The 56339-nt window shown below is 72.7% G+C and carries 52 protein-coding genes and 1 tRNA gene (1 of these 53 running past the window's edge); 13 read left to right on the top strand and 40 right to left on the bottom strand.

The window, feature by feature from the left end; genetic code table 11:
* Window positions 1-177: the final stretch of a PilZ domain-containing protein gene (locus MNZ39_RS24855; protein WP_242336979.1), read on the top strand. The gene continues 714 nt to the left of window position 1, outside the view; only the last 177 of its 891 coding nucleotides appear in the window; its start codon lies beyond the left edge, outside the window; its stop codon occupies window positions 175-177.
* A 93-nt stretch (window positions 178-270) separates the two neighbouring features.
* Here MNZ39_RS24855 and prfB read toward each other — a convergent pair.
* The 8 genes from prfB to MNZ39_RS07660 all read right to left on the bottom strand — a co-directional run bounded on the left by prfB (window position 271) and on the right by MNZ39_RS07660 (window position 11039).
* Window positions 271-1390 (bottom strand): peptide chain release factor 2 gene (gene prfB / locus MNZ39_RS07695; protein ID WP_242336976.1). Its coding sequence is split into 2 segments (ribosomal slippage): window positions 271-1320 and window positions 1322-1390, totalling 1119 coding nucleotides; the frame shifts between segments, so codons are not numbered across the junction.
* 20 nt (window positions 1391-1410) lie between these two features.
* Complete coding sequence (gene lnt, locus MNZ39_RS07690; RefSeq protein ID WP_242336973.1) at window positions 1411-3168, bottom strand: apolipoprotein N-acyltransferase; 1758 nt, start codon at window positions 3166-3168, stop codon at window positions 1411-1413.
* A gap of 60 nt (window positions 3169-3228) precedes the next feature.
* Window positions 3229-3510 carry a CopG family transcriptional regulator gene (locus MNZ39_RS07685; protein WP_242336970.1) on the bottom strand — a complete coding sequence of 94 codons (282 nt, stop codon included), beginning with the start codon at window positions 3508-3510 and terminating at the stop codon, window positions 3229-3231.
* A complete protein-coding gene (ybeY, locus tag MNZ39_RS07680) occupies window positions 3507-4091 on the bottom strand; it encodes an rRNA maturation RNase YbeY (protein ID WP_242336966.1) in 585 nt (194 codons plus the stop codon). Before ybeY ends, MNZ39_RS07685 begins: the two co-directional genes overlap by 4 nt.
* Window positions 4088-6433: an HD family phosphohydrolase gene (locus tag MNZ39_RS07675; RefSeq protein WP_242336963.1), complete on the bottom strand. Its 2346-nt coding sequence runs from the start codon at window positions 6431-6433 to the stop codon at window positions 4088-4090. The genes ybeY and MNZ39_RS07675 overlap by 4 nt, the downstream gene beginning before the upstream one ends.
* A gap of 99 nt (window positions 6434-6532) precedes the next feature.
* The gene (locus MNZ39_RS07670) at window positions 6533-7609 is read right to left on the bottom strand and encodes a PhoH family protein (protein WP_242336960.1); all 1077 of its coding nucleotides are present in this window, start codon (window positions 7607-7609) and stop codon (window positions 6533-6535) included.
* Window positions 7610-7698: 89 nt separating this feature from the next.
* On the bottom strand, window positions 7699-8895 hold the full coding sequence (locus MNZ39_RS07665) for a DUF4388 domain-containing protein (protein WP_242336956.1): 1197 nt from the start codon (window positions 8893-8895) through the stop codon (window positions 7699-7701).
* 11 nt (window positions 8896-8906) lie between these two features.
* On the bottom strand, window positions 8907-11039 hold the full coding sequence (locus MNZ39_RS07660) for a tetratricopeptide repeat protein (protein WP_242336954.1): 2133 nt from the start codon (window positions 11037-11039) through the stop codon (window positions 8907-8909).
* A 50-nt stretch (window positions 11040-11089) separates the two neighbouring features.
* On the opposite strand from MNZ39_RS07660, the gene mazG reads away from it, so the two are divergent.
* Window positions 11090-11947 (top strand): nucleoside triphosphate pyrophosphohydrolase, encoded by an 858-nt coding sequence (gene mazG / locus MNZ39_RS07655; RefSeq protein ID WP_242336950.1) that lies wholly within the window; start codon window positions 11090-11092, stop codon window positions 11945-11947.
* Between the two features lie 495 nt (window positions 11948-12442).
* Window positions 12443-12715 (top strand): 30S ribosomal protein S20, encoded by a 273-nt coding sequence (rpsT, locus tag MNZ39_RS07650; RefSeq protein WP_242336947.1) that lies wholly within the window; start codon window positions 12443-12445, stop codon window positions 12713-12715.
* A 6-nt stretch (window positions 12716-12721) separates the two neighbouring features.
* On the opposite strand, the gene lptE is transcribed toward rpsT, so the two are convergent.
* Together lptE and leuS are read right to left on the bottom strand one after the other, a co-directional pair.
* Window positions 12722-13195, bottom strand: a complete 474-nt coding sequence (lptE, locus tag MNZ39_RS07645) for an LPS assembly lipoprotein LptE (protein ID WP_242336944.1) — start codon at window positions 13193-13195, stop codon at window positions 12722-12724.
* A gap of 171 nt (window positions 13196-13366) precedes the next feature.
* Complete coding sequence (gene leuS / locus MNZ39_RS07640; RefSeq protein WP_242336941.1) at window positions 13367-15862, bottom strand: leucine--tRNA ligase; 2496 nt, start codon at window positions 15860-15862, stop codon at window positions 13367-13369.
* Window positions 15863-16018: 156 nt separating this feature from the next.
* Between leuS and asnS the strand changes: the two genes are divergently transcribed.
* Window positions 16019-17323 carry an asparagine--tRNA ligase gene (asnS, locus tag MNZ39_RS07635; RefSeq protein ID WP_242336938.1) on the top strand — a complete coding sequence of 435 codons (1305 nt, stop codon included), beginning with the start codon at window positions 16019-16021 and terminating at the stop codon, window positions 17321-17323.
* Window positions 17324-17403: 80 nt separating this feature from the next.
* On the opposite strand, the gene MNZ39_RS07630 is transcribed toward asnS, so the two are convergent.
* Window positions 17404-17604 (bottom strand): DUF2892 domain-containing protein, encoded by a 201-nt coding sequence (locus tag MNZ39_RS07630; protein WP_242336935.1) that lies wholly within the window; start codon window positions 17602-17604, stop codon window positions 17404-17406.
* A gap of 117 nt (window positions 17605-17721) precedes the next feature.
* On the opposite strand from MNZ39_RS07630, the gene MNZ39_RS07625 reads away from it, so the two are divergent.
* The 4 genes from MNZ39_RS07625 (at window position 17722) to MNZ39_RS07610 (ending at window position 21064) form a co-directional block, all read left to right on the top strand.
* Window positions 17722-18309 (top strand): RNA polymerase sigma factor, encoded by a 588-nt coding sequence (locus tag MNZ39_RS07625; protein WP_242336931.1) that lies wholly within the window; start codon window positions 17722-17724, stop codon window positions 18307-18309.
* Complete coding sequence (locus MNZ39_RS07620) at window positions 18306-18575, top strand: anti-sigma factor (RefSeq protein ID WP_242336928.1); 270 nt, start codon at window positions 18306-18308, stop codon at window positions 18573-18575. Before MNZ39_RS07625 ends, MNZ39_RS07620 begins: the two co-directional genes overlap by 4 nt.
* Before the next feature lie 76 nt (window positions 18576-18651).
* On the top strand, window positions 18652-19269 hold the full coding sequence (locus tag MNZ39_RS07615; RefSeq protein WP_242336926.1) for an alpha/beta fold hydrolase: 618 nt from the start codon (window positions 18652-18654) through the stop codon (window positions 19267-19269).
* 124 nt (window positions 19270-19393) lie between these two features.
* Complete coding sequence (locus tag MNZ39_RS07610) at window positions 19394-21064, top strand: HNH endonuclease signature motif containing protein (protein ID WP_255840777.1); 1671 nt, start codon at window positions 19394-19396, stop codon at window positions 21062-21064.
* A gap of 139 nt (window positions 21065-21203) precedes the next feature.
* On the opposite strand, the gene MNZ39_RS07605 is transcribed toward MNZ39_RS07610, so the two are convergent.
* The 21 genes from MNZ39_RS07605 to MNZ39_RS07505 all read right to left on the bottom strand — a co-directional run bounded on the left by MNZ39_RS07605 (window position 21204) and on the right by MNZ39_RS07505 (window position 40428).
* Complete coding sequence (locus MNZ39_RS07605) at window positions 21204-22007, bottom strand: phosphatase PAP2 family protein (RefSeq protein WP_242336920.1); 804 nt, start codon at window positions 22005-22007, stop codon at window positions 21204-21206.
* Between the two features lie 43 nt (window positions 22008-22050).
* On the bottom strand, window positions 22051-23580 hold the full coding sequence (locus tag MNZ39_RS07600; RefSeq protein ID WP_242336917.1) for an AcvB/VirJ family lysyl-phosphatidylglycerol hydrolase: 1530 nt from the start codon (window positions 23578-23580) through the stop codon (window positions 22051-22053).
* Entirely contained in the window at window positions 23577-26102 is a 2526-nt protein-coding gene (gene mprF / locus MNZ39_RS07595; RefSeq protein ID WP_242336914.1) for a bifunctional lysylphosphatidylglycerol flippase/synthetase MprF, read from the bottom strand. Before mprF ends, MNZ39_RS07600 begins: the two co-directional genes overlap by 4 nt.
* A 202-nt stretch (window positions 26103-26304) precedes the next feature.
* A complete protein-coding gene (locus MNZ39_RS07590; protein WP_242336912.1) occupies window positions 26305-26886 on the bottom strand; it encodes a M17 family peptidase N-terminal domain-containing protein in 582 nt (193 codons plus the stop codon).
* Between the two features lie 14 nt (window positions 26887-26900).
* Window positions 26901-27332: a transcription antitermination factor NusB gene (gene nusB / locus MNZ39_RS07585; protein ID WP_242336909.1), complete on the bottom strand. Its 432-nt coding sequence runs from the start codon at window positions 27330-27332 to the stop codon at window positions 26901-26903.
* Window positions 27333-27334: 2 nt separating this feature from the next.
* The gene (ribE, locus tag MNZ39_RS07580; protein WP_242336905.1) at window positions 27335-27826 is read right to left on the bottom strand and encodes a 6,7-dimethyl-8-ribityllumazine synthase; all 492 of its coding nucleotides are present in this window, start codon (window positions 27824-27826) and stop codon (window positions 27335-27337) included.
* Window positions 27823-29100: a bifunctional 3,4-dihydroxy-2-butanone-4-phosphate synthase/GTP cyclohydrolase II gene (locus MNZ39_RS07575; RefSeq protein WP_242336902.1), complete on the bottom strand. Its 1278-nt coding sequence runs from the start codon at window positions 29098-29100 to the stop codon at window positions 27823-27825. Before MNZ39_RS07575 ends, ribE begins: the two co-directional genes overlap by 4 nt.
* Entirely contained in the window at window positions 29097-29744 is a 648-nt protein-coding gene (locus MNZ39_RS07570; protein WP_242336899.1) for a riboflavin synthase, read from the bottom strand. The genes MNZ39_RS07575 and MNZ39_RS07570 overlap by 4 nt, the downstream gene beginning before the upstream one ends.
* Before the next feature lie 12 nt (window positions 29745-29756).
* Window positions 29757-30953: a bifunctional diaminohydroxyphosphoribosylaminopyrimidine deaminase/5-amino-6-(5-phosphoribosylamino)uracil reductase RibD gene (ribD, locus tag MNZ39_RS07565; RefSeq protein ID WP_242336896.1), complete on the bottom strand. Its 1197-nt coding sequence runs from the start codon at window positions 30951-30953 to the stop codon at window positions 29757-29759.
* Window positions 30950-31438 carry a transcriptional regulator NrdR gene (gene nrdR, locus MNZ39_RS07560; RefSeq protein WP_242336893.1) on the bottom strand — a complete coding sequence of 163 codons (489 nt, stop codon included), beginning with the start codon at window positions 31436-31438 and terminating at the stop codon, window positions 30950-30952. The genes ribD and nrdR overlap by 4 nt, the downstream gene beginning before the upstream one ends.
* 57 nt (window positions 31439-31495) lie before the next feature.
* Window positions 31496-32749 carry a serine hydroxymethyltransferase gene (gene glyA / locus MNZ39_RS07555; protein ID WP_242336890.1) on the bottom strand — a complete coding sequence of 418 codons (1254 nt, stop codon included), beginning with the start codon at window positions 32747-32749 and terminating at the stop codon, window positions 31496-31498.
* 45 nt (window positions 32750-32794) lie between these two features.
* Window positions 32795-33238: a ribose 5-phosphate isomerase B gene (gene rpiB, locus MNZ39_RS07550; protein ID WP_242336887.1), complete on the bottom strand. Its 444-nt coding sequence runs from the start codon at window positions 33236-33238 to the stop codon at window positions 32795-32797.
* Between the two features lie 151 nt (window positions 33239-33389).
* Complete coding sequence (gene fabF, locus MNZ39_RS07545; RefSeq protein ID WP_242336884.1) at window positions 33390-34631, bottom strand: beta-ketoacyl-ACP synthase II; 1242 nt, start codon at window positions 34629-34631, stop codon at window positions 33390-33392.
* Window positions 34632-34700: 69 nt separating this feature from the next.
* Complete coding sequence (acpP, locus tag MNZ39_RS07540) at window positions 34701-34943, bottom strand: acyl carrier protein (protein ID WP_012097538.1); 243 nt, start codon at window positions 34941-34943, stop codon at window positions 34701-34703.
* Window positions 34944-35014: 71 nt separating this feature from the next.
* Window positions 35015-35764, bottom strand: coding sequence for a 3-oxoacyl-[acyl-carrier-protein] reductase (gene fabG / locus MNZ39_RS07535; protein WP_242336881.1), 750 nt, complete (start codon window positions 35762-35764; stop codon window positions 35015-35017).
* 11 nt (window positions 35765-35775) lie between these two features.
* Window positions 35776-36717, bottom strand: coding sequence for an ACP S-malonyltransferase (gene fabD, locus MNZ39_RS07530; protein ID WP_242336878.1), 942 nt, complete (start codon window positions 36715-36717; stop codon window positions 35776-35778).
* A 19-nt stretch (window positions 36718-36736) separates the two neighbouring features.
* Complete coding sequence (locus MNZ39_RS07525) at window positions 36737-37717, bottom strand: beta-ketoacyl-ACP synthase III (protein ID WP_242336876.1); 981 nt, start codon at window positions 37715-37717, stop codon at window positions 36737-36739.
* Between the two features lie 14 nt (window positions 37718-37731).
* Window positions 37732-38814, bottom strand: coding sequence for a phosphate acyltransferase PlsX (gene plsX, locus MNZ39_RS07520; protein ID WP_242336873.1), 1083 nt, complete (start codon window positions 38812-38814; stop codon window positions 37732-37734).
* 6 nt (window positions 38815-38820) lie between these two features.
* A complete protein-coding gene (gene rpmF / locus MNZ39_RS07515) occupies window positions 38821-39000 on the bottom strand; it encodes a 50S ribosomal protein L32 (protein ID WP_242336871.1) in 180 nt (59 codons plus the stop codon).
* Window positions 39001-39031: 31 nt separating this feature from the next.
* Window positions 39032-39592, bottom strand: coding sequence for a DUF177 domain-containing protein (locus tag MNZ39_RS07510; RefSeq protein WP_242336868.1), 561 nt, complete (start codon window positions 39590-39592; stop codon window positions 39032-39034).
* Window positions 39593-39780: 188 nt separating this feature from the next.
* Window positions 39781-40428: a response regulator transcription factor gene (locus MNZ39_RS07505; RefSeq protein WP_242336865.1), complete on the bottom strand. Its 648-nt coding sequence runs from the start codon at window positions 40426-40428 to the stop codon at window positions 39781-39783.
* Between the two features lie 220 nt (window positions 40429-40648).
* Between MNZ39_RS07505 and MNZ39_RS07500 the strand changes: the two genes are divergently transcribed.
* Window positions 40649-42991: a hypothetical protein gene (locus MNZ39_RS07500; protein ID WP_242336862.1), complete on the top strand. Its 2343-nt coding sequence runs from the start codon at window positions 40649-40651 to the stop codon at window positions 42989-42991.
* A gap of 247 nt (window positions 42992-43238) precedes the next feature.
* Here MNZ39_RS07500 and MNZ39_RS07495 read toward each other — a convergent pair whose 3' ends face one another.
* Together MNZ39_RS07495 and MNZ39_RS07490 are read right to left on the bottom strand one after the other, a co-directional pair.
* On the bottom strand, window positions 43239-43487 hold the full coding sequence (locus tag MNZ39_RS07495; RefSeq protein ID WP_242336859.1) for a hypothetical protein: 249 nt from the start codon (window positions 43485-43487) through the stop codon (window positions 43239-43241).
* Between the two features lie 4 nt (window positions 43488-43491).
* Window positions 43492-44175, bottom strand: coding sequence for a NapC/NirT family cytochrome c (locus MNZ39_RS07490; protein WP_242336856.1), 684 nt, complete (start codon window positions 44173-44175; stop codon window positions 43492-43494).
* A gap of 188 nt (window positions 44176-44363) precedes the next feature.
* On the opposite strand from MNZ39_RS07490, the gene MNZ39_RS07485 reads away from it, so the two are divergent.
* Window positions 44364-44440, top strand: a tRNA-Arg gene (locus MNZ39_RS07485).
* A 64-nt stretch (window positions 44441-44504) separates the two neighbouring features.
* On the opposite strand, the gene MNZ39_RS07480 is transcribed toward MNZ39_RS07485, so the two are convergent.
* A complete protein-coding gene (locus MNZ39_RS07480) occupies window positions 44505-45332 on the bottom strand; it encodes a hypothetical protein (protein ID WP_242336853.1) in 828 nt (275 codons plus the stop codon).
* Window positions 45333-45375: 43 nt separating this feature from the next.
* On the opposite strand from MNZ39_RS07480, the gene MNZ39_RS24295 reads away from it, so the two are divergent.
* Window positions 45376-45501, top strand: coding sequence for a hypothetical protein (locus MNZ39_RS24295; protein WP_255821625.1), 126 nt, complete (start codon window positions 45376-45378; stop codon window positions 45499-45501).
* Window positions 45502-45832: 331 nt separating this feature from the next.
* Here the strand turns inward: MNZ39_RS24295 and ccsA are convergent, their stop codons facing one another.
* The 3 genes from ccsA to MNZ39_RS07465 form a co-directional block, all read right to left on the bottom strand.
* Window positions 45833-48202, bottom strand: coding sequence for a cytochrome c biogenesis protein CcsA (gene ccsA / locus MNZ39_RS07475; RefSeq protein WP_242336850.1), 2370 nt, complete (start codon window positions 48200-48202; stop codon window positions 45833-45835).
* Between the two features lie 930 nt (window positions 48203-49132).
* The gene (gene gltA / locus MNZ39_RS07470) at window positions 49133-52153 is read right to left on the bottom strand and encodes an NADPH-dependent glutamate synthase (protein WP_242336847.1); all 3021 of its coding nucleotides are present in this window, start codon (window positions 52151-52153) and stop codon (window positions 49133-49135) included.
* A 174-nt stretch (window positions 52154-52327) separates the two neighbouring features.
* On the bottom strand, window positions 52328-52657 hold the full coding sequence (locus MNZ39_RS07465) for a hypothetical protein (protein WP_242336844.1): 330 nt from the start codon (window positions 52655-52657) through the stop codon (window positions 52328-52330).
* A 921-nt stretch (window positions 52658-53578) separates the two neighbouring features.
* Here MNZ39_RS07465 and MNZ39_RS07460 point away from each other — a divergent pair.
* Window positions 53579-53932, top strand: coding sequence for a YciI family protein (locus MNZ39_RS07460; protein ID WP_242336841.1), 354 nt, complete (start codon window positions 53579-53581; stop codon window positions 53930-53932).
* Window positions 53933-53936: 4 nt separating this feature from the next.
* The gene (locus MNZ39_RS07455; RefSeq protein ID WP_242336838.1) at window positions 53937-54800 is read left to right on the top strand and encodes a sigma-70 family RNA polymerase sigma factor; all 864 of its coding nucleotides are present in this window, start codon (window positions 53937-53939) and stop codon (window positions 54798-54800) included.
* Between the two features lie 463 nt (window positions 54801-55263).
* Here the strand turns inward: MNZ39_RS07455 and MNZ39_RS07450 are convergent, their stop codons facing one another.
* Window positions 55264-55734, bottom strand: a complete 471-nt coding sequence (locus MNZ39_RS07450; protein ID WP_242336834.1) for a hypothetical protein — start codon at window positions 55732-55734, stop codon at window positions 55264-55266.
* 9 nt (window positions 55735-55743) lie between these two features.
* Window positions 55744-56339: pre-toxin TG domain-containing protein (locus MNZ39_RS07445; RefSeq protein ID WP_242336832.1), on the bottom strand; the 596-nt coding region annotated here is incomplete at its 5' end.

Genomic DNA, 56339 nt, shown 5'->3' with positions numbered 1-56339 from the left:
GACGGGCGCCGGATCGACCTCGAGGGCGAGGTCGCGTTCGTCCGCGAGAAGAGCGCGACCATCGGCCGCCAGCCGACCGGCTGCGGCGTGAAGCTCTTCAACCTGCCGGGCTGGGCGGTCGACGCGATCGACCGCTTCGTGCTGGCGCGCCAGCCGATCGTCTATTCCCCGCAGTAGCCGCGCCGCCCGGGGCCGCACCGGGAGCTCTCGGATCCCGCGGCGCGAACCCGCCGGCGCGACGGGCGAGGACGGCCGCCGCGGCGCCCTGACCTAGTCGTCCACCGGACGATCCGTGCGCCTCACGCCCAGCAGGTAGGGCTGGATGAAGCCGTCGAGGTCGCCGTCCAGCACGTCGTCCACCTTGCCCGTCTCCACGCCGGTCCGGAGATCCTTCACCATCCGGTACGGCTGCAGGACGTAGCTGCGGATCTGCGAGCCGAAGTCGATGTCCTTCTTGGCCGCCTCGACGACGTCGCGGGCCTCGGCGCGCTTCTTCTCCTCGAGGTCGTAGAGCTTCGCGCGCAGGATCTTCCAGGCGACGTTGCGGTTCTTCTGCTGCGAGCGCTCGTTCTGGACCGCGACGACGAGCCCGGTCGGGATGTGCGTGAGGCGGACCGCCGAGTCGGTCTTGTTCACCTTCTGCCCGCCCGCGCCCGAGGAGCGGTAGGTGTCCACCCGGACGTCCGCCTCCTTGATGTCGACGACGATGTCGTCGTCGATCTCCGGCGTCACGTCCACCGCCGCGAAGCTCGTCTGCCGGCGCGCGGCCTGGTCGAAGGGGCTGATCCGGACGAGCCGGTGCACGCCGCGCTCCGCCTTCATGAAGCCGTAGGCGAAGTCGCCGCGCGCGATGAAGGAGGCCTGCGAGATGCCGGCCTCCTCGCCCGCCACGAGGTCGGCGGGCTCGACCGCCCAGCCTCGACGCTCGCAGTAGCGCATGTACATCCGGTACAGCATCGCGGCCCAGTCCATGGCCTCGACGCCGCCCGCGCCGCTCTTCACCTCGACGATCGCGCCGGCGCGGTCGTGCTCCCCGGAGAGCATCCGCTGGAACTCGAGGGCCTCGAGGTCCTTCGCCACGACCTCGCAGTGCTGCGCCGCCTCGGCGCGGGTGGCCTCGTCGCGCGCCTCCTCGGCGAGCTCGGCGAGCGCCTCCGCGTCGTCGAGCCCGCGGCGCACGCGGCCATAGCCCCCCGTCACCGCCTCGAGCTGGGCCTTCTCCTTGAGGAGCGCCTGCGCCTTGGCGGCGTCCGACCAGAACGCGCCGTCCTCGGAGAGCTTGGAGATCTCCTCGACCCGCCGCTGCTTGCGGTCGACGTCAAAGCGACCCCCGGAGCGCCTCCAGGCGACGGGTGAGCTCCGCGATGCGTTCGTTCGTCGGTCCGGCCATGGGTGTCCTCGGGCGTCTCGCTACGTCCGCGCGGGGCGACGGCCGGCGCGGAGCGCGGCCGCGAGCGCCGCCACGGTGAAGAGCGCGCTCGCGTAGGCGAAGAGGTCGCCGACTGTAGTGTAGGGGGTGCGCCCGCGCAAGCGCGGGACCTCGGCGAGGAGGAGGCGCGCGGGCTCGTCGGGATGGGGGGCGCGATCGAGATCGACGGGCCCGATCTCCAGCGCGCCCGGCGCGAGCTCGCCGGTGGGGAGGAGCACCGCCGAGACGCCGGCGTAGGCGGGCCGCACGACGGCCTTGCCCGCCTCGATCGCCCGCATCCGCACGATGTCGAGGAACTGGTACGGCCCCGACGAGTAGCCGTACCAGGCGTCGTTCGTGGAGTTCACGAGCAGCTCCGGCTCGAGCGGCTGGCGCGCGAAGGCGACGTTGATCTCGGGGAAGATGGCGTCGAAGCAGATCATGGGGGCGAGGCGCACCGAGTCGCCCGGCGCGGCCGGCTCCGCCGCGCGCGCGGGCGCGACGAGGCCCAGCGCGGCGCCGGCGCTGCGCCCCTCCGGCGCGGGGTCGGGCACCGCCTGCCCGCCCGGCGCGGGGAACGCGAGGACCGCGAGCTCCGCTCCCGGCGCGGAAGGCGCGAAGCTCGGCACGACCTGCTTCAGGAACGGCAGCCACTCCTGGAGCGGGACGTACTCGCCGAAGGGCACCAGGTGGTGCTTCTGGTAGCCGCCGAGGACCTCGAGCCGCGGCGTGAGGAGCAGGTTCACGTTGCCCACGCGCGAGACGCGCTCGCCGCCCTCCCCGCGCAGCCGCTCGATGGTCGCGGCGCCCAGGAGCAGGTGCGCGTGCGACAGGACCGGCAGCTCGTAGCCGGGCAGCGCGAGCGAGCGCACCCCGGGCGAGAGGTACATCGGGTACGCCGACTCCGGCCAGGCGACGAGATCCGCGCCGCGGCGGTCCGCCTCGACGGTGAGGGGGACGAGGCGGTCGAGGATGTAGTCGAAGTTGTCGCGCGCCCGGTTCTTCACCGACTGGTTCACGTTCGGCTGGACGATCCCGACGGTGAGCTTCGGCGCCTCGGCCATCCGCGCCCGCACGTGGCGCAGCCTGAGCTCGCCGTGCGCCACGACCAGGGCGAGCAGGGCCGCCGTCGCGACCACCGCCCGGCGCGGCAGGGGCCGCCCCTCGCGGCGCGCGGCGATCGCCTCGGCGATCACCGCGTTCACGAGCACCACCACCGCCGCGAGGGCGTAGACGCCGGCCAGCGCGGCGAGCTGGGCCACGGGCAGGGTCCGCACCTGCGTGTAGCCGACGTTCGCCCACGGGAAGCCGGAGAACAGGTAGTTCCGCGACAGCTCGAACGCGGCCCACACGAGCGGGAGGTGCAGGTGGAGCGGCCAGCCGAGCCGCGCCCGGATCGTCCAGGCGACGGCGAACGCCGCCGCCCAGTGGGCGGCCATGTAGAGCACGAGCAGCGTGAGCGCGACGAACGAAAGCCCGAGGGAGAGCCCCCCGAACTCGGTCATGGCGTTCGAGACCCAGTAGATGGCGACGTAGAAGTAGCCGAGGCCGGCCACGAGGCCGCGGAGGGCCGCGGCGCGCGCCGAGGGCGCCCCCCGGAGCGCGAGCAGCGCGGGCACGAGCGCGAACCACGCCACGGGCTCGAGCCAGCCCGCGGGATCCACCTGCCGGATGGAGAGGAACGGGACGACGAGCGGCAAGGCGAGCGCCAGGGCGGCGCCGGAGGCCACCGCGGCGAGGTACGGGAGAGCGCGCTTCATCGGGATCCGTGCGATCGAGGTTGTTCTTGCCGCGCCGGGCGGCGCGGCGCAACTCGTGGCCTAGCGACGCCGCCCGCTCGCCTCCGCGGGCTCGTCCTCGGGTGCGGCGGCGGGCGCGTCCTGCCCGGCGACGTAGGCGGCCGCGGCGGCGAGGTAGTAGGCGACCGCCTCGCGCACGAGGTGACCGACCGGGCGACCGAGCCGCGTGGCGGTCGTGCCCACCGCGTCCGCGAGATCGGCCGGCATGCGGACGGTGACGATGCGCGCCTGGGCGAGGGCCGCCTCCAGCCGCTCGAGCGCCTGGCTCGGCCGCGAGACGCGGAAGTCACCGGCCTCGATCATCTCCTTGATGCGGTGCGCGAGGTCCTCGCGCGTGTACCACGCGCCGTCGAGCCAGACCGACTCTGAGTCGAGGTCGATGTCGGCGAACGGGTCCATGAAGTCTCGGTCTCCGGGGCGCCGCGCGTGGGCCGGCCGCCCTCCCGGAGCGCCGCGCCGACGAGCCCCTCGGCGCGCGCGAGCTCCGCCTCCTTGCGCGCCATGCGCCTCGCGTCGGCGGGCCGCTCGTGGTCGTAACCGAGCAGGTGGAGGAGCCCGTGTGCGAGGTAACGGTCGAGCTCCGCGCCGACCGCCCGCCGCTCCTGGCGCGCCCTCCGGGCGGCGGTGTCGAGCGAGATTACCACGTCGCCCAGGAGCGGCCCATTCCCCGGCGGCTCGCTCTGCGGGAACGACAGCACGTCGGTGGCCGCGTCCTTGCCGCGCCACTCCCGGTTGAGGATCCGGATGCGCCGGTCCGTGACGAGGAGGACGGAGAGCTCCGCCTCGCCGCGCCCGACGGCGGCGAGGTAGGCGGCGGCGCGGGCGCGCAGGCGGCGCGCGGCGGCGCGCCCGCGCGGGTGCTCGGTGGCGAGCCGGACGGTCACGGGCGGGAGACGACCTGGATGGCGGGCGGCGTGCTCGGCTCCTCGCCGGAGCGCGCCGGGTACGCCGGCCGCGTGTGGTAGATGGCCTCGAGGGCGCTCACCATCGCGCCCGCGATCGCGTTGAGGTCGCGGAGGGTGAGCTCGCACTCGTCGAGCTGGCCCTCGCTGAAGATCTCGTTCACCCGCTTCGACACGAGCGCCCGCAGCGCCGCCTCGGTGGGCTCGGGCAGCGCGCGCGACGAGGCCTCGCAGGAGTCGGCGATCATGACGAGCGCCGCCTCGCGGCTCTGCGGCTTCGGCCCCGCGTAGCGGAAGAGCGCCTCGTCCGGCGGGGCCCCCCGCCCCTCGGCGGCCATCTTCAGCGCGCGCGCCCAGAAGTAGCCGACGAGCCGCGTCCCCTGGTGCTGCGGGATCGCGTCCGCGACCACCTTGGGGAGCCGCCACTGGCGCGCGAGCTCGAGGCCGTCCGTCACGTGCCGCTTGATGATGAGCGCGCTCATGCTGGGCGCGAGGGCGTCGTGGCGGTTCTCGCCGCGCTGGTTCTCGGCGAAGTAGACCGGGTTCCGGATCTTCCCGAGGTCGTGGTAGTAGGCGCACACCTTGGCGAGCAGGGGGTTCGCGCCGATGGCCTGCGCCGCCGCCTCCACCATCGAGCCCATCAGGATCGCGTGGTGGTACGTCCCCGGCGCCTGGACGATGAGCTCCTTCAGCGCGGGGTGGTTCAGGTTCGCGAGCTCGAGGAGCTTCACGTCGGTGACGTAGCCGAAGAGCCCCTCGACGGCGGGCAGGATCCCCACCACGGCGACGGGCAAGAGCAGCGCCCCGCCGGCCAGGGCGGCGCCGGCGGCGACCAGGATCTCCGCCGCGCCCTTCCCCCCGTGGAGGCCGATCGCGACGGTCACGGCGACGCCGACGACGCCCACGGCGAGGCCCGCGCGGAACAGGCCCGCCCGGTCGCGGCTCCCCGGCACGAGCCCCGCGGCCGCGAGCGAGGTGAGCGTCGCGTAGACGGCGAACGACATCGACTGCCCGGCGAGGAGCCCCGCCGAGAGCCCCGCCGCGAGCGAGAAGAGGAGCGCGGTCTCCGCGGCGAGCACCTGCCGCACGATCATGGCGCCCGCCGCGAACGGCACGAGGTAGTGCAGCGACGGCCGCGGCAGGAGCGGGAACCGCTCGTGGAGCGCGTCCGCGACGGTGAAGCCGAGGAACCCCAGCGCCAGGGTCCCGAGGAGGAGACCCGCCATGAGGATCGCGTCGCGGCGCGCGGGGCGGAAGCCCGGGAAGTTCCGGCGCGCGTAGCCCCAGAGCAGGACGACGAGGAGGCCGACGAGCGCGCCGCCGCCCAGGCGGACGTGCGTGATGTCCTCGTCCTGGCGCTGCGCGCGCATCCCGTCGAGCACGACGAGGTGCCGCGCCTCGATCCGCTCCCCGTCGCCGATGATCTTCTCGCCCCGCTTCACCGGGATGACGACCGGCTTCACGCGGGCGGCGGCCTCCGACTTCCGCCGCTCCGTCTCGGCCTGGTTGTGGACGAGGGTCGGCCGGACCATGGCCGTCGAGAGCCGCGCGATGGCGGCGCGCAGGGCAGGCGGCTCGTGCTGGAGCCGCGCCGCCGCGGTCCGCGCGACCTCCTCGCGCGCCTTCTCCACGGTGCGGACCAGGGAGACGTCGGAGAGCGTGCGCTCTCCGCGCAGCGCGCCGTCGCCGAAGGTGCGCAGCGCGAAGGCCGGGTCCCGCCCCGCGGGGAGGAGCTTCGCGTCCTCGACGACGAGCCCCTCGAGCCCCTTCTGCGCGAGCGCCGCCAGATCGTGCTCGACCGCCTCGGAGAACCGGGCCTGCGTGAGGGCCGCCACGTCCTCGTCGCGGACGAGCACCTGGAGCCGCGAGACGAACGCGTCGCGCTGGGCGGCGTAGCGCCGCTCCAGCTCGCGGGCGTCGCGGGCGGCGGGCGTGTCGCGGAGGGCGGCCTCCTCGCCCCGCATGAGCTCGAACGCGGCGTGGATGCGGGCGACCGCCTCGTCGGCGGCGCCGGAGTCGTGGTCGTAGACCGTCCGCTCGGCGGCGGCGGCCTCGGCGCGGCGGCGCGCGGTCGCCTCCGCGTCCACGATGTCGTAGTCCCGATCCGCCTTGATGGTGACCGGCGCCGGGGAGCCCAGCGCGTCGGGGCCCGGGAGCCGGTGCGCGGCGAACGGCGCGAGCAGGAGCCCTGCGGCAGTCGCGATGAGGAGGACGAGCCCGAGGCGCATGATGCGCCCGAGCCAGTCGACGCGCCGCTCGGCGAGCGGCCCGGCGGCAGCCTGCACGGGCGGCTGGGTCGTGGAGACTTCGGTCGGTTCGGGCACAGGCGCGCAGCCTCGCACCGGGGGAGCCCCCTGGCAACCGGGTCCGGTGTCCCCGATGGAACCTTCCAGGCCCCCGGTAGGCTTCCCCCGCCCGGGGTCCTACTCGCCGGCGCCCGTCCGGTCGGCGTTCCCGGCCGGCTGCGCCTGGGCCGGCGCGGTGGGCCGCTCCCGCTCCGCCTTCGCCGCCTCGGCGCGCGCGCGCCGCTCCGCCTCGAACACGTCGTAGGCGCGGACCACCTCCTGCACGAGCGGGTGGCGGACCACGTCCACCTCGCTGAACTGGCAGAAGCCGACGCCCTCCACGCCGCGCAGCACCTTCTGGACCTCGATGAGCCCCGAGCCGCGCCCGGACGGCAGGTCCACCTGCGTGACGTCGCCGGTGACGACCGCCTTCGAGCCGTAGCCGAGGCGCGTGAGGAACATCTTCATCTGCTCCTCGGTCGTGTTCTGCGCCTCGTCGAGGATGATGAATGCGTCGTTGAGGGTGCGGCCGCGCATGAACGCGAGCGGCGCGACCTCGACCGTCCCGCGCTCCATGAAGGCCGTCGCCTTCTCGTAGTCCACCATGTCGAACAGGGCGTCGTGGAGCGGGCGCAGGTACGGGTTCACCTTCTCCGCGATGTCTCCGGGCAGGAAGCCGAGCTTCTCGCCCGCCTCCACCGCCGGCCGCGTGAGCACGATGCGCTTCACCTTGCGCTCCACGAGGAACGACACCGCCATCGCCATGGCGAGGTAGGTCTTGCCGGTGCCGGCGGGGCCGATGCCGAACACGATGTCGTGATCGCGGATCGCCTGGATGTATCGCTTCTGCGCGAGCCCCTTCGGCGTGATGATCCGGTGGCGCGAGGAGACGAAGACGGTGTCGCCGAAGACCTCCTTGAGCGGCACGCCCTGGCCGGCGAGCTTCGTGGCCTGGTCGACGTCCTCGAGGTAGAGGGGATAGCCGTCCTCGACGAGCCCGTACAGCTCGCGCACGAGCCCCTCGGCCACCTTCACGCGCGCCTCCTCCGGCGCCGCCACCACGATCTGTCCGCCGCGCAGGCCGAGCTGCACGCCGAGGCGGCGCTCGATGAGCTTCAGGTGCTCGCTGTGCGCGCCGCAGAGCGCGCGAACCTTGTCGTTGTCCGGGAAGTCGAGCCGTGCCGTCTTCAGCGGTTCCGCCGCGGTCTGAACCAAGCGTCTCCTCCGGGGCCGCGCGTTTGTACGTCGCGGTCCTCGATCGCACGATAACCGCCGCGGCCCCGGCCGGCACGCGGAGGAGGTGGCTACTCCACGGGGGGCAGGAGCACGAAGCGGCCCTCGACCGTCCGGCGGTAGTACCACTCGACCGGCCACGGGTGGCGAAGATCGCGCGCGGAGGCGAGGTCCGCCTCCACGAGGGCGGAGAGGGACGGCGGGTACTCGCCGCGCTCCACGCGGTAGATCTCGAGCGCGCTCCGCAGCCGGGACGCCTGGGCGCGCGCGAGGAACCGCCGGCCGGCGTCGTCCGCCACCTCGGCGCTCGCCTGCGCGGCGAGGCCGCGCGCGTCGACCCAGGTCGCGATCCCGGCGAGCGCCGCGGCGAGGGCCACCGTCGCGACCACGCGGACCGCGGCGCGGCGCAGGCGGCTGCCCCACCCTTCCCGCCCGTACACGCCCACGGCGGAGGTCCGGCGCGCCGGGGCGATCGGCGCCAGGTAGCCGAGGTTCACGAGGGCGAGGAGCGCCTTGCACGTCTCGAACTCGCCCAGGCGCGAGAGGTCGACGATCTCCTCGACGGGCCGCCCCGGCTCGGCGAGCGCGTGGACGCGCCGCTCGTTCGGGCCCAGGCTCGCGAACTCGCCCTTCCGCTCGACGGGCTCCTCGCCGAACGCGTCGAACGCCGCGTCCACGTCGTCGCCGCCGGCGGGCGCGGAGCCCGCGCCGGCCCCGCGCTCGGCGCCGAGCGGCCGGAGCCGCTCGAACGTCATCGCGGTGGAGGTGATCCGCTTGCGGATCATCGGCCACTCGTCGACCTGGCGGAACCCCTCCATCAGGACCGACTCGGCGCGGAGCGGCGTGACGGTCGCGCGGTCCCACTCCACCTCGCCCGGCTCGAACGCGTACGTCCCGCTCTTCCAGTGGAAGAGCCGGTAGACCGTCTCGGTGGTCTGCAGCGCCGTCATCTCCTTCAGCGCCGCCGTCGAGACGAGCCCCTCCTCGACGAGGACGTCGCCGAGCCGGCGCAGGCTGCGCTTCTGGACCTCGAGCGCGTGCTGGAGGCCGTCCGGGCTCACGAGCCCGGCGCGGACGAGCAGGGTCCCGAGGCGCTCGCGCGACTTGCGGCCCGCCGACTCGGCGTGGACGACGCAGCCGTCGGCGAGGGCGATGCGGATCTCGTCGCCGCTCCCGCGAAGGTGGAGCACGCCCGTCTTGGCCTGCTGGCCGATGAGCTGGAGGATCTCCGCGATGCCGAAGTCCTTGAGGGTCCCGGTGAGCGCCATCGCCGTCTCCCTCAGCGCGTGCGGCGGAACGCGTCGCGCACCGCGAGCCCCCACGCGAGGAGCGCGAGCGGCGCCGCGACGGCGAGCTTGCCCGCGAGCACCCAGGGCGTCGCCTCGGGCGGGGGCAGGACGCCGCGCCAGAACCAGACCACGAACCCGAGGAACAGGAGCGCGAGGAGGAGCAGCGCCCCGCGCACCGGCGCGCCGCTCCAGAGCGGGCCCGCGCCGCCGCCCACGAGCGCGAGGATGCGGGCCGAGAGCGCGGAGAGGCGGGCGTGGCGCCGGATCTGCGCCTCCTTGCGGAGCCGGTCGCGGGCGTCGACGAGGCCGCGCCGCTCGAAGGCGTTCACGCACTGGCCGCAGCGGACGTCCGACGCAGGCCCGCAGCGGCGGCACGCGGCCCCGCCGCAGCCCTCGCACGCGCGCGAGGGGCCGAGGCGCGGGGCGAGCGCCGAGAGGAGCCACAGCGCCGCGAGGAACCCGACCCCCGCCCAGGGGAGCGCCGCGCGCGGGAGCGTCCCGGCGAGCCGCGCCTCCGCCCACGCGCGCACGCGCCCCGCGGCCCCGTCGGCGTTCGCGAGCGCCGCGAGGCGGCCCTCCGGGATGGGCAGATCGACGAGCCAGCGGTTCGCCGAGAAGTCGTCGTCCGAGCCGCGCGCCCGCAGGAACGCGCCGGCCTGCGCCTCCGCCTTCTCGCGGGCGGCCGCGCTGCGGTCCATCTCCGCGGTGCGCAGGTAGAGCTTCGAGAGCCCGTAGCTCGCGGCGCCCTGCACGAGCGGGTCGCCCGCCGCGCGGTCCGACGCGGCGAGGTACGCGGCCCGCGCGCCCTCGAGATCGCCCGCGAGGAACAGCGCGTTGCCGAGGTTCACCGAGAGCTCCGGAGCGCGCTCGTCGGCGGCGGCCGCCGCGCGGTAGTGCCGGAGCGCACCGGCGAGGTCGCCGCGCCGCTTCGCGAACCTCCCCAGGGCGGCGTGGACCACCGCCGGGGCGGGCTCGCCGGCGGCCGCCTCGAGCGCGGCGGCGTCCTCGTCGGAGGCCGCCCCGTGCTCCACCGCCTGGACCCGCTCCGCGAGCGTGCCGGTCCAGGCGGTCGCGCGCGCCGCCGCCCCGGAGGCCCACGGCACCGCGAGCAGGGCCGCGAGCGCCGCGGTCGCCACGGCGCGCTCCGCGCGCGCGAGGTAGGGCCAGGCGGCGAGCGCCAGCACCGCGAGCGCGACGAGGGGCCCGAGCCCGAACGCGAGCGGCGCCAGGAGCAGGACGATCGCGAGGAAGCCGGCCTGGACGCGCGCGGTCCCGCGCACGAGCGGGAGGTGATGGAAGTCGTGGACGAGCAGGGGGAGGCGTCGCGCCAGCAGGAGGACGAGCACCGCGACGGCGCTCGTGATCGCCGCCGCGAGCGCCGCCGCGAGGACGTCGGCCAGGAACGCGCGCCGCGTCTGCGGATCGCGGGCGGCGGCGACCGCGGTGTCGCGCAGCGCGCCCGCGACGGGCGCGGCCCGGCCCGGCGCCTCGGCGAGCCGCGCGAGCGCGAGCGCGAGGTGCGCGTCCGGCAGGTCCGGCGCGAGCGCGACCGCGAGCTGGGCGTGGGCCACGGCCTCGGCGACGAGGTCCGACGCGAGCGCGCGCGAGACGGCGCGCGTCTCGGCGACCGCGAGCGGGACGAGGTTCTCGATCCCGAGCTCGCGCTGCGCGCCGAGCAGCGCCTCGGCCGCCGCGTCGGCGCGGGCGGGATCTCCGTCGCGGAGCGCGTCCCGCCGCTCCGCCCAGCGCCGCATGAGCTGGGCGTAGGTGGTCGAGACGGGCACGATGCGCCGCGCGCGCTCCGCCGGCGGCAGGCGCACCTCCGACGCAGGGGGCGGAGCGGCGCTCGGGCCGGGGCGGACGGACGCGTCGGAGGGCGGCACGTCGGCCGGGACGGGCGGGGACCGCTGCGCCGAGCCGGCCGCTCCGGGAGTGGAGAGCGTCCCGCCTCCGGCAGGCCGCGCAGCGGCGGGCGCGGGCGGCACCAGCGTGGGCACGGCCTCCTCGGCCGTCTCCTCCCCCTCCACGACGAGCCTCGGGGGCGCGAGCTGCGCGGCGGCGAGGACCGGCGCGGCGAGCGAGAGGAGCGCGACGAGGAGGATGGGCGATCCGCGGTGGGCCACGCGAGAACGGGATGCTAGCACGCCCGCTCCTGGGCTAAGAAGACGCGACCATGTCGCGCGCCACCGATGCGATCGAACGTCTCCTCGGGATCATGGAGCGGCTACGCGGACCCGGAGGCTGCCCGTGGGATCGCGAGCAGACGCTGCGGAGCCTCCGGCCTTACGTGCTCGAGGAGACGTACGAGGTGCTCGAGGCGATCGACGCGGGCGACGCCCGGGAGCACTGTGAGGAGCTCGGCGACCTCCTCCTCCAGATCGTGTTCCAGGCGCAGCTCACGCGCGAGCAGGGCCAGTTCGACTTCGCAGACGTCGCGAACGCCATCTCGAACAAGCTCGTGTCGCGCCACCCTCACGTGTTCGGCGACGTCGCGGTGAAGGACGCGGACGACGTGCTCCGGCAGTGGGCGGCGCTGAAGCGCGAGGAGAAGCGCGCGAAGGGGCGCGGCGAGAGCGTGCTCGAGGGCGTGCCGCGGGAGATGCCGGCGCTCGCCCGCGCGGACCGGCTCACCGAGAAGGCGAGCCGCGTCGGCTTCGACTGGCCGGACGCGGGCGGCGCGAGAGAGAAGCTCTCGGAGGAGATCGGCGAGCTCGACCAGGCGATCGCCTCGGGCGACCGCGACGCGATCGAGCACGAGCTGGGGGACGTCCTCTTCGCCGCCGCGAACCTGTCCCGCAAGCTCGGGATACCTGCAGAGGAGGCCCTTCGGGGGACGGTCGCTCGCTTCATAGCGCGCTTTTCCCACATCGAGCGCGAGCTCGCGCGCCGCGGCGTGCCCCACGGCGGCGCCTCCCTCGACGAGATGGACGCCCTCTGGAACGAGGCGAAGATCTTGGAGGCCAAGGCGAAATCGCCAGCCGATCCGGCCGTCACCGAGCCGCCACAGGGTTTGGGGAAAGAACGTGGATAAGTCTGTGGGCAGCCCCCTCGGAAGGCGGATTTTCGCGGGTGCGGCGGGCTCTGCTGCATTTTGCGGCGGTCGCGAACCTGTGTGATTCCGGTCGCTTGTCCTTGGACACACCCACGAACGTCCACATCCGGGAGTCAAGTGACCCGCGAGGATTCCCGCTTCTTCGCCGCCGGTGGATAACTCTCCTCCCCCTGTGTCTCCCAGACCCGCACCCGACGTGGGACAGCCGTTCGGGTAATGCGCGGGTGGTTGCAGGAGAAGGGCGCGTGCGACCGCCGCTGCGCTCTGCCGCGCCGCCCTAGGGCATGCGGCGCGAATGGGCCGCGGGACCGCATGGCCGTAGGGGCCGCGGAGCACGCCCGCGGTCGAGGCGAACGGTCGCTGCGCGCCGGCCTGCGCGACGCCGCGCAGCCGAGCGGTCATAACCCCTTGACGTCGCTCGCGATGGACGGTAGATAGCGCGCCCTCGTACCCCTATAGAGCACAGAGGTCAGCTTGGCGAATACCGCATCGGCCGAGAAGCGAAACCGTCAGGCGCAGAAGCGCCGCGCCCGCAACGTCCAGGTCCGCACCGGCGTGAAGAGCGCCGTGAAGAAGGCGCGCGAGGCGATCACCCAGGGTGACGCCAACGCTGCCCGCGACACGTTCAAGGCCGCGGCCCGCGCGCTGGAGAAGGCGACGTCGAAGGGCGTCGTGCACAAGAACGCGGCGTCGCGGAAGATCTCGCGGCTCGCGAAGGCGGCCGCCAAGGCCGCCGCCGCGAAGTAGGCGGAGCTACCGCTCGAACGCGCGGAGGAGGTCGCGCGCCGCGTCGCCCGCCACCCGGCGGAGCGCGAGCGCGCGGCGCCCCTCCGTCTCGAGCGCGTCGTTCACGCGACGACCCTGCGCGTCGAGCGCCGACACGCCCGCGAGGTAGTCGGCGTCGCGCCGCACCGTCCGCTCCGACACGGTCGCGCCGTCCACGACGAGGCGCGCCTTCACCACCACCCCGATGCGCCAGGTGGAGCCGTCCGGCGAGGACGTCCCGGGCGCGGTCGCGCGCACCTCTCCGACGATCTCCGCAGGCGCGCCGGGCCCCGCCGAGGCGCCGCGGCGCGCGAGCTCGTCCCGCAGCGCCGCCGTCAGCTCAGCCCCGAGCGACGCCTCCGTCGAGAGGTTCTCGAACGGCTGGACGTGGACGCGCTCCGCGCCGCCCTTCGCGACGTAGCGGTTCTCGAAGCCGTAGCCGCAGCCGGACAGCGCGAGCACCAGCGCGAGCGCCGCCAGGCCCGCGGGCGGTCGGGCTCCGCGTGGGGAGGCTGCCGGCCGCATCGGCGACCCCTGCCGCACCTCGTGTCGCCAGCGCAAGCGCAGGGGCGGCCGGCTGAGGCCGCCCCGGAGCGCGCCGGGGGGGTGTGGGGGGGTAGCCAGCCTCATCGGCTACCCCACCACAAAGTTGATCAGCCGCTTCGGGACGAAGACGACCTTGCGGATCGTCTTGCCGTCGAGGTGCGCCCTCACCCGCTCCTCGCCCTCCGCGAGCGCGCGGACCTCGGCCTCCGCGGCGGCGACGGGCGCCTGCACCTCACCGCGAAGCTTGCCGTTCACCTGGACGGCGATCGTGACCACGTCCGCCGCGACGAGCGCGGGGTCGAAGGTGGGCCACGGGTGCTCCGCGAGCAGCTCCTCGCGCACCGACGGGCCGAGCACCTCGTGCCAGAGCTCCTCGGCCGCGTGCGGCGCGAAGGGCGCGAGCAGCGTCGCGACCGCGAGGAGCGCCTCGCGCACGGCGGCCCGCTCCGGATCGGCGCCCGGCTCGAGCGCGTAGAGCGCGTTCACGAGCTCCATCAGCGCGGCGATGCTCGTGTTGAACTTGAGATCGCCCTGGAGCCCGTCGGTGACGCGCTTGATCGTGCGGTGCGTCTTGCGGCGGAGCTCGAGGAAGTCACCCTGCGCCTGCGCGAGCGCGGCCTCGGGCGCGCGGAAGCACTCCTGCCGCGCGTGGAAGATGCGCCACACCCGCGAGAGGAACCGGAACAGGCCGTCGACCTGCTCGTCCGACCAGTCGATGTCCTTCTCCGGGGGCGCGGCGAACAGCATGAAGAGCCGGACCGTGTCCGCGCCGAACCGCGCGACCATGGGGCCCGGGGCGACGACGTTGCCCCAGCGCTTCGACATCTTGCGGCCGTCCGGGCCGTTCACGATGCCCTGCGTGACGAGCCGCTTCACCGGCTCGTCCTCCTGGACGAGCCCGAGCTGGTGCATCACCCGGTGCCAGAAGCGGAAGTACAGCAGGTGCATCACGGCGTGCTCGGGGCCGCCGACGTACACGTCGACGGGGAGCCAGCGCTTCGCCTCGGCGGGATCGAACGGCCGCGTGTCGTCCTTCGGCGAGAGGTAGCGCGCGTAGTACCAGGACGAGTCTACGAACGTGTCCATCGTGTCCACCTCGCGCCGGGCGGGCTTGCCGCAGCGCGGGCAGGTGGTGTTCACGAACGACGGCACCTTCGCGAGCGGCGGCTCGCCGGTGCCGGTGATGAGCGCCTCCGCCGGCAGCGTCACCGGGAGCTGATCCTCGGGGACCGGCACGGCACCGTGGTCGGGGCAGTAGACGATGGGGATCGGCGTCCCCCAGTAGCGCTGGCGCGAGAAGCCCCAGTCGCGCAGGTGCCAGCGAACCGTGGCCTGGCCGAAGCCGCGCGTCTTCGCCTCGGCGGCGAGCTTCTCGCGCGCCGCCGCGCTGTCGAGCCCGGACGCGTCGCCGGACGCCTCGAGCACCCCGTCGGCCGTGTACGCCTCGGTCAGCGCGTCGCCCGCGGGGAGCCGCTCGCCCCGGGCCGGCTGGATGACCACGCGGATGGGCAGCCCGTACTTGCGCGCGAACTCGAAGTCACGCTGGTCGTGCGCCGGCACGCTCATAACCGCGCCCGTCCCGTACTCGGCGAGCACGAAGTTCGCGATCCAGACCGGGACCTCCTCGCCGGTGTACGGGTTCACCGCGTGCGCGCCGGTGAAGACGCCCTCCTTCGGCGCCGCCTCGCCGGTCCGCTCCGCGGCGTCGGTCTTGCGCATGCGCTCGACGAAGGCGCGCACCTCCGCCTGCCGCTCGGGGCGCGTGAGCCGCTCGACGAGCGGGTGCTCGGGCGCGAGGACCACGTAGGTGCAGCCGTGGATCGTGTCGACACGCGTGGTGAAGACCTTGATCGGCCCCTGCCCCGGCACCGCGAAATCCACCTCAGCGCCGACGCTCTTGCCGATCCAGTTGCGCTGCATCGTGATGATGCGCTCGGGCCACTCCGTGAGCCCGTCGAGCCCGTCGAGCAGGTCCTGGGCGAAGGCGGTGATGCGGAAGGCCCACTCCGGGATCACCTTCTCCACCACCGGCGAGCCGCAGCGCTCGCAGCGGTTGTCCTCGACCACCTGCTCGTTCGCGATGACCGTCGCGCAGCCGGTGCACCAGTTGGCCTTCCCCTCGCGCCGGTAGACGATCCCGCGCTCGAGCATCTTCAGGAAGAACCACTGGTTCCAGCGATAGTAGGACGGGTCGGCGGTGACGACCTCGCGGTCCCAGTCGAACGCGTAGCCGAGCTTCTTCATCTCGGCGCGGAAGGCGACGATGTTCTCGCGCGTCCGCTCGGCCGGGTGGCGTCCGTCCTTGATGGCGGCGTTCTCGGCGGGGAGGCCGAGCGCGTCGAAGCCGATGGGGTGCAGCACGTCGTGGCCGCGCATGCGCAGGTAGCGCGCGAGCGCGTCGCCGATGGTGTAGACGCGCGCGTGCCCCATGTGCATCGCGCCGGAGGGATAGGGGAACATCTCGAGCACGTAGCGCTTCTCGGCGTCGGGGCGGCGGCCGGCGTGGAAGGCGCCCGCCCCCTCCCAGCGCGACTGCCAGCGTGGCTCGATCGACTGCGGCTCGTAACGCTCGTTCATCGCCATAAGGGGCGGCGATATTACCGGACGTCGGGGTGTTCGTCTGCCCTTCGTGAGGAACGGCGCCCCCGTCCGCGCCACGCCGCGAGGCCCCGCCGGCCGCCGGGCGTTCGGTTATAGTGCCCGCCGCCAGAGCGCCCCGAAGCCCACGGAGCCCACCGCATGTTCCCGCCCGTCCACATCGCCGACATCGCCCAGCACGAGGGGAAGGAGGTCACCCTCCACGGCTGGCTGTACAACCGCCGCTCGTCCGGGAAGCTCCACTTCCTGCAGGTGCGCGACGGCACGGGCACCATCCAGTGCGTCGTGTTCAAGGGGAACGTGACGCCGGAGGTGTTCCGCGAGGCCGACCACCTGCCCCAGGAGACGAGCCTCACCGTCACCGGGCTCGTGAAGAAGGACGACCGCTCGCCCATCGGGTTCGAGCTCGACGTCCGCGACCTGAAGGTCGTCTCCCTCCCGGCGCAGGAGTACCCGATCGGACACAAGGAGCACGGCGTCGCGTTCCTCATGGAGCAGCGGCACCTCTGGCTCCGGTCGCAGCGGCAGCAGGTGATCCTGCGCGTGCGGCACACGGTCGAGAAGGCGATCCGCGACTTCTTCGACGCGCGCGGCTTCACGCTCGTCGACGCGCCGATCTTCACGCCCTCCGCCTGCGAGGGGACCTCCACGCTCTTCGAGGTCCCCTACTTCGATCTCGGCAAGGCGTACCTGACGCAGTCCGGCCAGCTGTACATGGAGGCCGCGGCCATGGCGCTCGGGAAGGTCTACTGCTTCGGCCCGACCTTCCGCGCCGAGAAGTCGAAGACGCGCCGCCACCTGACCGAGTTCTGGATGGTCGAGCCCGAGGTCGCCTTCATGGACCTCGACGGCGACATGCAGCTCATGGAGGAGTTCGTCTCGCACGTCGTCCAGACGGCCCTCGCGAAGCATCGCAAGGAGCTCGCGGCCGTCCTCGAGCGCGACGTCTCGAAGCTCGAGAGCGTGAAGCCGCCGTTCCCGCGCATCACGTACACGGAGGCGGTCGAGGTGCTGCAGAAGGCCGGTCACCCGATGAAGTGGGGCGACGACATCGGCGGCGACGAGGAGACGGTCATCGCGAAGCAGTACGACCGCCCGGTGATGGTCCACCGCTACCCGGCGGAGATGAAGGCCTTCTACTTCAAGAAGGACCCGACGGATCCGAAGGTCGCGCTCGGCTGCGACGTGCTCGCGCCCGAAGGGTACGGCGAGATCATCGGCGGGGGCGAGCGCGAGAGCTCGCTCGAGACGCTCGAGGCCGCCATCGCGCAGCACCAGCTCCCGAAGGAGGCGTTCGAGTGGTACCTCGACCTCCGCCGCTACGGGACGGTGCCGCACGCGGGGTTCGGCATGGGCGTCGAGCGCTGCGTCGCGTGGATCTGCGGCCTCCACCACGTCCGCGAGACCATCCCGTTCGCGCGGATGATGGAGCGGATCACGCCGTGAGCGGCGCCGGCTGATCCTGATCTTCCACGAGAGAGAGGGGCTCCGGCGATGAGCCGGAGCCCTGTCCGGTCGCCGCGGGATCAGCTACGCGTCGACACCTTGGGCATCGGGCAGGTGCTGAGGCCGAAGAGTCGGTACAGCGGGCAGAACCCGACGAGCCCGGTGAGAAGCGGGATGACGCCGATGAGCCCGATGAGCGGGCGGGGGCCGGCGACGGTGAGGGAGAGGAGCGCGAGCCCGACCACCACGCGGATGGTCCGGTCCAGAATGCCTTCGTTCATCATGTTTACGACCTCCTGCACCGGAGAGTGCCGCCGCCCGCCGGAGGATTCGCGGGCCGGCGCTTCTGGCGCTCGCGAATCCTTTCCGCGTCCGCGGGACTCGCAACGGAAGGAACGATGCTCGGCGCGCCGACGGACACCAGTGACGAGGAGCTGATCCGCCGGAGCGCGGCGCGCGACCGCGCCGCGTTCGACGCCCTGGTCGCGCGCCACGGCGGCGCGCTCCTTCGCTTCGCGACGCGCAGCTGCGGGACGGAGGTGGAAGCCGCCGACGCGCTGCAGGACGGGCTCCTCGCGGCGTGGCGCGGCGCCGGGACGTTTCGCGGCGACGCCAGCGCGCGCACCTGGCTCTTCCAGATCGTGCTCCACTGCTGCCGCCGGCGCGCGCGCCGGCGTGCGGGCGAACCGGAGCAGCACGCGCCCGTCGAAGCCGCCGCCGATCTCCCCGGAGCCGATGCGCCCGAGGCGCGGGTCGCGGCGCTGCAGGCCGGCGCCGCCCTCGAGCAGGCGCTCGCGTCGCTACCCGCGGCGGCGCGGGAGGTGCTGCTGCTCCGGGATGTCGAGGGGCTGTCGGGCGCCGAGACCGCGGCGGCGCTATCCATCGACCTCACCGCGATGAAGAGTCGACTCCACCGGGCGCGGCTCGAGCTCAAGGCCCGCGTCGAGGAGCGCCTCGGCCGCGCGCTCTCGGAGGTGCTGCCGTGACGATCGAGAACGAGAAGGTGATCGCGGGGCTCTCCTGCAGCGACGTCCTCGCGCGGCTCTCCGACTACGTCGACGGCGACCTTCCGGCGGAGGAGCGAGGGCGCGTCGAGGACCACCTGCGCGCGTGCGAGGGCTGCGCGCGGTTCGGTGGGGAGTTTGCGGCGACGGTTCGCGGGCTGCGCACCCACCTCGGCGCGCCCGCCAGCGTCTCCGGCGAGCTGAAGGACCGGCTCCGCCGGGCGCTCGACGACGACGGCGCGCCGTAGGGCCCCCGAGCATCTTTCGACGCTGTTGGTCCTGGTTCGACGGTTCGTCGTACAGTGACCGTCCAGGTCATCTGCAATGGCACCTCCCCTCGTCTTCCTGCCCGGCGCCGGCGGAAGTGAGTCGTTCTGGGAGCCAGTCGGACAGCGGCTGGCCGACCTGGGCGACGTCGTCCTCTTCGGCTACCCCGGGTTTGGCGGGGTCCCCGCCGATCCTGGCGTGAAGTCGCTGGACGACCTTTACCGCTGGATCGTCGCGCGCCTCCCTGCAGGAGCGAGTCACGTCATTGCGCAGTCGATGGGCGGAATCTTCGCCGCACGTCTGGCGCTGGAACATCCGGAGCGGGTTGAACGCTTGGTCCTGGTCGCGACCTCGGGCGGCATCGACGTACGACGGCTCGGCGCAGCGGAATGGCGTCACGACTACCGAGCGTCGTTCCCGGACGTGCCGAGCTGGTTCATCGACGACCGCACCGACCTCACGCATCGGCTCGCGGGGATCCGTGCACCGACCCTCCTGCTGTGGAGCGACTCGGATCCGATCAGCCCGCCCGCCATCGCTCATTTCCTTGCCGAGCGCATCGGGGGCGCTCGCGTCGTCACCGTGCCGGGCGGGACTCACGCGTTCGCGAACGAGCGTCCAGACGAGGTCGCGACGATCATCAGGTCCCACCTGGTACCGGTACAGCGGCCCTGACGCCGTGCCGCTCCGGCGAGGCGACGACGACCGATCGTATACGGCGGCCGGGGCAGGTTATCGGCCAACTCGACATTGCTTCAATTGACGGTGAGTGTCAGACCTCCATGCCATCCTGTATTCGATGGAGGCCGCGCTCCCCACGATCGAGACGGACGCGGTGACGCCCGAAGCCTCGCTGGCCGGCTACGCGGCGCCGCTGCTCGATCTGCCGCCGCTCACCCGGGCCGAGCTCGAGACGTGGTTTCGGGGCGGGGAGCCGGAGGCCGACGCCTGCGAGCATCTCCTCGCCTGGGCCGCACGGGCTCGGGGGACGCTGGACCTCGCGATCGGCGAAGGGCTCGACGCGCTCAGGCGGGGGGACCGGCTCGCGGAGCTGGGCTATCACCTCGACGACTACGCCCGCGAGGTCCTCGATCTCGGGAAGCGCACCGCCGAGAACCTCGCCCGGCTCGGGGCTGGGCTGCGCACGCGTCCACGGCTCCGGGCGGCGCTGCGGTCGGGGCTCGTCCGGGTCCGCGCTGCGGAGACGGTGCTGCCGGTCGCGGTCGGCGAGGCCGAGGCGCGCTGGGTCGAGCGCGCCAGCGTGCAGACGGTCCGCGAGCTGGAGGAGGCGGTCCGCGCGGCGCGGGCGGAGCCGGCCGCCGGCGAGGAGGAGTGGGTGCGGCTGCGCACGCATCTGCCGCTGAACGAGCGGCTGGTCGTGGACGAGGCGCTCGCGGCCGCGCGCGAGCAGGTGCCGGGCTCGACCCGGATCGAGCAGCTGGAGGCGCTCGCGCAGGAGTACCTCGCCGAGTTCTCGTCCGACGGCGACTCCCACGAGCCGCGCTCGCTCGGGCCCGGGTTTGGCGCCGTGGGCCCCGGTCACTCCTCGCGGCGCGCGGGGGACGGAGCCGAGACCGGCCGATGGGCGGCGCTCCCCCCAGTACCCGAGCTCGCCGCGCCTGACGTTCCGTTCGACGAGACCTCGACGGCGCAGGAGCTCGACGAGCGGCTCCGCGCGCTCGGCCGCCTGCGTTCCGGGTGGGATCGCCTCATCGGATTCTGCGGGTACGCCGTGAAGCGGAGCGGGATTCCGGTGCTCCTGGGCTACGACGGCTTCCGCGAGTACGTCGAGGAGCGGCTGGGGCTCCCCGCGCGCGCGGTGGAGCAGCGCGTCGCGCTCGAGAAGCGGCTCTGGGAGTCGCCGGCGCTCCGGGAGGCGCGGCGGCAGGGCGTGTCGTACGAGAAGCTGCGGGTGCTGGCGCGAACGCCGGAGACCGACATCGCGACGTGGATCCCCCGGGCGCTCGCGGCGACCTGCATCGCCCTGAAGCGCGAGGTGGAGGGGGAGCACGAGCGGCAGATGCGTGCGCGGCAGAAGATGCTCGTTCCGTTGCCGCGCCGGGTGGCGGTGCTCCTCGCGGACGCCATCGAGGCCGTCCGGGCAAGATTCGGGCGCGTGCTCTCGACCGGAACGTGCCTCGCGGTCATCGGATTTCACTTCCTCGCGTCGTGGAGGGGTGCGGGGAGACGATCGATGACTCGTTCACAGAAGGTCCGCGCCCGAGATCACGGTTGGTGCCAGGTCCCGGGGTGCAGCCATCGCGCCGTCCACTCGCACCACATCGAGTTCCGCTCGCACGGCGGCAGCGACGATCCCGAGAACCAGGTCGGCCTGTGCGCCTTCCACCACCTGCGGTGCGTCCACGGTGGGATTCTCGCCGTGATCGGGCGGGCGCCGGACCGGCTCACCTGGCTCCTGGGCGGAACCATTTGGGAGGCGGGCACCTGCGCCGAGCCGGTGGCTTGCTGAATCGAGCAGGCCCAGAACCGCGTGGCCGCGAAAGCGCCCCTCTTCCGGGCAAGCATTCCGGCGGCGCAGGAGGCGCGTGGCGGCTCGAGCGCGGCCGCTCGCCGCCCGTTCCTCAGGCGCCGGGGCTGCATCTGGCCGTTCAGAACCGTCCCATGAGCGCGAGGCCGCGGCCCACGGGCGCGACGCCGAAGTCGCCGGACCTGCGGCGGTGCAGGAGCGGGACGGCGGTGCCGACCGCCGCCCCCGCGACGAAGCCGACCACCACGTCGCTCGGGAAGTGGTGGCCGCCCCACACGCGCTCCACCGCAACGCTCGCGCCGGCGAGCCCGGCGACGAGCCAGGGCCAGCCGCGTTCGCCGTAGCGCAGGCGCATCGTCCAGGCAGCGTCGGTGAGGGCCGCGACGGTGGTGCTCGTGTGGCCGGACCAGAAGGCCCGGTACGAGCCGGGCTGCCGGAGGTACGCGGGCTCGCCCTCGTACGCGCGGGGGATGGGGCGCTGGGTGGTGTACTTCGCGAGCGCGTTCAGGGCGCCGTTCACGGCGAGCGTCTCCGCGAACACCGTCGCATCCTCGACGAGCGCGCGGCTCCTGCCGAGCGCGGCCCAGTCGGCGAGCGGCGGGCCGAGCATCGCGAGGTACACGGTCGCGTCGCTCACGTGCGCCGCGGCGTCGTCGTGGAGGCCGATCGCCCAGCGGTCGAGCCGGTTCACCTCGCCGCGATCGCAGGGGCAGCGCAGCGCGATGAGCCGGTCCTCGAGGAGCCAGGGCACGAGGTTCCCGAGCCCGGCGATCGCGATGATCGCGCCGTCCACCGCCGGGTCGACGTGGAAGACCTCGCGCGGGGACCCTCCTGCCGCCGCGCCCGAGCCCGGCGTCGCGACCGCGACGAGCGCCGCGGTGACGAGCGCCCGGACCGCGGCGGTCCCACCTCGCCCAGGAGCCATCCCCCCCTCCCCTCCCCGCGCCCGGCGGCGCGTACCGACTGCATCATGGGGACGACGGGGCGCCCGCGCCCGGGGCGGTTCCGCTCGCCGCGTCGTTCACGATGCGCGCGAGGTTCGCGTAGTCCCGATCGAAGTGGTGACCGCCCGGGAGCACGACGCGGGCGACCCAGGGCAGGTCCACGAGGTGCGGGCAGAGGCTGTCGCTCTCGTCCGCGCCCTGCACGCACAGGAACCTCGTCGCGCCGCCCGAGGCGCGCACGGCGGCCTCCGTCGAGGTCGCCGCGCTCCGCCGGACCGACGAGAACAGATCCACCATGTGGACCTCGAACTCGGCGAAGGTCTGCGGGCCGAGCATCGCGACGAGCTTCAGCGCGGCCCGCTGGTCGGCCGGGAGGCGCGTGGCGACGAACGGCACGATGTCGGCGCCGCGCGAGTAGCCGATGAGGACCAGCTCCCGCCGGCCCCAGGCTGCGCCGTAGTGCGCGAAGATCCGCGCGACGTCCTTCGCGGTCTCGTCGGGCGTGCGCCGCCGCCAGAAGTAGCGGAGCGAGTCGAGCCCGACCACCGAGACACCGACGTCGGAGAGCGCGCGGCTCATCCCCTTGTCGAGCCCGACCCACCCGCCGTCGCCGGTGAGGAGCACGGCGAGGCGCGGTCCAGGCTTCGCCGCGGGGACCTCGACGAGGGGCAGGTTCTTCACGTCGGGGGGCGGAGCTGCGGCCGCCGGCGGCGCGGGGTCGGGGGGCCGGTCTCCCCCGGCGGCTTGCGCCTCCGCTCGCGGCGGCGCGGCGGGCGTTCCCGCCGCCGGCCGCGACGGAGCCGCCTCGGCGGCGTCACACTGCGCCTCGATGCGGTCGATCTCGTCCCCGGCGGCCGCGGCCCAGCTCGACACCGGCACGAGCGCGTGGCCGACTCCGGGAAGGACCGTCACCGCGAGGGCGCGGCCGCGCCCGAACGCCTGCGCGCTCGCCGCAGGACAGGCGCGGTCTTTCGCGCCGGCCACGATCGCGAGCGGCGCGCTCGGACGGGCGCCGTCCGCGGGGAGGTCGCCCTGGGGCGTGCTGCGCGGCGCCGGCCCCGCGCCGGCGCAGAGCGGCACCCCGAGCGGCTTGCCCGGGCACGGCGCGAGCGCGACCGCCCCCGCGAACGTGCCCTCGGGCGCCTGGGCGAGGGCGGCCCACGTCGCCGCGGCGCCCTGCGAGTGCCCGACGACGTACGGCCGGACGTACTCCTCGAGCCCGAGCTCCTTCTCGAGGTGTTGCGCGAGCGCCTCGAGATCGCCCGCGGGGTAGACGCAGCGGTGCTCGCGGTGGCGGGCGAGGTAGCCGGCGGTGTCGACCGCGAGCACCAGCGCCCCGCGGGCGGCGAGCGCCTCCGCGAGGGCACGCCGCCCCTCGCGCACGCCCGGGCCCTCGCCGGACAGGAGCACCACCACGCGGCGCGGATGGTCCTCGGGCGCGTGGACGTGGACCGCGCCGAAGCCTCGCATCTCGAACGTGCGCGGAGACGCGCTCACGGGCGGCTGGGCCGGCGCGCTCGCCCCGAGCAGCGCGGCGACGACGAGCGGGATCATCGGGACACCACCCCTTTCAGCCCGCGCGAGACGAGGGCCGCCACGTTCGTGAGCACGAGCGGCAGCCGGAGCCCCCCCGGCGCGGCGAGGAAGCGCGGCCGCCACTCCGGGGCGAACTTCTCCTTGTACTGACGCAGTCCCTGGAAGTTGTAGAAGTACTCGCCGTGGCGGTAGAGGCGAGCGCCGAGCCGCATCCACAGGGGCGCGAGCATGCGGTCCTCGAGCCCCGAGAACGGCGCCATCCCCAGGTTGAACGCCTCGTACCCCTCGGCGCGTCCCCAGCGCATGAGCGACACGAACAGGAAGTCCATCGTCGTGCGCGGCGCGTCGGACTCGTGGCGCATGAGGTCCACCGACAGCTCGGCCTTGCGCGTCCCCGCCCAGACGTTCGCGAAGGCGACGGGGCGGCCCCCCAGGAGCGCGAGGGCGACCGGGCCTTCCTTCAGATAACGCTCGTCGAAGTAGCCGAGCGAGAAGCCCTTCTCCCGCGTGCTCCGGTCTGCGAGCCATGCGCCGGAGATGCGCTGGAGCTCGGGGAGCAAGGAGGGGACCCGCTCCGCCGGGACGAGCTCGAACGAGAGCCCCTCGCGCTCGGCGCGGTTGAACGCCTGGCGGAGCGGCCGCCGCTCCGGTCCGTCGAGCGAGAACGCGGGGAGCGGGACGATCGCCTCCTCGCCGAGCCGGTAGATCGCGAGGCCCAGGTCGAGGTAGCGCGGGAGCGCGCCGGGGCCGACCTGGTAGAAGCAGGCCCACCCGCCGTGACGGTCCGAGAGCTCGCGGAAGCGCCACGCGAGCTCGGTCGCGGCCCGCTTCGAGCCGATGGGATCCCCCATGGAGCACCAGGTCCGCCCCTCCACGCCGTACATGAGGAACGACGCGCCGTCCTCGCCGAAGAGGATCGGCTTGTCGCCGAGCAGCGCGAGGTGCGCGGTCGAGTCCTGCGCCCGATCGACGATGGGACGCAGCCGCGCGAGCTCCGCCTCGCCGGGCGGCGCGGGCTCGGGCGGCGCGGGGTGCATGAGCCTCACGACGCCGTAGAGGACGACGGCGCAGACCCCGACCACCGAGGCGCGGAGGAAGCGCGGGGCGTCGGCGTGGAAGGCGAAGTCGAACCAGAGGTCGCGCGAGTAGTCGACGTGCCGGTACGCGAAGAGCCCGATCCACACCGAGGCCCCGATGACGACGAGCACGGCGGAGATCCAGCCCGACGACAGCGGCACGTCGAGGAGCGCGCTGCGCCGGTAGAACTGGCGCCGGAACGGCAGGAGCGCGAGGAGGATGGCGGTGAGCAGCGTCGCCTCCTCCCAGTCGAGCCCCTTCGCCAGGGAGGCGACGGCGCCGGTCGCGAGGAGCCCCACGGCGAGCACCCAGGCGCCGTCGAGCCGGCGTGCCAGCGCGCGCCCGAGCAGGAGCAGCGCCGTGCCGACGAGGCTGCCGATGAGGTGCGACGCCTCGAGGAGCGCGAGCGGCACGGTGCGCCGCAGGAGGTGGAGCCGCGCGGCCTCGGCGGGCGTGGCGCCGGACACGAGCAGCACCGCGCCCGCGATCATGCTCCCCGCCGCCGCCAGCCAGGGTACGACCGGCGCGAAGGAGGCGTGCGCGCCACGCAGCACCCGGCCCAGGCGCTCGCGCCGGACCACGACCTCGTTCACCGCGAGGAGCGCGAACGCGAGGACGAAGGGTCCGAGGTAATAGACGACCCGGTACGCGACCAGGCTCGACAGCACCTGCGGCGCGGGCACCGCGGGCGTGAGCGCCGCGAGCACGATCGCGTCGAACACGCCCACCCCGCCGGGGAGCTGCGAGGCGAGCCCCGCCACCTGCGCGGCGACGAACAGGCCGACGAGGCCGGGGAGCGAGAGCGGCGAGGTCGAGGGCAGGAGCACGTGCAGCACGATCGCGGCGAGCACCCAGTCCGCCGCCGACACCGCCACCTGGGCGGCGGCGAGCGGCAGCGACGGGAGCGTCACCGAGGTCCCGCCGAGCCGGAGCTCTCGCCCGCGCGCCGCGAGCACGAGGTAGACGGCGGTGACCGCCAGTGCCGCGACGCCGAGCCCGCGCGCGACGGTCGCCGGGAGCGGCACCGGCACCCCCGAGAGGAGCGCGAGCCCGAGGAGCGGGAACAGCCCCGCCCAGAGCTGGGCGGCGGTGAAGCCCACCACCTTGGCGATCTCCGCCGGGGCGAGCCCCCACTGCGAGTAGAGGCGGAACCGCACCGAGCTCGAGGACAGGAGCGCGAACCCGACGTTGTTCCCGAAGGCGTAGGCGATGAACGAGGTGAACGCCACGCGCCCGTAGGGGAGCCGCCGGTTCGCGTAGCGCAGCGCGAGGAGGTCGTACGCGCCGAGCAGCAGGTAGTCGGCGAGCGTCACGGCGACGGCGACCGCGACCGCCAGGCGGGGCAGCGCGGAGAGCCCGCGCTCGATGTCCCGGACGTGGAAGCCGCGCAGCTCCGCGTGGAGCGACCACGCGGCCGCCCCGAGCAAGAGCGGCGGGAGCACCCCTACCGCGATCCGGCGCACGCGCCCGCGCATCGGTCCGTGGCGCGCCGGAGCGGGCCGACCTCGCCGCCCCCGCGCGCACCCTGCTCATGATGACACCGGGTCTTCCCCCGCGGTTCAACGTCCGCCTCGGGGCGTGCGGCGGCGGAGACGCACGCGGCCCGGGGACTCGGGCGCCGAGGGTCCCCTCACGCCCGCGCCGGAACGGGACGCGGGGCGGGCGTCAGCGGAGGACGCCGCCCACGTGCGGCAGCGCGCGCGCGCGCCGCGGCATCTCGACCCGCGAGGGTGGGGCGATGACCTCGACCTCGACCGCGAGCGTGTTGCGCGCCGCGGCGAGCTCGCGCTGGAGCTGGCGCGCGTCGCCGAGGAGCACCTGGCGCCGCACGGGGCGCGAGAGGCTCGCCTCGAGCCAGAGGCGAGCCGCGAGCGAGGGGTCGCCCCCGGCGAGCGGGGGCATGGCGACGGCGAAGGCCTCGCTGCCCGCCCGCGCGAGCGCCTCGAGCCCGGCGCGCGCCGCGGGCAGGAACGCCTCGGGCGTGAGCGGAGCGTCCGGCAGCCCGAAGCAGAACAGCCGCGTGGGCGCGATCCGGCCCCCGGTCGGCAAGAGGAGCGCCTCGCCGCGGCCTGCGTGGAACAGCTCGTTCCGGATCGTGCGCGAGATGGCGCCGCACATCCGCCAGTCGATGAAGCCCGCGAACCCCTGCAGCGGCCGCTCGGGCCCGACGAAGACGCCGACGGCGTCCACGTCGAGCGCGTCGATCGCCGGGAGCCCCAGGTCCGCCACCTCGATCTTCAGCGCCACGCCGATCCCTTCTCCTACCGGTCCGCCCGGCGCCGCTCGGGCGGAAGGCCGGCGGCAATCTTGTCGAGGACGCCGTTCACGAAGGCGCCCGAGCTCTCCGAGCCGTACTTCTTGCCCAGCTCGATGGCCTCGTTGATCGCCACCTTGATCGGCACGTCCGTCTCGAGGAGCTCGTACGTCGCGAGCCGGAGCACGTTGCGATCCACCTTGGCCATGCGATCGAGCCGCCAGTGCGACGAGACCTGCTCGATGGTGTCGTCGAGGGTGCGGCGGTGCGCGGCGACCCCGCGCACGAACCCCTCGGCGAGCTCCATCACCTCCCGCTCCACCGGCTCGAAGCTCTTCCAGAACCGCGCGAGGGCCTCATCGATGCCCTCGGCGGCGACGTCGATCTGGTACAGCGCCTGCAGCGCGCGCTCCCGCGCTCTCGTACGCTTCAGCGACACGTTCACTCCGCCCGGCGCGGAGACGGGACCTTCCCCGCCTCCCTCAGCACGTTCGCCTGCTCGATGGCGGCGACGGCCGCCTCGGCACCCTTGTTGCCGGCCTTCACGCCGGCGCGCTCGAGCGCCTGCTCCATCGTGTCGCAGGTGAGGATCCCCATCGAGACCGCGCACTCGGCCTCGAGCGCGACCTGCGCGACGCCCTTCGTCGCCTCGCCGGCCACGTACTCGAAGTGCGGCGTGCCGCCCCGGATCACCGCGCCGAGCGCGACCACCGCGTCGTAGCGCCCGCTCCGCGCGACGCGCCGGAGCAGCGAGGATAGCTCGAAGGTCCCCGGGCAGCGGAACACGTCGATGTCGGCGTCCTTCACGCCGTGGCGGCGGAGCACGTCTGCCGCGCCGAGCAGGAGCTGCTCGGTGACGAGCGAGTTGAACCGCGCGACCACGAGCCCGACCTTCAGCCCGGTCGCGACGAGCGAGCCTTCGTAGAAGTTCATCGCTTCCTTCCTTTCGCACGGGACGCCGTCTTCCGCGCCGGCGCCGGGGGCGCGAGCGTGAGGAGGTGGCCCATCTTGTCCCGCTTGGTGATGAGGTACGCGCGGTTGCGGCGGGTGGCGGGCATCTCGATGGGCACGCGCTCCAGGACCTCGAGGCCGTAGCCCTCGAGCCCGATGATCTTCTTCGGGTTGTTCGTGAGCAGCCGCATCTTCCGCACGCCGAGGTCGCGGAGGATCTGCGCGCCGATGCCGTAGTCGCGCAGGTCCGGCTTGAAGCCGAGCCGCACGTTCGCCTCCGCGGTGTCGTACCCCTCGTCCTGGAGGTTGTACGCCTTGAGCTTGTTCGCGAGCCCGATCCCGCGGCCTTCCTGGTCGAGGTAGAGCAGGACGCCCTTCCCCGCCCGCTCGATCTGGCGCAGGGCCGCCTGGAGCTGCGGGCCGCAGTCGCAGCGCTCGCTCCCGAACACGTCGCCGGTGAGGCACTTCGAGTGCACGCGGACGAGCACCGCCTCGCCCTCGCGCCACTTGCCCTTCACGAGCGCGACGTGCTGATGCCGGTCGACGTCGTTCTCGTACGCCACCGCCCGGAACTCGCCGTACTCGGTCGGCAGCGGCGCGTCCGCGGCCCGCCGGACGAGCGTGTCCTTCAGCATGCGGTAGGAGATGAGGTCGGCGACCGAGACGATGGGCAGGTCGTGCTCGGCGGAGAGCTTCTCGAGCTCGGGCATCCGCGCCATCGTCCCGTCGTCGTTCATCACCTCGCAGATGACGCCCGCGGGCTTCATCCCCGCGAGCCGGGCGAGGTCCACCGAGCCCTCGGTCTGGCCGGCGCGCACGAGCACGCCGCCCTTGCGCGCGCGGAGCGGGAAGACGTGGCCCGGCCGGGCGAGATCCTCGGGGCGGGCGTCGTCGCGCACCGCGGTGAGGATCGTGTGGGCGCGGTCCTTGGCGCTGATCCCGGTGGAGACGCCCTCCTTCGCCTCGATCGACACCGTGAACGCCGTGCCGAAGGAGGAGGAGTTCGCGCTCTCGTCCACCATGAGCGGCAGGCGCAGCGCCCGGACCTTCTCCTCGGTGAGCGACAGGCAGACGAGGCCGCGCCCGTACTTCGCCATGAAGTTCACGGCGGCGGGGGTGGCCTTCTCCGCGGCCATGCAGAGATCGCCCTCGTTCTCGCGATCCTCGTCGTCCGTGAGGATCACCAGCTTGCCCGCGCGGATGTGGGCGATGGCCCGCTCCACGCGCTCCACGGCGTGCGCCGCGTGGTCCTTCACTGTCCGCTCCTCGTGCCGTAGCCCCAGCGCGAGAGGTCGGCCGCGCTGGGCCCCTCGAGCTCGCGCAGCCGCGCGACGTGCCGCGCGATGACGTCCGCCTCCAGGTTCACCTTCGTCCCCGGCCCCGCCTGGCCGAGCGTCGTGCGCGCGAGCGTCTCGGGGATGAGCACCACCTCGAAGCGATCGCGCGTCACCGCCGCGACCGTGAGCGACACCCCGTCCACGGCGATCGAGCCCTTCTCGGCCACGAGCGGCGCGATGGCCGCGGGCAGCGAGATCGTGAGCCGCGCACCCTGCCCCTCCGGCCGGCGCTGGAGGATCTCGCCGACCGCGTCGACGTGCCCCTGCACGAGGTGCCCCCCGAGCCGCTCGCCCACCGCGAGCGCGCGCTCGAGGTTGAGCGTCGTGCCGGGGCGCCACCCGCCGAGCGTCGTCCGCGAGAGCGTCTCCGGCACCGCGTCGAACGAGACCCGGCCGCCGCCGCGCTCGACCACGGTGAGGCACGCGCCCGAGCACGCGACGCTCTCGCCGAGGACGAGCTCGTCGACGGGGAGCGTGCGGGGACGTACGGTCAGCCGAGCGCCGCCCTGCCGGGGCAGGACCGCCTCGACCACGCCTAAGTCCGCGACGAGACCGGTGAACATTCGCGGCGAATCCTAGCCCCGCCGGGGGTTTTTCGCCAACAGGCCACGCGGGCCGCGGCGGGAGGGGATTCCGGTCACGAGCACGTCGTCGCCCACCCGCTCGACGCAGACGTCGGTGAGCGAGAGCGCGTCCGCCATCCGCGCCGGCCCGCGCCCCGCGACGAGCGGGATGCCGTCGCCTCCGGCGATCTTGGGCGCGACGAAGATGGCGACCCGATCGACGAGCCCCTCCTCGAGGAAGCGCGCGTGGACCCGCGCCCCGCCCTCCACGAGCAGGTGGGTCACGCCCCGCGCCGCGAGCTGGGCGAGCAGGTCCTTGAGGTCGATCCCGCCCGCGCCCCGCTTGCAGCGGAGCAGCTCGACCTTGCGGCCGAGGTCGCGGGTGCGCGGGGCGGCGTGGGCGACGAGGGTGGGCGCGGCGGAGCGCTGGCGGAAGAGGTTCAGGTCGCCGGGGAGCGAGAGATCGGTGTCGAGGACGACGCGGAGCGGATCGCGGCCGCGGCCGCCGGGGAGCCGCGTGGTGAGGCGCGGATCGTCCGCGCGCGCGGTCCCGCTCCCGACGAGCACCGCGTCCACCCGGTCCCGCAGCCGGTGCACCCAGCGGCGGGCGGCCTCGCCCGTCACCCAGCGCGCGTCGCCGGTGCGCGTCGCGATCTTGCCGTCGAGCGTGACCGCCGCCTTGAGCGTCACGTGCGGGCGCCGCTCCGTGATGTAGGTGAACCAGTGGGCGTTGAGCTCGTCGCAGGCGTCGCGGAGCACCCCGGTCACGACCTCGACGCCGGCCGCCCGGAGGCGCGCGACCCCCTTCCCGTTCACGAGCGGGTTGGGATCCGCCGAGCCGACCACCACGCGGCGCACGCCGGCCTCGATCAGCGCGACCGAGCAGGGCGGCGTGCGGCCGAAGTGGTCGCACGGCTCGAGGGTCGTGAAGAGGTCGGCGCCGCGCGCGCGCGCGCCCGCCTCGCGCAGCGCGACCACCTCCGCGTGCGGACCGCCCGCGCGGGAGTGATGGCCGCGGGCCACCACCCGGCCGTTCTTCACGAGCACGGCGCCCACGGCCGGGTTCGGGCTGGTGCGGCCGAGCCCCTTCTCCGCCTCGCGCAGCGCGACGTCCATGAAGCGCTCGGCCACCGCGCGGTCGAAGCGGGCGGCGGTGCGGGGGGCGCGGCGCGCCGGCGTCCGGCGGCCGCCGGCGGCGACCCGGCTCATCGCGTCCCCTCTCCTCCCGGCTTGGAGCCCGGCTCCCTGCGGGCGAGCCCCTCGAGCTCCGTCATGAACTCCCCGACGTCGCGGAACGCGCGGTAGACCGACGCGAACCGGACGTACGCCACCTCGTCGAGCTTCCGCAGGCGCTGCATCACCGCCTCGCCGATCGCGACGGTGCGGATCTCCCGCTCGCCGAGCTCCTGGACCTGGCGCTCGACGCCCGCGACGAGCGCCTCGATCTGCTCCGCGGAGACCGGCCGCTTCTGGCAGGCCCGCGCGACGCCCTCGACGATCTTCTTGCGGTCGAACGGCTCGCGCCGGCCGTCCTTCTTCACGACGTGCGGCAGGATCTCCTCGATCCGCTCGTAGGTCGTGAACCGCCGAGCGCACCCCAGGCATTCCCGCCGCCGCCGGGTCGCCTGCCCCTCCTGCGCCTCGCGCGAGTCGACGACCCGATCCTCGAGGTGTCCGCACCATGGGCAGCGCATCGGCGTCTCCGCGGGCACCGCGCGGCGCGCCACGAGCGGCCGTCCGCGCGGCGATCCCTAAGTCCGGTCCTGGTACATCGGGAACTGCGCGCAGAGCGCGCGCACGTCGCCGCGCACCCCGGCGAGGACCTTCTCGTCGGCGGGCGCGTCGAGCACGCGACCGATGAGCGCGGCCACCGCCGTCATCTCGGCCGGGCCCATCCCGCGGGTCGTGAGCGCGGGGGTGCCGACGCGGATGCCCGAGGTCGTCATCGGCTTCTCGGGATCCCACGGGATCATGTTCTTGTTCACGGTGATCCCGGCCTTGCCGAGCGCCTCCTCGCCGATCTTGCCGGTGAGCTTCTTCGGGCGGAGGTCGACGAGCATGAGGTGGTTGTCGGTGCCGCCGGAGACGAGCCGCAGGCCGGCCTTCTTGAGCCCCTCCGCCAGCGCTTGCGCGTTCTCGACGATCCGCCGCTGGTACTCCTTGAAGCTCGGCTGGAGCGCCTCGTGGAACGCGACCGCCTTGGCGGCGATGACGTGCTCGAGCGGCCCGCCCTGGATGCCCGGGAAGATCTGGGAGTTGAGGATCTTGGCGTGCGCCTCGCGGGTCAGGATGAGGCCGCCGCGGGGACCGCGCAGCGTCTTGTGCGTCGTGGAGGTGACGATCTCCGCGTGCGGGACGGGGCTCGGGTGGAGCCCTGCCGCGACGAGGCCCGCGATGTGGGCCATGTCCACCACCATCGCGGCGCCGACCTCGCGGGCGATCTCGGCGAACCGGTCGAAGTGGAGCGTGCGCGGATACGCGCTCGCGCCGACCATGAGCACCTTCGGCCGGTGCTCGCGGGCGAGGCGCGCGACCTCGTCCATGTCGATCGTCTCGTCCGCCTGCTTGAGGCCGTACGGGACGATCTTGAAGAGCTTGCCGGAGAAGTTCACCGGGGAGCCGTGGGTGAGGTGCCCGCCGAAGTTGAGGCTCATGGCGAGGACCGTGTCGCCCGGCGCGGCGAGCGCGAAGTACGCCGCCATGTTGGCCTGCGAGCCCGAGTGCGGCTGGACGTTCGCGTGCTCGGCGCCGAAGAGCTGCTTCGCGCGGTCGATGGCGAGCTGCTCGACCTTGTCGACGACCTCGCAGCCGCCGTAGTAGCGCTTGCCGGGGTAACCCTCGGCGTACTTGTTCGTGAGGGTCGAGCCCATCGCCTCCATCACCGCCGGCGAGACGAAGTTCTCGCTCGCGATGAGCTCGAGCCCCTCCGCCTGGCGGCGGGTCTCCTCGCGGATGAGCTGCGCGATCTGGGGGTCGGCGTCGGCCAGGGGCTTCGTCGGCATCATCTGGAAGATCTCCTCGGGCGAGCGGCGTACATACCGCCCTGCTGCCTACTTTTCCATGTCCTTCAGCTTCTGGACGCGCCGCTCGTGGCGGCCGCCCTCGAACCGCGTCTCGAGGAACGCCTTCACGATCGCGGCGCCCAGCCCGAGCCCGACGACCCGCTCCCCGATGCAGAGGACGTTCGCGTCGTTGTGGAGCCGCGCCATGCGCGCCTCGTACTCGGAGGCGCAGTGCGCCGCGCGCGCCCCCTTGACCTTGTTCGCCGCGATCGACATGCCGATGCCGGTGCCGCACACGAGGAGCCCGAGCCGCGCGCGGCCCGCGGCCACCGCCTCGGCGACCTGGCGCGCGTAGTCGGGGTAGTCGACGCTCTCGCCCGAGAACGGGCCGAGGTCCTCGACCTCGTACCCCGCCTCGCGGGCCACCTTCACGGCCTCGGCGCGGAGCGACAGCCCCGCGTGGTCCGAGCCCGCGATCACACGTTCCGCCATGGAGTCCTCCGGAAGGGGCGGCATTCTTCCACAACCGGCCGCCCCCCGTCGCCCCCTCTCGTCGGGGCGACGGAGCGGAGCGCCCGGCGGGCGCTCGGCCTCCTGGGCGGCCGCGGTCCGCAGGGCGGGACCGGCCGCGGGTCAGCTCAACTCAGACCCGCTTGAAGATCAGCACCGCGTTCGTGCCGCCGAACCCGAAGGAGTTCGACATGGCGTAGTCGATGCGGGCCTCGCGCGCGTGGTTCGGGATGACGTCGAGCGCGCACTCGGGATCCTGCTCCTCGACGTTGATCGTCGGGGGCAGGACGCCGCGCGCGAGCGCGAGGACCGACACCACGGCCTCGAGGCCGCCGGCGGCGCCGAGCAGGTGCCCGGTCATCGACTTCGTCGACGACACCATGAGGCCCTTCCTCGCGTGCTCGCCGAACACCTTCGCGATCGCCTGGCACTCCGCCACGTCGCCCGCCGGCGTCGAGGTGCCGTGCGTGTTCACGTAGCCCACCTGGTCGGGGGAGATCCCCGCGTCGCCGAGCGCCATGCGCATCGCGCGCTGGCCGCCCTCGCCCTCGGGGGCGGGCGAGGTGATGTGGTTCGCGTCGGCGCTCGCGCCGTAGCCCACCACCTCGGCGTAGATCCGCGCCCCGCGCTGCCGCGCGTGCTCGTACTCCTCGAGGATGAGGAGGCCGGAGCCCTCGCCGGCGACGAAGCCGTCGCGGTGCTTGTCGAACGGCCGGCTCGCCTTCTCCGGCGCGTCGTTGCGCTCGGACAGCGCGCGCGCCGCGCAGAATCCGCCGATGCCGAGCGGCGTGATGGTCGCCTCGCAGCCGCCGGTGATCATCACGTCGGCGAGCCCGCGCTCGATGTAGAGCGTCGCGTCGCCGATGGAGTGGTTGCCGGTCGCGCAGGCGGACACGGGCGAGAAGTTCGGGCCCTTCATCCCGTACTTCAGGCTGATCTGGCCGGGCGCGAGGTTGATGATGAGGCTCGGGATGAAGAAGGGGCCGATCTTCCGGACGCCCTTCTCGAGGAAGGTCTTGTGCTCCTCCTCGATCGTGCCGAGGCCGCCGATGCCGGCGCCGACGATGGCGCCCACCCGCTCCGCGTTCACCTTCGCCATGTCGAGGCCGGCGTCCTTCATCGCCATGTCGGCCGCGGCGAGCGCGAACTGGATGAAGCGGTCGTTGCGGCGCGCCTCCTTGCGATCCATGAACTTCGTCGGATCGAAGCCCTTCACCTCGCCCGCGATGCGGGTGGGGAAGGTGGACGCGTCGAACAGGGTGATCGGCCCGATGCCGCTCTTTCCCGCGACGAGCGCGGCCCACGACTCGTCCACCCCGATGCCCACGGGGGAGACGAGACCGAGCCCGGTGACGACGACACGGCGCCTGGTCATGCTGTTCACCTCGATGGAGAAGCTTGAGCTGCGCCCCGGGCGCGGAGGCCCGGGGTCCTGGTCTCGCGTCTACTTCTTGTGGGTCGTGATGTAGTTCACCGCGTCCTGGACGGTCTTGATGTTCTCCGCCTCCTCGTCCGGGATCTCGACCTCGAACTCCTCCTCCATCGCCATGACGAGCTCGACGATGTCGAGCGAGTCCGCGCCGAGGTCCTCGATGAAGCTGGACGTGATCTTGATCTCGTCCTCGCCCACGCCCAGCTGGTCCGCGATGATGTTCTTCACCTTCTGCTCGACGTTCGCCGTGGTCATGTTCCGTTCCTCCTGGTTGTGAAGCCGTGAAGCCGTGAAGCCGTTGAAGCGCCGCGCCGCAAATGGCGAGGCTACATGTACATGCCGCCGTTGACCCGCAGGACCTCGCCGGTCACGTACGACGCCAGATCGCTCGCGAGGAACGCCACCGCGTTCGCGACGTCCTCCGCGGTGCCGAGCCGCGCGAGCGGGATGAGCTCCTGCAGCTTGGTCTTCGCGGCCTCGGGCAGCGCCGCGGTCATGTCCGTCTCGATGTAGCCCGGCGCCACCGCGTTCACGCGGACGTTGCGCGAGGCGAGCTCGCGGGCGACGGACTTGGTGAGCCCGATGAGGCCGGCCTTCGTCGCCGCGTAGGCGGCCTGCCCGGCGTTGCCCATCTCGCCGACCACCGAGGTGAGGTTCACGATCGAGCCGCCGCGCGCCTTCATCATGGGGCGCGTGACGGCGCGCGTGAGGTTGAACGCGCCGGTGAGGTTCACCTGGAGCTGCCGGTTCCAGTCCTCGTCCTTCAGGCGCATGACGAGCTGGTCGACCGCGATGCCCGCGTTGTTCACGAGCACGTGCAGCCCGCCGAGCTCCGCGACCACGTCCTCGACCGCCTGGTTGCACGCGGCGGGATCGGCGACGTCGAACCGGTAGAGCTTCGCCCGCGGCGCGCCCGCCCGCTGGACGAGCTCGAGCGCCTCGGCCGCGGCGGCCTCGTTGCCCGCGTAGTTGAGCGCGACGCTCGCGCCGCCCTTCGCGAGCGCGACGGCGATGGCGCGGCCGATGCCGCGCGAGGCGCCGGTGACGAGCGCGGTCTTCCCGGTGAAGTCGAACATCCCGTCTCCTCTCAGGCCCGCAGCGCCGCGAGCGTCTTCTCGAGCGACGCGCCGTCCTCGACGTTCCACACCTCGAGGGATTTGTCGATGCGCTTCGCGAGGCCGGCGAGGACCTTCCCCGGTCCGACCTCGACGACGCGGGTGACGCCCTGGCGCGCGAGCTCCTCGACGCACTCGATCCAGCGCACCGGCGCCGTCACCTGCTCCACGAGCAGGGGCACGATGCGCGCCGCGTCCTCGCTGGGCTTCGCCTCGACGTTCGTCACCACCGGGCAGCGCGGCGCCTTCCACGGGATGGCCCGCAGCACCGGCTCGAGCCGCGCCTTCACGGGCGCCATGAGCGCCGAGTGGAAGGGGGCGGACACGGGGAGCGGCAGCACGCGCTTCGCCCCCGCCTCCTTGAGGCGCACGCCGGCCTTCTCCACCGCGCCCGCGGCGCCGGCGATGACGGTCTGGGCGGGCTCGTTGTAGTTGGCGGGCGAGACGACCTCGCCGGTCTCGGCGGCCACCGCGGCGCAGATCTCCCGCACCTTCGCCGGGTCGAGGCCGAGCACCGCGCTCATCGCGCCGTGCCCGGCCGGCACCGCCTCCTGCATGAACGTGCCGCGCGCGCGGACCGCCGCCGCGGCCTCGGCGGCGCCGCAGGCGCCCGCCGCGACGAGCGCGGAGTACTCGCCGAGCGAGTGGCCGGCCACGAGGTCGGGCGCGATCCCCCGCGCCGCGAGCACCGCCGCCGCCGCCGCGGAGACCGTCAGGATCGAGGGCTGGGTGTTGGCGGTGAGGCGGAGCCGATCCTCCGGACCCTCGAAGCAGAGCGCGGAGAGCCGCTCGCCGAGCGCGGCGTCGACCGCGTCGAACACGGCGCGCGCCTCCGGGAACCGGTCGTGGAGATCCTTGCCCATGCCCACGGCCTGCGAGCCCTGGCCGGGGAAGACGAACGCGAGCTTGCCCATCTTCGTGCGGTCTCCTCGCCTACCACCGGACGACGCTGGCGCCCCACGCCATGCCGCCGCCGATGGCCATCATCAGGATCACGTCGCCGCTCTTGAACCAGCCGGCGCGGTTCGCCTCGTCGAGCGTCATGGGGACGCTGGCCGCCGAGGTGTTGCCGTACTTCTCGAGGTTCATCCAGCACTTCGAGGCCGGGATCTCGAGCCGCGAGAGGGTCGCGTCCAGGATCCGCTTGTTGGCCTGGTGCGCGATGACCCAGGTCACGTCGTCGGTGGTGAGCTGCTCGGCGGCGAGCACCTCCTGGCAGCTCTCCACGAGCGCGCGCACCGCGATCTTGAACACCTCGCGGCCGTTCATCTTCACGAAGTGCGACTTCTCGCGGATGAGCTTCTCCGAGATCGGCTCGCGCGACCCGCCGCCGGGCTGCAGCAGGATCGGCACGAGCGAGCCGTCGGTGTGGAGGCGCGTCGTGAGGATGCCGCGCTTGGGGTCGGTGCTCGGCTTCAGCACCATGGCGCCCGCGCCGTCGCCGAAGAGGATGCAGGTGTTGCGATCCGTCCAGTCCGTGATGCGCGTGAGCGTGTCCGCGCCGACCACGAGCGCGTTGTTCACCGCGCCGCTCGCGACGAAGCGATCGGCGACGGAGAGCGCGTAGAGCGAGCCCGCGCACGCGGCGGAGAGGTCGAACGCGAAGGCCTTCTTGTTGCCGAGCCGGCCCTGGAGCACCGCCGCCGTGGACGGGAACGGATAGTCGGGGGTCACGGTGCCGACCACGATCAGCTCGACGTCCTTGGGGTCGAGCGCGGCCGCCTCGAGCGCGCGGATGGACGCCTTCACGGCGAGGTCGCTCGTCGCCTCCTCGGGCGCCGCGATGTGCCGCTCCCGGATGCCGGTCCGCTCGACGATCCAGTCGTCGCTCGTCTGGACCATCTTCTCCAGGTCGCTGTTCGTGAGGACCTTCTCGGGCGTGTAAGAGCCGGTACCGGCGATGAACGAGCGCATCTCTACCTTTCGGATCAGGCGTCGTGCGACGAGGCGCGGCGCGGGGGGGTGGACGCCTTCTCGGCGCGGTCGGCGGCGCGCTCGAGGAGCGACTCCGCGGGCGCGACTGCCCGGGCGATCTCGTCGGTGAAGCGGGTGCGGGCCGCGTCGCGGGCGCGGCGGATGGCGTTCTCGACGGCCAGCGCGTCCGACCGGCCGTGGGAGATGAAGCCGACGCCGTTCACGCCCACGAGCGGCGCGCCCCCCACCTCGCGCCAGTCGAGGCGTTTCTTCATCCCGTCGAGCGCGGCCTTCGAGAGGAGGCCGCCCAGGCTCGACACCGCCGTCGAGCGGAGGGCGCGCTTCAGGTACTCGCCGACCACCTTGGCGGTGCCCTCCATGGTCTTCAGGGCGACGTTGCCGGTGAAGCCGTCCGTGACGATGACGTCCACCTCGCCGGTGAGGAGGTCGCGCCCCTCGCAGTAGCCGACGAAGTGGATGGGCGCCTCACGGAGCGCGGCCGCCGCGGCGCGGGTGAGCTCGGTGCCCTTCGACTCCTCCTCGCCGTTCGCGAGGATGGCGACCTTCGGGCGGGCCACGCCGACCACGCGGCGCGCGTAGACCTCGCCCATGAGCGCGAACTGCACGAGGTGGATGGGCTTGCAGTCCACCACCGCGCCCATGTCGAGCAGGATCGAGGCGCCCTTCAGCGCGGGCAGGACCGAGATGATCGCCGGCCGCTCCACGCCCTCCGGACGGCCGAGCACGAAGATCGCGCCCGCCATCACCGCGCCCGAGTTGCCGGCCGACACCATCGCGCTCGCCCTGCCCGCCTTCACGAGCTCGAAGCAGACGCGGATGGAGTTGTCGCGCTTGCGGCGCATCGCCTGGCCGGGGTGGTCGTGCATCTCGACCACCTCGCCCGCGTGATGCACCTCGATGGGCAGCGCGTGCCCGGCGCGGTGGCGAGCGAGCTCCTCACGCACGCGCGCTTCAGGGCCGACCAGGATGACGGCCAGCCCCTTACGCGCTGCGTTAATGGCACCTTGTACGATCGCGCCCGGGGCGTGGTCGCCCCCCATCGCATCCACGGCGACGGGCGCGATCTTCTCGACCATCGGGGCTTACGTCGCCTCGGTGATCTGCTCGCCCTTGTACGTCCCGCAGGACGGGCAGGCGCGGTGCGAGAGCACGGGCTCCTTGCACTTCGGGCACTTCGTGACGTTCGCGGCCTTGATCTTGAAATTGGCCGCGCGACGGCGGTCGCGGCGCATGCTGCTCGTACGCTTCTTCGGGACACCCACGGCGTGCTCCTTTGGCTTCTCGTGCGGCCGCTTAAAGCTTCACGTTCTTGAGGCCCGCCCAGCGCGGATCCGGAACGTGGCGATCGCAGCCGCACTCGCGATCGTTCAGATTGGCCCCGCACACGGGGCAGAGTCCTTTGCAGCCCTCGCCGCACACCGGGTACCCCGGCAGCGCGAGGAGGAGCTGTTCGCGGAGGATCGGGTCGAGATCGATGGTCTTGCCCGAGTACGTGTCCTCCTCCGCATCATCGAGATCGAAGCTCCCGGCGGTCGGGCCGGTGTTCGAGTCCTTCGCAGCGCGCGCCTCGTCGCCGTACTGGTCGGCCGGGACGAGCGTGACCTCGAAGTCGACCGGGACGTCGATGGAGACGGGGCCGAGGCAGCGGCCACACGCCGCCGAGAGCTCGGCCTTCACGTGCCCGTCGATGCGGACGCGCCGCTCGATCTTGTCGAGCTTCGCCTCCACGTGAGCAGGGCCACGCGCGCGATATCCCGCGCGTTCTCCCGACACCAGCTCGTCGACCTGCTCGCGGGCCACGTCCCAGCTACGCCGGAGTCCGGCCTCCTTGATTTCGTCAATGTTGACGCGCATTTACAACGCTTCCCGAGACCAAAAAAGGGCCTCATTATAGGGGTCGATCAGGCGAAGTCAAGGCGCGCCGAGCCACGGCGCGCGCCGACCGCCGCCCCTTCTCGCCGAAGGAGACGACCTACTTAACCCCCGCGCGAGCCTACTTCATCGCGGCGCGAGGGGCCGAACCTCCGGGCGAGGCCCCGGGATCAGGGCTTCACGAGGCCGCGCGCGACGGCGAGGAGCGCCGCCTCGGCCTTCGTGGAGACGTCCATCTTCTCGTAGATCCGCTTCACGTAGGTCTGGACCGTCCCCTCGGCGATGCCCAGCGCCTGCGCCACGTCGGCGTAGGTGTGGCCGTGCACGAGGAGCTGGAGGACCTCGAGCTCGCGCTTCGACAGCGCCGGGCCGTCCTTGGCCTTCTGGTCCGGCGGATCGCCGCGCAGCTCGGACAGCAGCACCTTCGCGGCGCGCGGGCTGATGGGCGCGGCGTCGCCGGTCAGCACGTCCTCGACCGCCCGGGTGAGCTCGGCGGCGTGGAAGGGCTTCAGGATGTAGCCGGCCGCGCCGGCGCGCATGGCGCCGAGGACGCGGGCGGGGATGTCGACGGCGGTGAGCGCGATGCAGGCGGTCTTGGGCAGCTCGTGGCGAATTGTCGCGATCACGTCCTCGCCGCTCATCTTCGGAAGCCCGAGATCGACGAGCGCCACGTCCGGCTTCTCCCGGCGAGCGAGCGTCACCCCGTCCTCTCCGGTGGCCGCGGTGCCGCAGACCTCGAATCCGTGCGACGTGAGAACCTGCGCGATGAGCCTAGAGACCGCCTCGTCGTCCTCGACCGCGATCGCCCGGATAGCCATGCTCCCCCACCTTCACACGGAGGTGGACCCCCCACCTTCCGGAAAAACCCGCTCATAAGTAGCAGCCCTGCGCGCAGGGGGTCAAGAAACCCACCCCCCCGCAGAGATGGCACCCTGGAGACCCATCGCCTACCCGTCCGCACACGGAAGTACCTGACACCAAATGGAAATCTCCACAGAGCTGTGTCAGGTTGCTCGCCTGGTCGTCCAGGAGGCTTTCATGCGAAGCGGACACGCTCGGCTCGGGCTGCTCGTCGCTGCCCTCACCTCATTCATCCTCGCCTGCAGCTCCGGCGGTGGCGGCGGCAGTACCTCGTGCAAGGGACTAGACGCCGCTTGCACGGCGGCCTCCGACTGCTGCGCGGGCAGCACTTGCGGTGGCGCGGGCGTCTGCGTCCCCGCGGGGCAGTGTTCGCCAGACGGCGCCGCGTGCGCCGGCCCGGCCGATTGTTGCTCGAACACCTGCCCGGGCGGCGTCTGCGGCGGCACCTGCAAGGCGGTCGCCCAGCCCTGCACGGCCCCCTCGGATTGCTGCTCGAACTCGTGCGGCTCGGGCATCTGCACCGAGCCCCCCGGTCCTGGCGGCTGCTTCGCTCTCGGCGCGAGCTGCGCCGCGCCGAGCGAGTGCTGCACGGGCACGTGCACTGCCGGTAAGTGCGCGGAGCCGACGACGCCCGGCTGCTTCGCTGAAGGCGTCGCCTGCACGCAGGACGGCGCGTGCTGCTCCGCGAACTGCGTCGACGGGGCGTGCGCTCCGTCGGGGTTCTGCAAGGAGCCGGGCCAGGCGTGCGCGAACGCCGGCGAGTGCTGCTCACGCACCTGCACGGGCGGCGCGTGCTCCCAGACCGTCTGCAAGCAGGCCGGGACGGCGGTCGCCGACGCGTCGCAGTGCTGCTCCGAGTACGCGGAGCTCCTGAACGGCACGCTCACCTGCGCGAAGCTCCCCTCCGGCAGCACCGGCTACACCTGCACCACGCTCGGTGAGGCCTGTACGGCGGCGCTGGAGTGCTGCTCGCGCAACTGCCAGGGCGGCACCTGCGCCGCGGCCTACTCCTGCCACGCCCCGGGCGACCTCTGCACGCGCACGGAGGACTGCTGCTCCGGGCTCTGCAGCGCGACGGGCGGAGCCCCGGGCCGCTGCGAGGACGCGCCGGGCGGCTGCACGCAGGACGGCGTGCCCTGCGACAACGACTCGAACTGCTGCACGCGCAAGTGCGTCGACCTCGGCAGCGGCACGCGGGTGTGCCAGCCCGCCGGCGGCTGCCGCATGACGGGCAACTACTGCGACGGCGACGCCTCGTGCTGCAACATCAACCAGCTCGTCGCGCCTTCGCAGGCGATCCACTGCGATCCCGCCGATCACACCTGTGACAACGGCGGATCGTGCAACCCGCCGGGGAACATCTGCGGCGCCTTCGGCGACAACGCCTCCCAGAACTGCTGCGTCCCCGACGGAGCGACCGGGGTGAAGTTCAACGGGAGCGGCAAGCTCGTCTGCAAGCTCGACATGAACAACGTCGCGCGCTGCTTCGGCTCGCCGCCGGGCGGCGGCACCGGGACGAACTGCCCGACGGGCTACGACGGGTCGAACCCGCTCTGCTGCATGGCGCCGGGCGACATCTGCCAGTTCCGCGACCAGTGCTGCGGGTTCGCGCCCTGCGTGCCCGACTCCCAGGGCGTGCTCCGCTGCGCGGACACGAACTCCTGCAAGCCGCGCGGGACGCTCTGCACCGGCACGAGCGACACGAGCTGCTGCGAGGGCACCACCTGCCAGCTCGTCAGCGAGATCGGCTACCTCTGCACCGACACCGCGCCGCCGCCGCCGCAGTGCATCCTGGACGGCGCTTCCTGCACGGCGAACACGACCGGCTGCTGCGGCGGCCCCGGCGCCTGCGTCGCCGGGACCTGCAACGCGTGCGCGCCGAATGGCAACACCTGCCAGACGGACGGTCAGTGCTGCTCCGGGACGTGTGACGCTGGCGTCTGCCGCACGCCGTGCCAGGGCACCTCCGCGAGCTGCACCGTCGGCGGCGACTGCTGCTCCGGGCTCTCCTGCGACATCCCGCCGGGCGCGACCGCCGGAACCTGCGGCACGACCGGTACCCTCTGCGCGGCCACCGGCCAGGCCTGCGCCGCCAGCGCGGACTGCTGCAACACGCCCAGCGAGCAGTGTCTCGGTGGCGTGTGCGCCGTCCCGCCCCCGAGCTGCTCCGGGGTCGCGCTGCCCTGCGCGACCAACGGCGACTGCTGCACGGGCCTGTCGTGCAACCTGACGACGGGCGCCTGCGAGGCGCCGGTCTGCGCCAACACGGGCACCTCCTGCAACACGACCTCGGGATGCTGCGCGACCGACGACGTGTGCGCGCTCGCGTCGAACACGGCGCAGCCCTGCACCGACGGCTCGAGCTGCGTCTGCGTCAAGCCCGCGGTCTGCGCGCCGCTCGGTCAGGCGTGCTCGCCGACGCCGGGCTGCTGCAACGGCGTGTGCGTCAACCAGGCGAACACGACCCAGCGCTGCGATCCGACGACCGGCATGAACTGCGTCTGCGTGGGAATCGGCTAGCGCCACCAGAAGTCGTCGTACGAACGGCCGCTCGCGCTCGACGCGCGGGCGGCCGTTCTCTTTCTGGAGGTCGCGGTTTCCGGTCCGGCGGGCGGCGATGTCGCGGCGGCGGTCAGAAGTCTCGAGGTCGGGGTCGAGGTCGGGGTCGGGGTCTCGCCCTGAAACGCCGACGGCCGCTCCCGCGCGTGCGCGGGGCGGCCGTCCGTGAGGCTTGAGCCCAGGCCGACGCCTGGCGCCTGTGGCTGCATCAGGACTGCGGGCGGTCCCCTCCGCCGAGCGCCTCGTCCTCGCCGACGCCCTGGAGGTCGAGCGCGATCGCGAGGAGGTACAGCGCCAGCGAGGAGGTGCCGAAGAGCTGGCCGAGGCTCATCGCGAGGACGAGCAGCAGCGGCGACGGCCAGAACAGGCCGGCGACCATGAGGCCGAGCGCGACGAGCGTGAGGACCGCGGAGACGTTGACGAGGCGGCGGACGGTGATCTTCGAGAGTCCGATCACGGCGCTACTCCTTCTTCTCGCCGGCGGCGGACGCCGTGGGCGCGCGGCCGTTGCCGCCGTGGTTGAACGAGCGCGGGTGGACCTGGGCGCCGCCGTGGCAGTCGATGCAGCCCGCGTCGCCCTTGCGGAGGTCCTCGATCATCCCGGCGTGCTCCTCGCGAGCGAGCCAGTTCGGCGCGGTCGTCGAGTGGCAGCGGGTGCAGCTCCCGTTCTTGAACGGCTTGTAGAGGTGGATGCGCGGCCCCTTCTCGCCGTAGGGGCCCGAGCTCGCGTACTCGGTGATGTAATAGTAGAGGTGCTTGAGCCCGTTCAGCTTGGTCGTCATCGCGCCGAACAGGGCGTAGTCGGCGTGGCACGTGTAGCAGCTCTCGCCGCCGAAGGTCGCGTTGCGGCTGTGGATCGCCGCGAGGCTGTTCGACCTCGGGTCCGCCGCGTCCTCGGTGTACGGGAGCATCACGTGGCAGGAGCTACAGAACTCGCGCTTCAGCGTGTACTCGAACCCGGAGACGTTGCCGGTGAGCGCGACGCCGATCGGCATCACGCCGAGCCCGAAGAGCAGCAGCACCTTCGTGAGCCGCCCGAGCGGCGGCCGCTTCACGAGGTACCAGATGATGATGAGGGCGGCGATGGCGGCGGCCGCGACCGCCGTCAGCTTGAGGAGCTGCTCGAGCGAGTTGATCTCTTGCACGGTCGGTTTTGCTACCATGTGGGTCCGGGCACTTCAAGGCGGAACCGCGTCATTTTGCCGCGCCTGCGAGGAGTCCCCCCTCCCGCCCCGGCCCCGGGTGCCGTTCCGGAGAGGATCGCGCGCGATCACGCAGCGCCGCGAACTCCTTGCCTTTCCGCCCCACCTGCACTAGATACGGCGGCTCGCAAGCGCGGTTAGCTCAGCTGGATAGAGCGTCGGCCTCCGGAGCCGAAGGCCACAGGTTCGAATCCTGTACCGCGCGCCACTCAGAGAGGCCCGTCCCAGCGGCATTCATGCCCGGGGACGGGCCTCTCGCTTTCGAGGGAGCGTCAGTCCGCCGGCGTGCCCTGCTCCGCCACGGCAGGCACGCGCGTCGCGACCTCTCCGCCCTCGAGCGCAGCGGGGAGCGCCTCCGTGGCGACGGCCGCCGCGGTCGCTTCGTCCGCCTCTTCGGGCGCCGGCTCCGTGGCCTCGCGCGACGGCACGGGGGCCTCGACGAGGGCATCGAAGACGGCGTCGAACGGGTCCTCCACCGTACCGGCGGCGGGCTCCCCGGAGGCCTCGGCCTCCTCGGCCGCGGTGCTGCTGTCCTCGGGGCGAGAAGCGGCGAGCTCGGCAGGGCGAGCCGCCTCGCGCGTCGCCGCCGCGGCGACTGGAGCGGATTCGCGGGACCCGGCGCTCGCCCCGTCGCGGCGCGGCGTGGGCTGCGACCGCCCCGCGCTGCCCGGGGTCGGCGCGGGCGAGGCGGGCGCCGGCAGCGCACGAGCCTCGGCGGCCGCGATCGTCGGTGCGCCGCCTCCGGCCACGACCGCCAGCGCCGCCACGGGCTCCCGGCTCGCCGCCGGGGTCCTGGCGGGCGCGGCCCCGGCCGCGAGGGCCGTCGACAGGGCGGCGACCGTCGCCGCCGCCACCAGGGCGCCGCCCGCGGTGGACGCGGCGAGGGTCGCGCGGGGGTGCGCGCGAGCGACGAGCCAGGCGCGCAGCCCCAGGGCCACGACGGCGCCGCGGGAGGAACCCTCGGTGATCAAGCGCCACGCGGCGGCGCCGAACGGCACGGGAGCCGGCGGGACCGGAGCGTCCGCCTCCTCCGGGGGCGCGTCGGGGTCGCGCTGCGCGAGGCGCGGCGGCTCGACCGAGTCGTCGGAGAGGGGCTCCACCCACGGCGCATCCTCCGAGACGCTCGGTGGAAGCGGAGGTCCGATGGCGATCCACGTCATCCGCTCCATGGCGAGCGGCGACCGCGGCGGGCTGGATTCCGGCGGCTCGGCGATGGTCGGGTCGAACGAGAGCACGAAGGTGCTGTGCCCGCACCTGCACGGCACCTGATAGACGCAGCCCGCCACGGGCTCGCTCGACGTCGCGAAGCGCTCGCCGCAGCGATGACAGGAAAATCGCATGACAGCCCCCATGCGAGCGCCCGATCCATATCCCGCTCACCGGAGCTTCGAGCGATGGCCTGCCCGGTCGCTTGCCTCGCGCACGGTGTGTGCGGAGTCGTGCGCTGGCCGCTCCCTTCACGGGGTTCACCCTCGAAGGCTGCTCGACAGGCCCCGGGTGAACGCACCGAAAGTGACGGCCCCGCAGGACGCCGGGCGCGAGAAGGGCCGGCCCGGAGCACCCGGACCGGCCCTTGGACGAGGCGAGGCTGGCGAGCGGCTCAGGCCGCCGTGGACGTCCCGAGCGCCTGCTCCTGCTTGCGGTGCGCGAGGAAGCCCCAGGTCACGAACGCCGCCTCGGCGAGCGCGACGATGATCATCCAGTTCACCACCGGAGAATCGCCCATGCCGTACGAGTGCAGGCCCGTGCCGAGCACGAAGTTCACGCCCAGGTAGGTCATGAGGATCGTCTGGAAGGCGATGATGGAGAGCGCCGCCACGCCGAACTGGCCGATGAGCTTGTCGAAGCGCCCGTGGACGATCGCCATGTACGCGAGGAACGCGACGAGCGACCAGACCTCCTTCGGATCCCATCCCCAGTAGCGGCCCCACGACGACGCCGCCCAGACCGAGCCGGTGAGGATGCCGGCGATGAGCAGGATCGAGCCGACCAGCATGTACCAGTAGTTGAGGTCGGACATGCGGACGGTGAGATCCGTCCGGCGCGGCGCGAAGATCGTGAAGCCGATCTGCATGTGCGCGATGACGACGCCGAGCGCGAGCACCGAGTAGCCGATCATGATGATCGGCACGTGGATGGCGAGCCACGGCGTGCCGGAGAGCACCGGCGGCATCGGGTGGATGAAGCGGTCGATGGGCAGGAGGTCCGTGAGCCCCATCGTGAGCGCCGCCATCGCGTTGGCGTTCAGGACGACGAGGCGGTTCCGCAGCACCGGGAGCGCCACCACCGCGAAGAGCCCGACGCCCCACGCGAGGAACAAGAGCGACTCGTACATGTTGGACGCCGGGATGCGCCCGGCGACCGCCCAGCGCATCGCGATGCCCCAGGTCATCACCGCGAAGCCGCCCAGGAGGCCGGCGAACGCGAGGCCTTCGAGGAGCTTCGACTTGCGGTTCCAGGCGACGAGCGAGACCACCAGCGCGCCCAGGAGGATGATCCAGGCGACGCGCGTCGCGCGGACCTTCTTGTAGAGGATCTCCCGGTCGATCGCCTGCGGCGACGGCCAGCCGTCGAGGCGCGGCCCGGTGGAGAGCGCGACCAGGTCGTCGACGGTGCTCATCGGCTGCGGCACGCCCCAGCGCGCGCGGGGCTTGCCCGCCACGGGGATGGCCCGGAGCTTGTCCTTCTCGAGGAAGCCCTGCATCCAGACGAGCCGCTCCTCGAGCTTCTCCGCCTGCGCGAGCACGCCCGTGCGCGGCCGGTCGGACATCGCCGCCTGCCGCGCCTGCTGCATGATGCCGAGGACGCGCTGGCTCGAGACGAGCTGCGCGAAGGAGGCGTACTTCGTGCCGCCCGGGAGCCCCACCGCGACCGCGAGCTCGGGGCTGCCGAGCTGGACGAGGGGCGTGTTCGCCGCGCGCATCGGGTCGAAGAGCCACTGCGCGACGGTGACGACCGGGTCCTCGCCGTTCCAGGTGTACGAGCCGGTCACGTTCCAGACCGCCTCGCGGGCGAGCGTGTCGAGCGGCATGGTCCGCCCGTCGTGCTGGACCGGCAGCCGGCGCATCGCGTCGACCTTGGCCCAGCCGTCCATCGCCGCGGGCGCGGGCGCGGGCGCCTGCGCCGAGCCGGCCGAGGCGAAGAGCGCGAGCGCGATCGCAGCGGCGGTCTTCCCGGCGCGGCCCGAGGGGCGCGCGCTGCCGGCGTCGTCGCCCGCGAGCATGCGCTCGAGCTGACCGCGCTTCTTCGCCTCCGCCATGCGGGTGCCGAGCACGACGATCATGCCGAGCACGAGGAACGCGTAGCCGACGAAGACCAGGTTCTGGCCCGGGTCCTTCGAGACGGAGAGGACCGTCGCCTCCCGGGTGACCTCGTTCGTCTGCGGGTCGCGATCCTGCTGGTAGCTCGACTGGAAGAGGCTGTACCCGCGGTAGTGCAGCGGGTGGTTCATCCAGACCTCGGCCGCGAACGTCTCCTTGGTCTCACGGTCGGTGACGTGGATGCGGCTGCGGAACTGCGAGGGCCGCATCGTCCCGGGGTAGTTCTCGACCTCGAAGTCGTCGAGCTTCACCAGGAACGGGAGCTCGTGCGCCGCCGAAGGCTGCCCGTTCGCGTCGAGGGCGGCGATCTCGCCGGCGCTCTGCCCCTCCCACAGCCCGAGCTGCCCCTCGGTCTTGAAGAAGTAGGTGAGCCCCGCGCCGAGGAAGATGACGATGATCGACGTGTGGGTGATGAGGTAGCCGATGCGCTGCTTGCCCCAGGGCGCGAGCGACAGGATCGACGCGATGAGGTTCACCGCGAACAGGCCCTGCAGCGCGAGGAACCACCAGGCGTAATAGACGGTCCGCGCCGCCACGGGCGCGCCCCTCGACGACTCGATGATCGTCCCCGCCGCGAGCCCGATGAGCAGCAGCACGAGCAGGATCACGGCGAGCTTCAGGGATGCGAGCTGGTTCAGGAGCCTCTTCATCGACGCGAACCCTCCGAAACGATCCGGCGACACGCCGGATCTCCCGCCGGAAGCGGGCGACCCGAACATCGGGTTGGGCCCCACAGGTGAGCCCAGGCCATCGCGGCACGGCCGCGACGGCCACGTGGCGTCCCTGCCATCTTCGGGCCACCGGCAGAACGCCGGGATCGCTAGGAATAATCCGCGCGGGAGCGGTCGCCGGGACGCTCGCCCGCTGCGGCTCCCTGCCGCGTCCCCGCCCCCAGGAGCACCATGCCTCGCCCGGGATCTCGCGGTCTTGCGTGAGATCAGCTGCGCTGGACCGGTCCTCGCGGAGCAGGAGCCCGGAGAGTCCGGAGGCTCGGACCTGCCGAGGATCTCGGTGCGCGCGCCGTCCACTTTCCGCGGACTCCGCGCAGGTTATGCGCGAGTGCGCCGCAGGTGCGCGGATTCTCGCCGCGCCCTCCCCTCGCGTCGCCACGCCCAGCGAACCGGGCTGGCCGCCCCGCCTCGCGAGGAGCCAGGCGGCTCCTCACGGCGGTCGCGACGGCACCGGCGCTGTACCGTCCCCCTGCCCTCCCGCGCGGCGGGAGCAAAGGGAGGGGAGCCCCGGCGGCGAAGGAGGACAGGGGGCCAGCACGGGCCGCGCCCCTCGAGGCGACGGCCGCTCGCCCTGGACGCAGGATCCCGCTCGCACGGCGGACGCGCCTGGCGCGCACGTCGGCCGCGACATCGTCCGCCGCCGCGGGAGTCCTCCACGTGAGGGTTCCCATCTAGCTTGGGGATCCCCGCGGCGTTCGGCCACGCGCGCGCGGCGCGCCCGTCGCCCGTCAGCGGGCCTCACGAACGGCGCGGGCCGCGCCTCTCGCGAGGGCGGCCCGCCGCACGGTGTCGAGGTGCGAGGCGCGTGCGCGAGAGCGAGCTCCCGCGCACCGCCCGTCCGTCACGAGGCTAGAGGAGCCCCGGCTTGCCCAGCTTCCAGCGCTCGAACTCGGTGGTGAGCAGGTCGACGTGCTCCCGCTCCTCCGCCGCGAGCTCCTTGTAGAGCTGGCGCTCCGCCGAGGCCGGCACGGTCTTCTCGGCGCGCTCGGTGAAGAACTTCACCGCGCGCTCCTCGAAGGCGATCGCGATCCGGAACAGGTTCGCCGGATCCTCCGGGCGGTTCGCGATGCCCGCGTAGATCGCGGCGCGCTCGACCTTGAAGTCGGCCGACGGCGCGGGCATGTCCGCGTGGTAGCGGCGCGAGAGCGTCGCCATGTGCTCCTGCTCCATGGCGGCGAACTTCCCGAACAGTGCCTTCAGCCCGGCGTCCGGCGTCTCCTTGGCAGCCCGGCTGTAGAACGCCATGCCGCCGAGCTCGATCTCGAACGCGACGCGGATGGCGTCCTGGGCCGCGGCGTCCTCGACCTTGCCGCGCTCCAGGGCGGCGAGCTTGCCGCCGCACGCGGGGCACATGCCGTACGGGAAGGCGAAGCCCTCGCTCACCTTGCCGCAGTCGTCGCAGCGCCACTGCAGCGTCGAGCCGGCGCAGCAGACGTACGCCTCGTCGCCCTCGACCGGCCGGTGGCACTTCGGGCAGGTCGGACCGGGGGTCTCGAGCGCGCCCGCCGCGGCGGAGGCGCCGGCGAAGCGCGCGGTCTCCGGGAGCGGCGCCATCGGCTTGAACGCGGCGACGTCCTCCTTGGTGAGCGGCCACTTCTTGCCGCTGGAGAGGTACGTCGCGATGGACTTCGCGGCGCGGCGGCCGGCGCCCATGGCGAGGATCACCGTCGCGCCGCCGGTGACGATGTCACCGCCCGCGAACACGCCGGGGAGGTTCGTCGACTGCGTCGAGTCGAGCTGGCCGTCGTCCGCGGCGATGTTGCCCCACTTGTTGAGCGCGATGCCCGGGGTGGACTGCGTGACGATCGGGTTCGCCTTGGTCCCGAGGGCGACGATGACGGTGTCGCAGTCGAGGTCCTTGAACTTCCCGGTCGGCACCGGCTTGCGGCGCCCCTTCTCGTCCGGCTCGCCGAGGACCATCTCCTCGACCTTCATGCCCGTCACGTTGCCGTCGGCGTCCGCGTAGATCTCGACCGGCGCGTGGAGGAAGAAGAACTCGATGCCCTCCTCCTTCGCGTGGCGGAGCTCCTCGATGCGGGCCGGCGCCTCCGCCTCGGTGCGGCGGTAGACGCAGCGGACGGTCGGCGCGCCGAGGCGCTTCGCGACGCGCAGGCAGTCCATGGCGGTGTTGCCGGCGCCGACCACGGCGACGCTCTTGCCGAGCGTGACGGGCGTGTCCTTGAACGGGAAGACGTTGCCGCCCATCAGGTTCACGCGGGTGAGGAACTCGTTCGCCGAGTAGACCTGGCTCGCCGACTCGCCGGGGATGTTCATGAACGCCGGCGCGCCCGCGCCGACGCCGAGGAACACCGCGTCGTAGCCCTTCTCGCTGATGAGCTGCGGGACGGTGAAGGTCTTGCCGATGACCTTGTTGGTCTCGATCTTCACGCCCTGGTCGACGAGCTGCTTCACCTCGCGAGCGATGATGTCGCGCGGGAGGCGGAACGGCGGGATGCCGTACTGCAGCACGCCGCCCACGACGTGCAGCGCCTCGTAGATGGTCACGTCCGCGCCGTACTTCACGAGGTCGGCGGCGGCGGAGAGGCCGGCGGGGCCGGAACCGCAGATGGCGACCTTGCCGAGCTTCTTCGCGAAGCGCGGGGGCGCGACGGGCTTCGGCGTCGCGTTGTCACCGACGAAGCGCTCGAGCCGGCCGATGCCGACCGACTCGACCTTCTTGCCGATCACGCACTGCGCCTCGCACTGCGACTCCTGCGGGCAGACGCGGCCGCAGACCGACGGGAAGGCGTTCGCCTGCTTGATGACCTCGAGCGCGCCGTCGAAGTCGCGGATCGCGACGTGCTTGATGAAGCCCGGGATGTCGATCTGGACGGGGCACCCCGAGACGCACGTCGGCTTCGCGCACTGGATGCAGCGCTCGGCCTCCTGGAGGGCGTCCTCGAGGCCGTAGCCGAGGTTCACCTCCTTGAAGTTGCGCGACCGGTCGAGCGCGTCGCGCTCGGGCATGTGCGTCTGCTTCGGGAGGAGGTCCTTGATCTTGCGGTAGTTCTTCTTGTTCTCCTCGAAGAGCTGCTTCTCGAGGTTGCAGACGTGCGCGTAGTCCTCGCTGGCGCGCTGCTCCTGGCTCTTGAACCGCTTCTGGCGGGAGAGGAGCTCCTTGAAGTCCACCTTGTGGCCGTCGAAGTCCGGCCCCTCGACGCAGGCGAAGGCGACCTTGCCGCCCACCGTCACGCGGCAGGAGCCGCACATGCCGGTGCCGTCCACCATGATGGCGTTCAGGGACACCATCGTCTTCACGCCGAACGGCCGCGTGGTCTCGACGCAGGCGTTCATCATCGGGAGCGGCCCGATGGCGACGACGAGGTCCGGCTTGTCCTTCTCGAGGATCTCCTTCAGCGCCGCGGTGACGAAGCCGGGCTTGCCGTAGGAGCCGTCGTCGGTGCAGACGACGAGGTCGTCGCAGTACTTCTTGAACTTGTCCTCCCAGAACACGAGGTCCTTGTTCCGGAAGCCGATGACGCCGGTGGTGCGGTTCCCCGCCTCCTTGAAGGAGCGGAGCTGCGGGTAGACCGGCGCGACACCGAGGCCGCCGCCGACGAGCACGACGTGCCCGTACTTCTGGATGTGCTGCGGCAGGCCGAGCGGGCCGACGAAGTCGACGAAGCTGTCGCCCTGCGCGAAGTCGGTCATCATCTCCCGGGTCGTCTTGCCGAGCGTCTGGACGACCATCGTGATGGTCCCCGCCTTGCGGTCGTAGTCGGCGACCGTGAGCGGGATGCGCTCGCCACCCTCGCGGAGGCGGAGCATGACGAAGTGGCCGGGCTGGGCGGAGGCGGCGACGTCGGGGGCCTCGACCTCCCAGAGGAAGGTCGTGTCGGAAAACGCTTCGCGGCGAACGATCTTGTACATCGGGATTTCGGTGCCTCCCTGGGGGTGACGAAAAGGCGCGCGGCAGCGCGGTCGTAGCAGCGACCGGCTCGGGGCGTCAAGGGGAGGTCCGCGAATTTCCTTGGATATTTCCTGACGGAACGGGTCCACATTTGACCGCCCGCGCCGCGCCGGCGCGCGGGCGGCCCGCGGTCGTCAGGGGGCGAGCTCGAAGGCGAGGTCGTCGTGGTCCACGAAGGGCCCGACCGAGCAGGCCTCCTGCGGCGCCGAGGCGTCGCGGTAGACGGCGCGCACCGCCTGGACGGTGCCCGGCTCGAGCACGAAGGGCGACTGCGGCTCGTCCACCCGGTAGGTGCCCGCGTCGCCGTCGAGGCAGGACGAGGCGATGGGGCTCGGCGCGTCGGGCTCCGGGCCGAGCGTGTCCCCGCCCTGCGACGAGCGCGCCCGCGTCGCAGACGCTCGTGGGCACGAGGCACGCGGGGGCGAGCGCGCCGGATCGAGCGCGGCGCTGGGCGCGCTGCTCACCGTCACGAAGGGCAGACGACCCGGCCACCCGCGGCCTCGCGCCATGGGCTCGCGCGCCGCTGGCGAGCTCGATGACCACCGGCGGCTCGTCCATGAACCGGATCGTCACCTCTCAGCGGGTTCCCGAGGCGCGGGCAGCAGGCCGAGACGGGTGAAGCGGCGACGGCGACCGCTGCCCGGGTTGGGCCCCAGGCCAGCGCAGCGCGAGGAACGTCGCGCGCGCCCGCATGAACCCCGAGGTTGCGGCCGTTGCAAGAGTGCCCGCGACACCCTGCCCTGCGTCGGCACGGGCGGGGCGCGCTCCCAGCGAGCTTCGGCGATGAGTTCCTTTGTCCACAAATAATCCACAACGCCGCCGAGCAGCGTTGCGCCGAGAAAATGCTGTGCGAGAGGTTCCCGGGGCCCATGCGACCCGGGGGCGGGTCGACAATCCACGCCTCCGCGGGTTTGGGTCGACCCCTGTGCGTCATCTGCCGTCGAGGTGGGAGCACCGGATCCGGAGTGTGTCGACGCTGGACCCGAGGTCCTCACGCACCACCTCGAACAGCCGGAGCCGAGATGACACGTGCCGCCCAGGCACTCCTCGTCCATCACTGTCCGTCAACGGGCCTCCTGCAGGGCCCAGGATCGCGAGCGCGACGACGCTGTCCGCATGTCCCCTCCGTGGGCGCTCGAGCGGCGCCGGCGCGGGCCGCATGAGCATGGGTGACTGTTCACGGTCCACACGCTGTCTACGCTGCGACGGCGCCTGACCTGTGTGCGACGGCGTCCGCTCGCTCGCGTCAACCCGCTTACCCCGCCCGCACCGGCACAGGCCTTCGCGAGCCTCCGCGGCTGAGGAGGCGGCGCGACCGTGCTCGTGGCGTCGGCGCCGTCACATTCCTGCCTCGCCGTTCGTCATGTCGCCAAAGGAGACTGGAAATGAAATTCGTGCTGCTGATCTACCAGGGGACGACGCCGCTGCCCGGGTCGGAGCGCTGGAAGGCGCTGCCGGAAGCGGAGCAGAAGAAGATCTACGCGGACTACGCGGCGCTCAACGACACACCTGGGCTGACGCCGGGGCTGCCACTGGGCCTGCCCGACGCGGCCAGGACGGTGCAGGTGCACGACGGAAGACCGCAAACCAAGAGCGGGACTCATCTCTCCGAAGGGGTCGCCGGCTTCTTCGTGCTCGAGGCCGAGAGCGTGGAGGCGGCCGTCGCGCTCGCCACCCGGATCCCTGCCGCGCGGCTGGGCGGTGCGGTGGAAATCCGTCCGACCGAGAAGTATTGGTGAGCCGATGAGCGACTGGCTGGCGGAGCGATTCGAGGAGAGCCGCGCTCGTTTGCGGGCAGTGGCGCAGCGAATGCTCGGCTCGGCCAGCGAGGCCGACGACGCCGTGCAGGAGGCGTGGCTCAAGCTCAGCCGAGCCGACACGCGCGGCGTCGAGAACCTGAACGGTTGGCTGACCACGGTCGTCGCGCGCGTCTGTCTGGACATGCTGCGCGCGCGGCGACCGCGGCCCGAGGGTGCGCCGGAGCCGCCGGAGGCGGGCAGCGATCCGGAGCTCGAGTTTGGACTGGCGGACGCCATCGGTCCTGCGTTGCTCGTCGTCTTCGATACGCTCGCGCCCGACGAGCGCGTCGCTTTCGTGCTGCACGACATGTTCGATCTGTCGTTCGAGGAGATCGCGCCAATTGTCGATCGCACGCCTGCGGCCGCGCGTCAGCTCGCGAGCCGCGCGCGCCGGCGCGTCCGCGGCGCCGAGGCCCCCTCGGCAGCTCCCAACCGCGCTCTCGTCAGCGCATTCCTCGCCGCATCGCGCGACGGCGACTTCGAAGGGCTGCTCGCCGTGCTCTCGCCCGACGCCGTGCTGCGCGCCGACGAGCTGGCGGTGCGCACCGCAGCGGCGAGGGAGAAGCACGGCGCGCCTCGCCTCGCTCCCGAGGTTCGTGGTTCGGCTGAGATCGCCCAGGCGTTCAAGGGCCGTTCCCGCGGCGCTTCGCCCGCGCTCATCGACGGCGAGCCGGGCGCCGTCTGGGCGGTTGACGACAAGGTGCGCGCGGCGTTCGTCTTCACAATCGCGCATGGCAAGATCACGGCGATCGACCTGGTCATGGATCCCGCGCGCCTCGCCGGGCTCGACTTCGAGATCGGCGACTGATCCTGCCGACATGCAAGGTGCTGCGCCGTGTTCGACCAACCCTGCGTGAATCCGGTGGACGCTGCAGGATTCGCGGCCCCTGCCGTGTGATCCGGCGCAAGGCAGTAGGCGAGTCCGCCGGGTCCCGGCACTCGCGCAGGTGTTGCCGTTCGCGTCGTAGGCGAACGAGGTGTCTCTGCTCCGCGGAGCCTACTGCGGGCCTTTCACGCCCTACCCGTACTCGAGCGCGTGGGTCGCGTGCGGCGGGTACTCGCCCCCCCGTCGGCCGTGCAAGACGTAATGGTCCTGCACGTTCGACGTCATGTCGTGGATGTCCGAGTACTTGAACACCGACGTGAACCGTCCAGCGTCGACGGCCGCGGCTTCGCCTCTCCGCGCGCGTACGAGAGCCGGTACAGATCGTCGTACCGGTACGTGAACTCAACGTCCACGCCTGCGAGGGCATCACCGTCGGCACGCGGCGTCAGGGGACTCCGGACGCGGCCCACGGTGCCAATGCCGCGAGCTCGTCCACCAGCAGTACGTTCGGCGCACGCGCCTTGATCTCGATTGCGAAGCGCCGCAAGAAGCGCTCTACCCCTTCGATGTATCCGCGGATCGATACTTCGACCGCTGAGTACGGCGGCACGCGCATCTTCACGTGCTCGCCTATGCGCTCCAACTGAAGGTCGAGCCCGCCGTCTGTCTCGGATACGAACGCCTTTCGCTCAGACGCCGGAAACCCGCTCTCTGCGGCGTTCAAGAACTGCAGCGCCAGATCCGCGACTGACACGTAGAACGGTGCCGGCCACGGAGATCGCCCGGCAAGCTGGAGCTCGACAGTTCCCTTGAGGTAATTGAATGCCGCCTCGCCCTCCAGGCCGGGACCTCCTGACGCGACGGTGAGCCACTCGTCGTCCGGGATCACATACTCCACCTCGAGCTCTTCGTGCATGGAACACCTTTACAGGAACGGGAAGGCCGTTACGACCTGGCCGTTCGGTTCTAGGACAACCCGCAGCTTGTTTGTCGCCTGTCCACTCTTGTCGATACCGATCATTGCATCGAAGGCATGCTCTACGACGAGCCTGCCGCCGGATTCGTACATCGTCTTACTATCAGACCTCACCGCGGTCTCGACGAGCTGGAGGAAGTCCGTTCCTTCGTAGAACACGCTCTTCACTGCGCTCCTGCCTGCGTTCGGGAAGTGCCCGACCAAGACCTTGATCACCTCATCGTCTCGGATGTGCGCTCGCGCCAGAATTTCCGCTGCATGCTCGACTAGTGTTCCTTTAGCGAACTTCAGGACCCCGGCGATAGGAACTATCCCGACGCCTGCGAGGAAACGGTCCCATAATGAGGCTTTGCCTCCGGTTGCCTGCTCGCCGGAGAGCACCACGTTCGCTGCGATTGCAGGGTGCAGCTGGACGAGCTGACCTGCCCCCCGAAAACTGGACGGGTCGAAGCGTGAGTCCTCTACTGATCGTGGAGGACGGATGCGGAAGAGCAAGTTCACCGACGAGCAGATCATCAAGGTCCTGAAGGAGGTCGAGGCGGGCG

This window comes from Anaeromyxobacter sp. SG66, from assembly GCF_022690805.1.
GTDB lineage: Bacteria > Myxococcota > Myxococcia > Myxococcales > Anaeromyxobacteraceae > Anaeromyxobacter > Anaeromyxobacter soli.
This window is presented reverse-complemented; position numbering and strand designations above follow the sequence as displayed.

Bases quoted from the DNA above. Each gene is read 5' to 3' on its own strand.
- lnt (WP_242336973.1), bottom strand. From the start codon at position 3,168: ATGAAGCGCGCTCTCCCGTACCTCGCCGCGGTGGCCTCCGGCGCCGCC.
- MNZ39_RS07685 (WP_242336970.1), bottom strand. From the start codon at position 3,510: ATGATCGAGGCCGGTGACTTCCGCGTCTCGCGGCCGAGCCAGGCGCTC.
- MNZ39_RS07665 (WP_242336956.1), bottom strand. From the start codon at position 8,895: ATGGCGCTCACCGGGACCCTCAAGGACTTCGGCATCGCGGAGATCCTC.
- mazG (WP_242336950.1), top strand. From the start codon at position 11,090: ATGTCGCGCGCCACCGATGCGATCGAACGTCTCCTCGGGATCATGGAG.
- leuS (WP_242336941.1), bottom strand. From the start codon at position 15,862: ATGGCGATGAACGAGCGTTACGAGCCGCAGTCGATCGAGCCACGCTGG.
- asnS (WP_242336938.1), top strand. From the start codon at position 16,019: ATGTTCCCGCCCGTCCACATCGCCGACATCGCCCAGCACGAGGGGAAG.
- MNZ39_RS07630 (WP_242336935.1), bottom strand. From the start codon at position 17,604: ATGAACGAAGGCATTCTGGACCGGACCATCCGCGTGGTGGTCGGGCTC.
- MNZ39_RS07625 (WP_242336931.1), top strand. From the start codon at position 17,722: ATGCTCGGCGCGCCGACGGACACCAGTGACGAGGAGCTGATCCGCCGG.
- MNZ39_RS07615 (WP_242336926.1), top strand. From the start codon at position 18,652: ATGGCACCTCCCCTCGTCTTCCTGCCCGGCGCCGGCGGAAGTGAGTCG.
- MNZ39_RS07610 (WP_255840777.1), top strand. From the start codon at position 19,394: ATGGAGGCCGCGCTCCCCACGATCGAGACGGACGCGGTGACGCCCGAA.
- MNZ39_RS07605 (WP_242336920.1), bottom strand. From the start codon at position 22,007: ATGGCTCCTGGGCGAGGTGGGACCGCCGCGGTCCGGGCGCTCGTCACC.
- MNZ39_RS07600 (WP_242336917.1), bottom strand. From the start codon at position 23,580: ATGATCCCGCTCGTCGTCGCCGCGCTGCTCGGGGCGAGCGCGCCGGCC.
- ribE (WP_242336905.1), bottom strand. From the start codon at position 27,826: ATGAACTTCTACGAAGGCTCGCTCGTCGCGACCGGGCTGAAGGTCGGG.
- MNZ39_RS07570 (WP_242336899.1), bottom strand. From the start codon at position 29,744: ATGTTCACCGGTCTCGTCGCGGACTTAGGCGTGGTCGAGGCGGTCCTG.
- ribD (WP_242336896.1), bottom strand. From the start codon at position 30,953: ATGAGCCGGGTCGCCGCCGGCGGCCGCCGGACGCCGGCGCGCCGCGCC.
- nrdR (WP_242336893.1), bottom strand. From the start codon at position 31,438: ATGCGCTGCCCATGGTGCGGACACCTCGAGGATCGGGTCGTCGACTCG.
- glyA (WP_242336890.1), bottom strand. From the start codon at position 32,749: ATGATGCCGACGAAGCCCCTGGCCGACGCCGACCCCCAGATCGCGCAG.
- rpiB (WP_242336887.1), bottom strand. From the start codon at position 33,238: ATGGCGGAACGTGTGATCGCGGGCTCGGACCACGCGGGGCTGTCGCTC.
- fabF (WP_242336884.1), bottom strand. From the start codon at position 34,631: ATGACCAGGCGCCGTGTCGTCGTCACCGGGCTCGGTCTCGTCTCCCCC.
- acpP (WP_012097538.1), bottom strand. From the start codon at position 34,943: ATGACCACGGCGAACGTCGAGCAGAAGGTGAAGAACATCATCGCGGAC.
- fabG (WP_242336881.1), bottom strand. From the start codon at position 35,764: ATGTTCGACTTCACCGGGAAGACCGCGCTCGTCACCGGCGCCTCGCGC.
- fabD (WP_242336878.1), bottom strand. From the start codon at position 36,717: ATGGGCAAGCTCGCGTTCGTCTTCCCCGGCCAGGGCTCGCAGGCCGTG.
- MNZ39_RS07525 (WP_242336876.1), bottom strand. From the start codon at position 37,717: ATGCGCTCGTTCATCGCCGGTACCGGCTCTTACACGCCCGAGAAGGTC.
- plsX (WP_242336873.1), bottom strand. From the start codon at position 38,814: ATGGTCGAGAAGATCGCGCCCGTCGCCGTGGATGCGATGGGGGGCGAC.
- MNZ39_RS07510 (WP_242336868.1), bottom strand. From the start codon at position 39,592: ATGCGCGTCAACATTGACGAAATCAAGGAGGCCGGACTCCGGCGTAGC.
- MNZ39_RS07505 (WP_242336865.1), bottom strand. From the start codon at position 40,428: ATGGCTATCCGGGCGATCGCGGTCGAGGACGACGAGGCGGTCTCTAGG.
- MNZ39_RS07500 (WP_242336862.1), top strand. From the start codon at position 40,649: ATGCGAAGCGGACACGCTCGGCTCGGGCTGCTCGTCGCTGCCCTCACC.
- MNZ39_RS24295 (WP_255821625.1), top strand. From the start codon at position 45,376: ATGGCGATCCACGTCATCCGCTCCATGGCGAGCGGCGACCGCGGCGGG.
- ccsA (WP_242336850.1), bottom strand. From the start codon at position 48,202: ATGAAGAGGCTCCTGAACCAGCTCGCATCCCTGAAGCTCGCCGTGATC.
- gltA (WP_242336847.1), bottom strand. From the start codon at position 52,153: ATGTACAAGATCGTTCGCCGCGAAGCGTTTTCCGACACGACCTTCCTC.
- MNZ39_RS07460 (WP_242336841.1), top strand. From the start codon at position 53,579: ATGAAATTCGTGCTGCTGATCTACCAGGGGACGACGCCGCTGCCCGGG.
- MNZ39_RS07455 (WP_242336838.1), top strand. From the start codon at position 53,937: ATGAGCGACTGGCTGGCGGAGCGATTCGAGGAGAGCCGCGCTCGTTTG.
- MNZ39_RS07450 (WP_242336834.1), bottom strand. From the start codon at position 55,734: ATGCACGAAGAGCTCGAGGTGGAGTATGTGATCCCGGACGACGAGTGG.